The sequence below is a fragment of the Bartonella sp. MF74HXZ genome (assembly GCF_042194445.1).
Lineage (GTDB): Bacteria > Pseudomonadota > Alphaproteobacteria > Rhizobiales > Rhizobiaceae > Bartonella > Bartonella grahamii.
On sequence record NZ_JBHIMW010000009.1, the window covers coordinates 1 to 57671 of the forward strand.

42 protein-coding genes and 2 pseudogenes (1 of these 44 running past the window's edge) are annotated in these 57671 nt (G+C 37.3%); 16 read left to right on the forward strand and 28 right to left on the reverse strand.

Annotated elements, in window-relative coordinates; all coding sequences use genetic code 11:
- The first annotated feature begins 482 nt into the window (after window positions 1-482).
- The 3 genes from pyrF (at window position 483) to ACFIJ8_RS07685 (ending at window position 4476) form a co-directional block, all read left to right on the forward strand.
- Entirely contained in the window at window positions 483-1328 is an 846-nt protein-coding gene (gene pyrF / locus ACFIJ8_RS07675; protein WP_015856744.1) for an orotidine-5'-phosphate decarboxylase, read from the forward strand.
- A 536-nt stretch (window positions 1329-1864) separates the two neighbouring features.
- A complete protein-coding gene (gene hisS / locus ACFIJ8_RS07680; RefSeq protein ID WP_375639316.1) occupies window positions 1865-3352 on the forward strand; it encodes a histidine--tRNA ligase in 1488 nt (495 codons plus the stop codon).
- Window positions 3353-3843: 491 nt separating this feature from the next.
- On the forward strand, window positions 3844-4476 hold the full coding sequence (locus ACFIJ8_RS07685; protein WP_375639317.1) for a replication protein: 633 nt from the start codon (window positions 3844-3846) through the stop codon (window positions 4474-4476).
- 813 nt (window positions 4477-5289) lie between these two features.
- On the opposite strand, the gene ACFIJ8_RS07690 is transcribed toward ACFIJ8_RS07685, so the two are convergent.
- Window positions 5290-5811, reverse strand: coding sequence for a peroxiredoxin (locus ACFIJ8_RS07690; RefSeq protein ID WP_375620153.1), 522 nt, complete (start codon window positions 5809-5811; stop codon window positions 5290-5292).
- Window positions 5812-6027: 216 nt separating this feature from the next.
- Between ACFIJ8_RS07690 and ACFIJ8_RS07695 the strand changes: the two genes are divergently transcribed.
- The gene (locus ACFIJ8_RS07695; protein ID WP_375629581.1) at window positions 6028-7656 is read left to right on the forward strand and encodes an alpha-D-glucose phosphate-specific phosphoglucomutase; all 1629 of its coding nucleotides are present in this window, start codon (window positions 6028-6030) and stop codon (window positions 7654-7656) included.
- Between the two features lie 1065 nt (window positions 7657-8721).
- The gene (locus ACFIJ8_RS07700; RefSeq protein ID WP_375639318.1) at window positions 8722-9057 is read left to right on the forward strand and encodes a zinc ribbon domain-containing protein YjdM; all 336 of its coding nucleotides are present in this window, start codon (window positions 8722-8724) and stop codon (window positions 9055-9057) included.
- A 1130-nt stretch (window positions 9058-10187) separates the two neighbouring features.
- Here ACFIJ8_RS07700 and ACFIJ8_RS07705 read toward each other — a convergent pair.
- The 23 genes from ACFIJ8_RS07705 to ACFIJ8_RS07815 form a co-directional block, all read right to left on the reverse strand.
- Window positions 10188-10766, reverse strand: a complete 579-nt coding sequence (locus ACFIJ8_RS07705; protein ID WP_015856727.1) for a NifU family protein — start codon at window positions 10764-10766, stop codon at window positions 10188-10190.
- 59 nt (window positions 10767-10825) lie between these two features.
- Window positions 10826-11317 carry a universal stress protein gene (locus ACFIJ8_RS07710; protein ID WP_273788325.1) on the reverse strand — a complete coding sequence of 164 codons (492 nt, stop codon included), beginning with the start codon at window positions 11315-11317 and terminating at the stop codon, window positions 10826-10828.
- 62 nt (window positions 11318-11379) lie between these two features.
- Window positions 11380-12450, reverse strand: coding sequence for a tryptophan--tRNA ligase (trpS, locus tag ACFIJ8_RS07715; RefSeq protein WP_273788324.1), 1071 nt, complete (start codon window positions 12448-12450; stop codon window positions 11380-11382).
- A gap of 60 nt (window positions 12451-12510) precedes the next feature.
- Window positions 12511-14082: a murein biosynthesis integral membrane protein MurJ gene (gene murJ / locus ACFIJ8_RS07720; RefSeq protein WP_375639331.1), complete on the reverse strand. Its 1572-nt coding sequence runs from the start codon at window positions 14080-14082 to the stop codon at window positions 12511-12513.
- A gap of 857 nt (window positions 14083-14939) precedes the next feature.
- Window positions 14940-18164 (reverse strand): BID domain-containing T4SS effector, encoded by a 3225-nt coding sequence (locus ACFIJ8_RS07725; protein WP_375639319.1) that lies wholly within the window; start codon window positions 18162-18164, stop codon window positions 14940-14942.
- Window positions 18165-18481: 317 nt separating this feature from the next.
- Window positions 18482-20575 (reverse strand): BID domain-containing T4SS effector, encoded by a 2094-nt coding sequence (locus ACFIJ8_RS07730; RefSeq protein WP_375639320.1) that lies wholly within the window; start codon window positions 20573-20575, stop codon window positions 18482-18484.
- 210 nt (window positions 20576-20785) lie between these two features.
- Window positions 20786-22069 carry a BID domain-containing T4SS effector gene (locus tag ACFIJ8_RS07735; RefSeq protein ID WP_375639321.1) on the reverse strand — a complete coding sequence of 428 codons (1284 nt, stop codon included), beginning with the start codon at window positions 22067-22069 and terminating at the stop codon, window positions 20786-20788.
- 330 nt (window positions 22070-22399) lie between these two features.
- Complete coding sequence (locus ACFIJ8_RS07740) at window positions 22400-23581, reverse strand: BID domain-containing T4SS effector (RefSeq protein ID WP_375639322.1); 1182 nt, start codon at window positions 23579-23581, stop codon at window positions 22400-22402.
- Window positions 23582-23894: 313 nt separating this feature from the next.
- Window positions 23895-25493, reverse strand: a complete 1599-nt coding sequence (locus tag ACFIJ8_RS07745; protein ID WP_375629600.1) for a BID domain-containing T4SS effector — start codon at window positions 25491-25493, stop codon at window positions 23895-23897.
- A gap of 10 nt (window positions 25494-25503) precedes the next feature.
- Complete coding sequence (locus ACFIJ8_RS07750; RefSeq protein WP_375627376.1) at window positions 25504-25704, reverse strand: hypothetical protein; 201 nt, start codon at window positions 25702-25704, stop codon at window positions 25504-25506.
- Window positions 25705-26706: 1002 nt separating this feature from the next.
- A complete protein-coding gene (gene traG / locus ACFIJ8_RS07755; RefSeq protein ID WP_375629606.1) occupies window positions 26707-28623 on the reverse strand; it encodes a Ti-type conjugative transfer system protein TraG in 1917 nt (638 codons plus the stop codon).
- Between the two features lie 154 nt (window positions 28624-28777).
- Window positions 28778-30412, reverse strand: coding sequence for a BID domain-containing T4SS effector (locus tag ACFIJ8_RS07760; protein WP_375639323.1), 1635 nt, complete (start codon window positions 30410-30412; stop codon window positions 28778-28780).
- Between the two features lie 10 nt (window positions 30413-30422).
- Window positions 30423-30638, reverse strand: a complete 216-nt coding sequence (locus ACFIJ8_RS07765) for an antitoxin VbhA family protein (RefSeq protein WP_273788316.1) — start codon at window positions 30636-30638, stop codon at window positions 30423-30425.
- Window positions 30639-30703: 65 nt separating this feature from the next.
- Window positions 30704-31774, reverse strand: a complete 1071-nt coding sequence (virB11, locus tag ACFIJ8_RS07770; protein WP_015856713.1) for a P-type DNA transfer ATPase VirB11 — start codon at window positions 31772-31774, stop codon at window positions 30704-30706.
- Complete coding sequence (gene virB10 / locus ACFIJ8_RS07775; RefSeq protein WP_273788315.1) at window positions 31771-32931, reverse strand: type IV secretion system protein VirB10; 1161 nt, start codon at window positions 32929-32931, stop codon at window positions 31771-31773. The genes virB11 and virB10 overlap by 4 nt, the downstream gene beginning before the upstream one ends.
- Entirely contained in the window at window positions 32924-33790 is an 867-nt protein-coding gene (gene virB9 / locus ACFIJ8_RS07780; protein ID WP_273788314.1) for a P-type conjugative transfer protein VirB9, read from the reverse strand. Before virB9 ends, virB10 begins: the two co-directional genes overlap by 8 nt.
- Window positions 33787-34491: a virB8 family protein gene (locus ACFIJ8_RS07785; RefSeq protein ID WP_273788313.1), complete on the reverse strand. Its 705-nt coding sequence runs from the start codon at window positions 34489-34491 to the stop codon at window positions 33787-33789. Before ACFIJ8_RS07785 ends, virB9 begins: the two co-directional genes overlap by 4 nt.
- Complete coding sequence (locus ACFIJ8_RS07790) at window positions 34445-34747, reverse strand: type IV secretion system protein VirB7 (RefSeq protein WP_375639324.1); 303 nt, start codon at window positions 34745-34747, stop codon at window positions 34445-34447. Before ACFIJ8_RS07790 ends, ACFIJ8_RS07785 begins: the two co-directional genes overlap by 47 nt.
- 210 nt (window positions 34748-34957) lie before the next feature.
- Entirely contained in the window at window positions 34958-35944 is a 987-nt protein-coding gene (locus ACFIJ8_RS07795) for a type IV secretion system protein (protein WP_375639332.1), read from the reverse strand.
- Window positions 35931-36452: a type IV secretion system protein VirB5 gene (locus ACFIJ8_RS07800; RefSeq protein ID WP_273788311.1), complete on the reverse strand. Its 522-nt coding sequence runs from the start codon at window positions 36450-36452 to the stop codon at window positions 35931-35933. Before ACFIJ8_RS07800 ends, ACFIJ8_RS07795 begins: the two co-directional genes overlap by 14 nt.
- Window positions 36449-38803, reverse strand: a complete 2355-nt coding sequence (locus ACFIJ8_RS07805) for a VirB4 family type IV secretion/conjugal transfer ATPase (protein ID WP_273788310.1) — start codon at window positions 38801-38803, stop codon at window positions 36449-36451. Before ACFIJ8_RS07805 ends, ACFIJ8_RS07800 begins: the two co-directional genes overlap by 4 nt.
- Before the next feature lie 22 nt (window positions 38804-38825).
- A complete protein-coding gene (locus tag ACFIJ8_RS07810; RefSeq protein WP_273788309.1) occupies window positions 38826-39134 on the reverse strand; it encodes a type IV secretion system protein VirB3 in 309 nt (102 codons plus the stop codon).
- Window positions 39135-39461, reverse strand: coding sequence for a TrbC/VirB2 family protein (locus ACFIJ8_RS07815; RefSeq protein WP_375629619.1), 327 nt, complete (start codon window positions 39459-39461; stop codon window positions 39135-39137).
- Window positions 39462-39857: 396 nt separating this feature from the next.
- Between ACFIJ8_RS07815 and ACFIJ8_RS07820 the strand changes: the two genes are divergently transcribed.
- Window positions 39858-40598 (forward strand): hypothetical protein, encoded by a 741-nt coding sequence (locus tag ACFIJ8_RS07820; protein ID WP_273788308.1) that lies wholly within the window; start codon window positions 39858-39860, stop codon window positions 40596-40598.
- Between the two features lie 1048 nt (window positions 40599-41646).
- Window positions 41647-41883, forward strand: a complete 237-nt coding sequence (locus ACFIJ8_RS07825; RefSeq protein ID WP_273788307.1) for an EexN family lipoprotein — start codon at window positions 41647-41649, stop codon at window positions 41881-41883.
- 1026 nt (window positions 41884-42909) lie between these two features.
- Here the strand turns inward: ACFIJ8_RS07825 and ACFIJ8_RS07830 are convergent.
- Entirely contained in the window at window positions 42910-43269 is a 360-nt protein-coding gene (locus ACFIJ8_RS07830; protein ID WP_375629622.1) for a helix-turn-helix domain-containing protein, read from the reverse strand.
- Between the two features lie 1240 nt (window positions 43270-44509).
- Between ACFIJ8_RS07830 and ACFIJ8_RS07835 the strand changes: the two genes are divergently transcribed.
- Together ACFIJ8_RS07835 and ACFIJ8_RS07840 are read left to right on the forward strand one after the other, a co-directional pair.
- The gene (locus ACFIJ8_RS07835; RefSeq protein WP_273788305.1) at window positions 44510-45355 is read left to right on the forward strand and encodes a TIGR01459 family HAD-type hydrolase; all 846 of its coding nucleotides are present in this window, start codon (window positions 44510-44512) and stop codon (window positions 45353-45355) included.
- The gene (locus ACFIJ8_RS07840) at window positions 45355-46356 is read left to right on the forward strand and encodes a bifunctional riboflavin kinase/FAD synthetase (RefSeq protein WP_273788304.1); all 1002 of its coding nucleotides are present in this window, start codon (window positions 45355-45357) and stop codon (window positions 46354-46356) included. Before ACFIJ8_RS07835 ends, ACFIJ8_RS07840 begins: the two co-directional genes overlap by 1 nt.
- 1723 nt (window positions 46357-48079) lie before the next feature.
- On the opposite strand, the pseudogene ACFIJ8_RS07845 reads toward ACFIJ8_RS07840, so the two are convergent.
- A pseudogene (locus ACFIJ8_RS07845) lies at window positions 48080-48307 on the reverse strand (D-alanyl-D-alanine carboxypeptidase); the annotation flags it as partial.
- A 159-nt stretch (window positions 48308-48466) separates the two neighbouring features.
- A complete protein-coding gene (locus ACFIJ8_RS07850) occupies window positions 48467-48796 on the reverse strand; it encodes a TIGR01244 family sulfur transferase (protein ID WP_015856699.1) in 330 nt (109 codons plus the stop codon).
- A gap of 1003 nt (window positions 48797-49799) precedes the next feature.
- Between ACFIJ8_RS07850 and parA the strand changes: the two genes are divergently transcribed.
- The 7 genes from parA (at window position 49800) to ACFIJ8_RS07885 (ending at window position 56975) form a co-directional block, all read left to right on the forward strand.
- Window positions 49800-50429, forward strand: coding sequence for a ParA family partition ATPase (gene parA / locus ACFIJ8_RS07855; RefSeq protein ID WP_015856698.1), 630 nt, complete (start codon window positions 49800-49802; stop codon window positions 50427-50429).
- Window positions 50426-50656, forward strand: coding sequence for a plasmid partition protein ParG (locus tag ACFIJ8_RS07860; protein WP_015856697.1), 231 nt, complete (start codon window positions 50426-50428; stop codon window positions 50654-50656). Before parA ends, ACFIJ8_RS07860 begins: the two co-directional genes overlap by 4 nt.
- A gap of 1141 nt (window positions 50657-51797) precedes the next feature.
- Window positions 51798-52034: an EexN family lipoprotein gene (locus tag ACFIJ8_RS07865; RefSeq protein WP_372440020.1), complete on the forward strand. Its 237-nt coding sequence runs from the start codon at window positions 51798-51800 to the stop codon at window positions 52032-52034.
- A 187-nt stretch (window positions 52035-52221) separates the two neighbouring features.
- The gene (locus ACFIJ8_RS07870; protein ID WP_375639325.1) at window positions 52222-52491 is read left to right on the forward strand and encodes an EexN family lipoprotein; all 270 of its coding nucleotides are present in this window, start codon (window positions 52222-52224) and stop codon (window positions 52489-52491) included.
- Window positions 52492-52494: 3 nt separating this feature from the next.
- A complete protein-coding gene (locus ACFIJ8_RS07875) occupies window positions 52495-52713 on the forward strand; it encodes an EexN family lipoprotein (RefSeq protein ID WP_015856695.1) in 219 nt (72 codons plus the stop codon).
- Window positions 52714-53612: 899 nt separating this feature from the next.
- Window positions 53613-53903 carry a hypothetical protein gene (locus ACFIJ8_RS07880; RefSeq protein ID WP_375639326.1) on the forward strand — a complete coding sequence of 97 codons (291 nt, stop codon included), beginning with the start codon at window positions 53613-53615 and terminating at the stop codon, window positions 53901-53903.
- Between the two features lie 2667 nt (window positions 53904-56570).
- Window positions 56571-56975 carry a flagellar protein FlgN gene (locus ACFIJ8_RS07885; protein ID WP_273788300.1) on the forward strand — a complete coding sequence of 135 codons (405 nt, stop codon included), beginning with the start codon at window positions 56571-56573 and terminating at the stop codon, window positions 56973-56975.
- A gap of 660 nt (window positions 56976-57635) precedes the next feature.
- On the opposite strand, the pseudogene ACFIJ8_RS07890 reads toward ACFIJ8_RS07885, so the two are convergent.
- Window positions 57636-57671: pseudogene (locus tag ACFIJ8_RS07890) on the reverse strand (integrase arm-type DNA-binding domain-containing protein); its annotated part runs 320 nt beyond the window's last position; the annotation flags it as partial.

The window sequence follows — 57671 nt, forward strand, 5'->3', positions numbered from 1 at the left end:
TCTCCTTGAATATGCTGGAGATACAATGTCTTTTTGCCAATTATGTTCCAAAAGTGAATAGATATGCGCTAAAAAGGGATAGGAGAGATCTAAAGTTAAGCTCGAGATCATCATAGTGGGGCATTTTCTTTTAAAACTTTTGTTTAAAGCACGTTCATAGAGAGTTTTTGTTGATCATAAAAAAGGGGTGTAAAAACGACAAGGTACGCTATTGGGCTTTATGAGGTCATTGAACAAAATAATATGAACGCTTTTTTTGTTTATATTCTTTCATAAATTTGAATTTTTGTCTCATGACAACGTCTTGGTCGATAAACATGTGATAAGCGTTACGAATGGAAATATATTTATGTTTCATAAATAAAAGCACACTTTGTATAAAGAGCTCTTTCTTTGTGTTTTCAGTATTGTATTCTTTTGACAAATGCTTTTCTTTTTGATTGTATCAGAAAGTTTAAAGACAGACCGTGTTAGGATATAAAATGTTTTGTTCAGCTTTTTTTAAAAATAGTGAAAAATATGGACCGCTTTGCGTTGGTTTTGATCCGAGTCATAAAGTTTTGCAATCATGGAATTTAAGCTGTGATTATAAAGGTCTAAAAGATTTTTGTGATATCCTCTTAACAGCGGTTGTGGGTAAAGTGGGGATGATAAAGCCTCAAGCCGCATTTTTTGAGTTATATGGGGTGGAAGGGCTTCAAATTCTCAAAGAACTTATTGAAAATGCACAGGCACAAGGTTTGTTGGTTCTCGTTGATACGAAAAGAGGGGATATTGGCTCTACTGCTGAGGCTTACGGTAAAGCTTGGCTTGGTTCAAGTAGTGCGTTTAAAGCAGATGCCATAACAGTCAATCCTTTTTTAGGATTTGATGCTCTCATTCCTTTAATAAAGATTGCAGAAGAAACAAAAACGGCTGTTTTTATGGTTGTTCAATCTTCGAATCCAGAGGGAAGGCACATTCGAAATGCGCGCATTGGTGATCAAACGGTTTCTGTTCATTTGGCACAGCGTATTTTTGAATATAATAGCCAATCTTCAAGTCAATATCATCATGTTGGTCCTATTGGGGCAGTGATTGGAGCAACATTGGGCAATGAAGCAAAAGATACAATCGAACAGCTAGAAAATAACTTATTTCTCGTTCCTGGCATTGGGGCTCAAGGGGGAACAATAACACAATTAACTCAGCAGTTTCCTCAAAGGCTATGGCAGAATCTTATTCCTTCCATTTCAAGATCGATTACACAGGTTGGTCGAAATAGTGTTGATTTAAAAAATGTTATTCATGATTTTGCTGAGCAATCTAAAAATACGCTTCTATCTTAAAGTTTTTTGCTAAGTTATCAAAGAAAAAAAGCTCTTATAAAAGAAGGGGCTTATCAAATTTTAAGTCAGATACTTCTTTCAAAAAGTGATTTGCTTTATCAAAGTCAAGAGTTATTTTTGATCTTTTCAAAAAGTGTTCATATATTTCTTATTTTCTGTTGGGATTGGGAGGATCAAATACGGAAAGCAAATGTTTGAAAAAAAAATGCAGAAATCTTGGAAATATATGAAAAATTGCTTCAAGGAAGACGAGATAAAGGAAGAAAATATAAGAAATACCTGAACAGTGCTAAAAGATGAGGCATAAGAGGGCTTGGAGAGTGTATTCGTTTTGGGCACGTTTTAGTTTAAGGGCTATGACTCATCTTACAGGATAAACTCTTTTAGAATATTGCTTTATAAGGATATTACTTTTGTAAAATAAAGGACTCTAACATGTTATTAAAAGTTTTTAGATTGATAAAGTCATTGCAGCGTTGGTTTCTATAAGATAGACACACATTATCTGTGAATACATATTGTTGTTAGAGAAAAACATGTCATTGAAACAAGAAAAAACCAAAGCCCGTTTACCCCGTGGTTTTGTGGATCGTACAAGTGCACAGTTGTATGCAACTGAAACAATGATTGCGCAAATTCGTGAAGTTTATGAACTTTACGGTTTTGAAGCACTGGAAACACCAATTTTTGAATATACGGATGTGCTGGGTAAGTTTTTACCTGATGAAGATCGTCCAAATGCGGGCGTTTTTTCGCTACAAGATGATGATGAGCAATGGATGTCTTTGCGCTATGATCTTACTGCGCCTCTTGCCCGTTATTTTGCAGAGAATTTTGAAGTTTTGCCAAAGCCTTATCGCAGTTATCGTCTTGGTTTTGTGTTTCGCAATGAAAAACCCGGACCAGGGCGGTTTCGGCAATTTATGCAGTTTGATGCGGATATTGTTGGAACACCAACGGTAGCAGCGGATGCTGAAATTTGTATGATGGCAGCGGATAGTTTGGAAAAGTTAGGGTTTCAGCAGCATGATTATGCCATTCGCTTGAATAACCGAAAAATTCTGGAAAGTGTTTTAGAATTGATTGGTTTAGGGGAAAGGGAGCAGATTGAAAGGCGCTTAACTGTTCTTCGAGCAATGGATAAACTGGATAAATTTGGTCCTGAAGGCGTGCGTTTGCTTCTAGGCAAAGGGCGTTTGGATGAAAGTGGTGATTTTACAAAAGGGGCCGAGCTTAAGGATAAAGAGATTGAGTGTATTCTTTCCTTACTGACTGTAAATGCAAAAACGGCAGAAGAAATCCTTGATGCTCTCAGACAAGTCGTTGGTCAGAGTGCTCAGGGGCTTGAAGGGGTTCGCGAGCTTGAGGAAATGCAAGCAATCTTTGTCGCTAATGGTTATCACAATCGCATTAAAATTGACCCTTCGGTGGTTCGTGGATTAGAATATTATACGGGACCTGTTTTTGAGGCGGTATTGCTTTTTGATGTTCTCAATGATGATGGGCAAAAAGTTGTTTTTGGCTCTGTTGGTGGTGGTGGGCGCTATGATGGATTGGTGGCACGCTTTCGTGGTGAAAATATTCCGGCAACAGGTTTTTCAATCGGTGTCTCACGCTTGATCGCTGCTTTGCAAAATCTTGGAAAGCTGCCTATGAAGGAGACAACAGGGCCGGTTGTGGTGTTGATGATGGATAAAGAACCAGAAGCTGTTGCTGGTTATCAAAAAATGGTGATGCAGTTGCGTGGTGCGGGAATTCGTGCTGAGCTCTATTTGGGGGCATCGGGAATTAAAGCGCAGATGAAATATGCAGATCGACGTCAAGCGCCTTGTGTGGTGATTCAAGGGTCACAAGAACGTGAGAGCGGAAAAATTCAGATTAAAGATTTGATTGAAGGGGCGCGTTTGTCCCACGAAATTAAGGACAATCAAACATGGCGTGAAAGCCGTCCTGCGCAAGTGATGATTGATGAAGAGCAATTGGTTCAAACAGTACAAGATATTTTGGCAGCCCAAAAATGGTAATGATAAAAGTTTTGTGAAAGCGATTGTTGGGAAAAGCTCGAACATTTCCTCTTCAATTTTCAGAATTTGTATTTTACTTGTTTAGATATTCTTAAAATCGCGTTATTTTTTTAAAGTTCCTGCGGCATAAAAGCAATTTTTAAAGATAAAAATGCTTTGTCGTCATTATGAAATGAATGCTTTTGAGCGCGCGAGGTAAGTCTCTTTGTGCAACAAAATACTGGACACTGAAGCATTTGAGGTTCTTGACGCAACCCTGTTTAGAAAAATTGATGATCAATAACAGAGTTTATAGAAATATTGATCATTCATATGGATTTAATTTTTGAATTCTCATTTGCTGATATCATATTTCTACTGTTTTATTGTCGGCAGTCTACAATCTCACATCCATGAGAGATGAAAGAAATCTCAAGAGTTTTATTTTAGAAGATTTTTTTAGTTTCAAAAGCAACGAATAACTTAAATCAGACAATTTTTAAAGGGAAAATATGGGAGGCATTATAAGAGATTATAATGACAACCATTTGAAATTATTCATTTATTATAACAAATCAATTTTTTACGGAGAAATGAAAATGGCCCAATATGATTTTACAGTGTTATATGAAAGAAATCCCTTTATTTTGAAAAAACCTGAAGATATTGGAAAATCATTTAAACTTCCTCCTTCAAATTTCGGATTTGAAGATCTTCCGCAAATTACGTTTTCAGGAGCGTCCGATAGCCGGCGTATGATTTTTGGGCTATCATTTAGTGGTATGAAAGCATTTTTTGTGATGTTGTGGCAAGTAGGGAAAATGTCAGATGAAGATGATGTGGATTTATGGTTTGATCAGGTAAGATTAGATGAGGATACTCTCAATGAATTTTTGATTTGTGATCTTTCAATTCAAGAACCAGAATATCTTAATTTTGAAAGTTTTAAAGAAGGTATCAAAGAATTAGAAAAGAATAAAATTGTAGCGAAGGGGACAAAACGATATTGTTATTTTATTAATCCAGATATTTTTGGTCTTCCTGAATGTGATGAAGATTTTGAGCTCGATGAAGAGGAAGAGATAGAAGAGGAAGAAATGAAAACACACTTTATGGTAGAACATTCAAATAAACGCCTTCTTTAACCGTTTCTCTCTTAGAGAAAAATAAAAGCTTAGAATAAATGGCTATGAGAACAGCAATGAGTCTGTTTATGGTATGTGAATTGGAATGTTTACGGGATCTGTTTTTATTTAATATTCTTCATGAACAGTTATTTATGCAGAGCCGTTTTTATACCATATTTTTTTCTTGATGCTTTTGTGAACCTTGCAGTAATGATGTTCATAGCTCTAGTATTTTAGAGCGTTTACGAGACGCATTTTTACTCTTTTAATCATTTATTCATATGCCAACCTCACGTGCTAATAAGCGAGAAAATAGTTTTAAGTTCAATATAAGAAGGAATAAAATAACACAATCTTATGATATTCAGTGCCTCTCATTCGACATGAAAAATTATAAATTATCCTTATAAATCAAATTATTGTTTGACACAAAGCTTTTCTCAATAGGAGAAATTTACATTGATCTTGCATATTTCATCGATACGTTAGTCCTTGATGTTTCTGAGAGAGTTTTGTATGAATTTGCGCATTTCGCAATTGCATCCCCATTTTTTGATAGCGTGCAACAGTTTTTAGCTTTTTATTCTTTTAGCACTATAATTGGTTTGGATTTTTTACTGGAAATTTTTCAAGTTTTTTCAAAGCAGTTAAAACGTGAAATACCTATTAAAAAATTATTGCTGGAATATTTTCTCACCAAAAACGCACAACCAACTTATAGTGTCTGCTTTGACAAATAGATGTTTCAAAAAATATAAACGACACAAATTTTCTTTACTAAGGAAATTTGTGTCGTTAAATTTTGTTTAAATAGACGATTTGGGGGCGGAATTAGTTTTTCAAAGCTTTTAAAACATTTTGTGGTGAAGAAACTTCATAAGGATCTGTTGCACAATTATCTGAAAAACCTGCTTCTTCAAACCATTGCTCAACCACACCATCATTAATAACGGCAGCATAGCGCCATGATCGCATGCCAAAACCAACATTGTCTTTTGCAACCAGCATACCCATTTTGCGTGTGAATTCACCAGAGCCATCAGGAATTAATTTCACGTTTTTGATATTTTGTGTTTTTCCCCAAGCATTCATGACAAAAGCATCATTGACGGAAAGGCAATAAATTTCATCAATACCCGCTTGTTTAAATTCATCATAGAGTTTTTCAAAGTCAGGCAGCTGAAAAGTTGAGCAAGTAGGGGTAAAAGCTCCAGGAAGAGAAAAAAGAATAACACGCTTTCCTTTAAAGTAAGCATCGCTGTTAACTTCTTGCCACCGATAAGAATTATTTTCACCCACTTCATCTCGGACACGTGTATGGAATGTTACATTGGGAACAGTTTTTTTCATCATAAGGATGCTCCTATATTTTTTACAAAAATTTCGTTTTAAAACAGCTTTTGTCTTTAAAAGCATATCGGAAAGAACGGTTTAAATAAAAGGGATTCTTTAAGAATTCTTACTTCTAACGAGTGTGCAAATATTTCACACTTCCGTCAAGTAGAATTAATGGTCGACTTTGGATACTCTTCACCTTAAAATTAAAGGAAAGAATATGAAGGTATTTACATGACCATAAAGACAGTTTTGACCACGGCTTTTGAGGGGCAAAAACCGGGAACGTCTGGTTTGCGCAAAAAAGTGTCTGTTTTTCAACAACCTCATTATGTAGAAAACTTTATACAGTCTCTTTTTGATAACATTGGACCTCTTGAAGGAAAAATGTTGATTCTTGGGGGCGATGGGCGCACTTTTAATCGTACTCTCCTTCAGATTGTGTTGAAGATGGCAGCGGCGCATGGTGTTTCTTGTGTTAAAATGGGAAGGGGCGGTATTCTTTCTACACCTGCTGTTTCGCATCTTATTCGTAAAACCCATGCTCATGGTGGACTTATTCTTTCTGCAAGCCATAATCCTGGTGGTCCAGAGGGAGATTGTGGTATCAAATACAATGTTTCTAATGGTGGACCCGCTCCTAATTCTTTATGTGATGCTATTTTTGCAACATCGCAACGTCTTTCCTTTTATAAAATTCTTGAAGCACCAGATATTGATTTAGATAGGCAAGGTACGATCTTTATGGGAGCCATGCGGATTGATATTATTGATCCTGTCGCTGATTATGTTGCTTTGATGCAGGAGCTTTTTGATTTTGACTGTATTGCCAAGGCCGTTGCTCGAGGTCTTACTTTACGGTTTGATGCTATGCATGCGGTAACAGGGCCTTATGCTCATGAAATTTTTGAAAAATGCTTAGGATTTTCTGAAGGAACGGTGGTTAATGGTATTCCTTTGCCAGACTTTGGAGGCGGTCATCCGGATCCTAATTTGGTTTATGCCAAGGCTCTTTATGATTTATTGATGTCAGAGCAAGGACCAGATCTTGGTGCAGCCTCTGATGGTGATGGAGATCGTAACCTCATTATTGGTCGTCAACAATTTGTCTCGCCTTCAGATTCTTTGGCTATTATGGCTGAACATGCACACCTCATTAAAGGATATCGAAAAGGTGTTGTGGGGATAGCGCGTTCTATGCCGACGGGGCGTGCTGCTGATCTGGTTGCGGAAAAACACGGATTAAACTTTTTTGAAACGCCAACGGGATGGAAGTTTTTTGGAAACCTTTTGGATGCGGGGAAAGTAACCTTTTGTGGTGAAGAAAGCTTTGGAACTGGCTCTCATCACATCCGCGAAAAAGATGGTTTATGGGCTGTCTTATTTTGGTTAAATCTTTTAGCGGTAACAGAAAAAACTGTTGCACAAATTGTTCAACAGCATTGGTACACCTATGGGCGTTTTTACACGTTACGGCATGATTATGAAGAAGTTGAAGCAGATAAAGCTTTGGAACTTATAGAACATTTGCGTACGCACTTACCACATGCAGGAACTGAAATTGCAGGATTTTTCGTCAAAAAAGCAGATGATTTTACATATCATGATCCTGTTGATCAGAGCGTTAGCACGCGGCAAGGTATACGTATCTTTTTCGAGAATGGAGCACGGTTGGTGGTCCGGTTGTCGGGAACAGGGACGCTAGGTGCTACTTTACGACTTTATTTTGAACAGTATGAAAGTGATCCGCGCAAACACAATTTTAATCCGCAAGAAGTTCTCCAACCTTTGCAACAGGTGGCGCTAAAACTGTTAAATATACAACAAGCATTGGGGCGAGATCGCCCTGATATTATCACCTAAGATCAGTGGAATGTTTTTTGTAAAGGTATGATGATTGATCACATGAGGTATGATTTTAGGGGCGTGATTTTATTGGTCATAAGGCAGATCCTCCATTTTTAAGCTCGCTTTGTTTTTTCCTCTTTTACATATCAATCGGATTCCTAAAACTGCGGGCTTCTTAAAACCAAATGCTGTAGGTAATTATAATCAGGTATAATCGGGGAATTTATGTCCAATGGGGTCTGATGGTTTGATGGAAATGTTTGTTTAATAGGGGAGATGTTCCTCATGCAAAACAAAATACTATCATGTTGTACATTTCATATGTTTGTCTTAAAGAAGCGTCTCTCTCAAAACACTAAAAACGCATTTTATGCGTGTCACTTTTGAAAGGGATAACCGGACATCCATTGAGCAGCACCGTTTTTATGCTTATGAGAGAGTAAGACCAGCATCATCATTCACTTTGCTCGTTTTCAATGTTGGTTTTTATATTTGAAAATATTTAGTATTTTGAATAATCGTTTTACACGGCTTTTCCTACTTGTAACCTGCAAGCAAAAGACTTTGGTTGATTCAATGTCAAAGGGGGTAAGAGAATCTCAGCTTATTTATTGGCTCTCATTCAATATACAAAACCATTAACTATGATTATAAATCAGTCTGTTCTCTAACATTATGACTGTTATCTTTACTTAAATAAAAGGTCAAGTTGAGGCTATCATTTTCTTATTTCTTAGTTTTTAGTTCTTTGAGAGCGTTTTATTCAGAGAGGTTCCTTTTCTAATTGTTTTTTATCCATTCGTTAATTGCATTGATGATGCATAAGAAAATGATTTTGATTAATTTATTAGAGAGAATGAAGTGAGTAAATTTTATGATATGCGGGGGGCTCATTTAAGTTGTATAATGATCAATCATTTTTATAAACTCATGTATGGTATGTGACGATAGCATTCATGAACACCGTTGGCAGATGAGGGGTGAAACAAAGGGAAATGTTTTTCTAAAATAATGGACAATAAGCACTTCTTGCTTTATGACCAGTCATAACGAATGATTTTTCTTTTAAAAGGGGAATTTATGACCCAATATCCCAAATGTCCTCGTTGTGATTGTCTTTATACTTATGAAGATGGTGAAAATTTTGTGTGTCCTGAATGCGCACATGAATGGCCACAAAAAAACGATGATACTGTTCTTTCCGATATTGTTTATGATGCCAATGGTCAGATTTTAACAAACGGAGATACCGTTATGGTGATAAAAGATCTGAAAGTAAAAGGCGCTTCATCTGTTTTAAAAGGTGGTACTAAGGTAAAGAATATTCGCTTGGTGGATGGGGATCATAACATTGATTGCAAAATTCCAGGGATTGGTCAGATGAGTTTAAAGTCGGAGTTTGTGAAAAAAGTTTAGGCATTTATCCCCTTGCAATTGTTTTTGCATTTCGCTGGTTTTTTATTTTTACATTCTTCTCGAATGGGCTTTTTTTCTTGTTTCACAGATTACACCAATCAGATAGAGGCAATATATTTTCCTTTATTGCAAAGCCATGTATCGCAGAGGAATAGTGACTCTGTCTTTTCTTTTAATACGCAGTTATGGGTGAAGTTGGATGTTGACTTACATGCGACAGTAAAAGTATGTGCTTTATGAGAAGAACAACGCGGTAAAGCAGACAAACTTATTCCTGCTGAATTGAAGAAATATTCTCATTTTTTTATTAGATAATTTCTCAAACAATCATAATAGATCTAGTTTCAATGTATTTATTTTTACAGGTAGTTACACCGTTTGCGTCATATTTATGGAAATGAGATTGAAAATGATAGAGGGGAAACTCTTTATTTTAAGAATAGAAAAAGGACGGTATGATCTTGATAAGGTCGTACGGTTATGCATTTTCCAGCTCTTAGTGTTGCAACAGTCCCTTATAAAAAGTGTGTATAAGAGCTATTAAAATAGTTTTTGTTATTATCCAGTTTGTGCTGTGTAAGTGGACGATTTTGATTGATACAATAAAAACAGAATTGAAATAAGAAGAATGTCAGAATTCTCATTCAAGTTGCAAAATGTGATCTTTGTCGATTGGCTGCTACAAGAAGTATTTTGCGTGATTTTATCGTTGGGAGAACTGAGAAAGATGGAGCAAATGGGCACTCTATCTTACAATGTTTTCTTTTTTGGGTTTTCTTTTTTGTAACGGGTCGTGTTTTCCTAGTTAAAATTGCATGACAGGGTTATGAAACAAAATAAATTTAAAGTGCACATCCATGCATTGTACTTCTGTGTACGGATTGGTTTGTTGAAACAACTTATGCTTCTTAAAAGGGGCTTTGAGATCTTTTTAAGGCATATGTGGAGGTGAAATATGAGTGAAGGTATCATTATTAGACAGATTTTTTTAACAGTACTGTATTTTTATGGCTGCATAGCTTACTTTTAAAATTTCAGGAATAAAATGACGCAAGATTTTTGCACTCCATGTTTGAGCGCTGTTGAAGAGGGGAAATCGGTGTGGTTATTTTACCTATTGAGGTCAATATTTATTGTGGCATGGCTTCAACGCCTAAAACTTCAGGGATAAAATGGCGTAAAAGATTCTCAATACCATGTTTGAGGGTTGCCGTTGAAGAGGGACATCCAGCGCAGGCACCCCGCATATTGAGATAAACAATACCATTCTCAAATCCGCGAAAAGTAATGTCTCCACCATCATTGGCAACTGCTGGGCGGATACGCGTTTCAAGCAGCTCTTTAATGGTTAAGACAATATCAGCATCTTTTTCGTCATAAAATTCTTCGTTAAGGGCATGGGTTTGTGCTTGTATTGTAGCGTTGGTGGTAATCACTGGCTCATTGGATAGAAAATGTTCCATGATTGTGCCTAAAATGACGGGCTTGAGATGTTGCCATTCTCCTTCTTTTTTGCTTACGGTGATAAAATCATAGCCTAAAAAAACACCATTGATATTGGGAATATTAAACAGCTTAGCTGCCAAAGGTGAGTTTTTAGCTGCTTCTTCAGGGTCACGAAATTCTAATACGCCCTCAGAAAGAACCACGCGTCCTGGCAGGAATTTAAGTGTTGCAGGGTTTGGGGTGGTTTCAGTTTGAATAAACATAAACTCTCCTTTTATAATGAAGGATTGGGAAGATCTTACATTGTAGAATATTATATTTTTTAGGCAATAGATCTAATATCTTCATCGGCAAGATTGCTAGGAATAACAATGACAGGGATTGAAAAAGCTGTCCCTTTATTTCCGATTAATTGAACAAGGGGTCCTGGTCCTTCTGTATGTCCACTGGCTGCTAAAACAATTAGTGCAATCCTTTTATCTTCGTCGATTAGTTTGGAAATCTCATCAATTTTTTTTCCTTCACGCACCACTATTTCTGTTTCAAGCGCATGGGTGGTGCGGACTTCACTGGCAATGTCTCCTAATATTTTATGAGCACTTTGCGTTGATTCTGTGCGCATAACGTTGTTTACACCCAGAAAATGTTGAAATTCTACACTATCAACGACACAAAGTAATACCAATGTTCTACTGGTATTTTGGGCATGCTGTGCAGCAAACGCAACGGCACGCCGACACTCTGGTGTTTCATCGATAATGACTAAGTTTTTTTTCTTGGGTTCTTTTTTCGGATTTTTGGGTTTGGAAATCATGCACTTTCTCTATTTTGTACAAACGATTTTTTTGCTCTCTACAGTTTTTAGTTTTATTATCTTTATGTATCGTGCAAAAATCCAATAATTTCACGAACTTTTTTCATATTTTCTTCTGCGAGCATACTAGCACGTTTAGCGCCATCATGCAAAACAGAGTCAATATAACCACTTTCTTGATGCAGTCGACGTAATTCTTCTGTTATAGGGGCAAGCTTATGGACAGCAAGGTCGGCTAGAGCTGTTTTAAAATGCGAAAATTGTTGACCAGAAAATTCTAAGAGAATCTTTTCTTTGCTAACTTTGGCAAAGGCGGCATAAATACCAAGCAGGTTGTCTACTTCTGGTCGTTCTTTTAAAGCGGTAAGGGTATCGGGAAGAGGGGCCGAATCCGTTTTGGCTTTGCGTATTTTTTTGGCGATAAGATCAGCATCATCGGTCAAATTAATGCGTGAAAAATCTGAAGGATCTGATTTTGACATTTTTTTCGTCCCATCGCGCAAAGACATAACGCGTGTGGCTGTTGTTCCAATAAGCGCCTCTGGGAGGGGAAAGAAGCCTTGTTTTTTTTCTTCATCCGTTTGCATAGAGATACCAAAATTTAATTCGGCAATACGCTGTGCATAGTCGTTGTTAAATTTTTGTGCAATATCGCGTGTGAGTTCAACATGCTGTTTTTGATCTTCGCCTACTGGAACATGCGTTGCACGATAGACTAAAATATCAGCAGCCATCAAAGTGGGATAGGCAAAAAGCCCTAGGGATGCTTTTTCGCGATCTTTTCCTGCTTTATCTTTAAATTGTGTCATGCGTTGAAGCCAGCCGATACGGGCAACACAATTAAAAATCCAGGCAAGTTCAGCGTGTTGAAAAACACGTGATTGGTTAAAAATAATGTGTTTTTGAGGATCAATACCGCAGGCTAAAAAGGCTGCTGTCACTGTTCTGGTGGATTCGCGTAAAGTAAGGGGATCTGGGTTGACTGTGAGCGCATGCATATCCACAACACAGTAGAGGCAGTGATGAGAGTTTTGCAGTTCAACCCAACGCTGAATGGCTCCAAGATAATTGCCAAGATGTAAATGACCACTCGGTTGTACGCCGGAAAAGACAAGTGGTGTGAAGGTATCCATAGGAGTGCTCTTTCTTCAATTAAGGTTATTTGTTTTATTGTTTTTGACAAAGTATAGATATTATGAGCGTTTTTTCAAATTTTTAAGCATGTGAAAAAAGGAATGGGTGTTGAATAAAAAATAGGCACTAAAATAGATCAAGAATATGCCAAGCATGATCCCAGCTAAGGTGCTGGTGCGCAAGAAAAAGGATGCTTGTGAGGATAAAGGAAAAGACAAAAAACCAAACACATTCAATCCGTAATAGAGGGCTAGTGCACTCAAAAGGGTTGCTATCATGAGACATAATATTTGCTTTATCAGTTGGAAGTCGTATTTCCAATAACCGCGTTTGATAAGGACACCCCAAAGCAACAGGGCGTTGACCCATCCAGAGGTAATTTCAGCAATAACAATGCCTCGTGCAGATAGAATAGGAAATAATGTTAAGGCGAGACTGATATTGATGAAAACGCAAATACCTGTAAAAATCATCGGTGTTTTTGTATCTTCATGGGCAAAAAAATTAGGAATAAAGACCTTAATGAGAACAAAAGCTGGAAGTCCTAGTCCATAAAGTTCCAGTAATTGTGCAACATGGTGTGTTGATTGACTGGTAAATTGTCCTCGCTCAAAGAGCAAACTGACAATGGGAGTGGAGAGCAGTAAAAAAGCGATGGATGCTGGAAGTGTTAACAATAGCGTTAATTCAATAGAGCGGTTTTGTAAATTGTGGGTTTCTTTGTGCTTTTTGCTTCGCAAAGCGCGTGTTAATTCTGGTAAAAGAACGGTTGCAACGGCAATGGCGATTACACCTAGAGGCAATTGGTAAAGACGATCAGCGTACATCAAAGAAGAGACAGCACCCGATTGACTAGAAGCAATGTTGGTATTAATGAGCAAATTGATTTGTGTGATGCCACCCGTGATGGCTGCTGGGAATGCTAAAGTTAATAGCTTGCGAACATTAGGACTTAAATGGGGCTGGCGGAAGGAAATTTTCATTCCACTTTGACGCAAAGCAAGGGCAATTAAGGTGAGTTGAAGAAGCCCTGCTGCCAATACACCCCAAGAGAGATTTAAGCCGATATGCCAAGCGTCAAGTTTATAGATCCAAGCATAGGCAAGAACACCAATCAGAATAATGTTTAAAAAGAGTGGGGCAATGGCGGCAATAAAATAGCGTCGCAGAGCATTAAGCATGCCCCCCATCATGGCAGCAAGCGACATGCAGGTTAAATAGGGAAACATGATCGCAGTAAAGTGAATTGTAGCGTTAAATTTTGTTGCATCTTCGGTAAAACCTGGGGCAATAATGGTTCGTACCAAAAAAGGCATACTCAGTTCCATCGCAATCGTTAACAGTAAGAGCATCGAAAAGAGAACGCCAAAGACTTCTTCTGCAAATTTGCATGCTGTTTCTTGACCATCTTCAGTAATTTTTTTTGCAAAAAGAGGAATGAAAGCAGCGTTAAAGGCACCTTCAGCAAAAAAACGACGAAATGTGTTGGGAAAACGAAAAGCAGCGTTAAAGGCATCAGAAACAGGACCAGTCCCTAGGGCTGCTGCCATAAGCATTTCGCGTACGAAGCCAAAAATACGGCTCATGAGGGTTCCGGAAGCAACTGTTGCAATTTTTTTAATCAATGTCATAAAGATATATCGGGTTCGTTGTAAAAGAGAAGCGATGATAGGAGAAATAAACCGTTTTAAATCGTAAAAATCTGATCTGTATCCCAATCAAGGATACTTTTTGTAAGCGTTTTACGACGGTGTTTATCTTTCTGTCAACAATGGTGCTTGAAGACTTTTTTATGCTCCTTGTTTACTGTTGCATTACAATTTTTATTGTTGCCATAAAATAATTAAAATTTCTTTTTCAAACTGAAATATGGGAGCGATATCATGACAGTTTGAAGGAACATATAGGGATATATAATGTTAATTTCTCTTTATGGTGTGATGTCGTGAATAGTGCACCCCAATACCATTCTGTTTTTATGTAAGGGGCATGACCCTATTAAAGAACGCAAATAAAATAAAAGCGTGAAGCAATGTACAATCTCCATTATCTATCCATTATTTAAAAGACAGTGCTTTAGATGTTTTTAAAAGTTGTAAGGCTAAGCTAAAAGGTGATGGCAAAGCTCGTGATTGGTTTTTACCTTTACGGCTTTATATTCTCTCAAAATTAGGCTGCCTTCCCATTTTAGAGATTACATAAACAAAAGGATAGGAAGACGTGATCTTTCAACAGCATTTTGTCTGTTTTTAGCACTATAGGTAATGAAAGTGATTAATTATCATTTTCAAAAATGATTGATCCTTTCATTTTACTTGTTCAGGTTTCTTTTCATAGTTAATGAGGATAAAATCTGAGGAAATAAGATGAATTTGTTCTCTCATGGTTTCCATTCCCGTTGAGGTGCGATTGATTTGCCAATGAAAGCAGGCGGGTAAAGGCTATCATTTTTACCAGAGAGGGCAAAAAGTTAAAGTTTATGAATCCTTTAGATATTCATTGTCATGGCTTTTGCGTGCTCTGTTTTGTGAGGCTGAATATTTTCTTGTCTTTTAGAACTCTGATTGACGTTTTCTGTCATTTTTTGCACTTTAATTGTTTCTTTATCAAGAGTGTTGGAACATTTTTTTTCATTGTTTGTCTTTATAGGTTGATGCTGGATAGATTGATACTGGTTTGGTGCTAAGCACTCATCGAATTTATGGTTATAAAAATACATGGGTTGTATATGCTGTTCTATCTCTTTTATCTGCTTGACTATTTCCATAATTTCTTTTGCTTTAACGGTTGATGTGCCAAGACACTTCGCAAGTTTTTCAAGATTATTTTCCTTTATAGCTTCATGCTCGCTTGAGGATAAGCGCTCATTGATTTTTTTGATATAAGTCCTTATCTCCCCCCTTAATTCAGGAGAGTTTGATAAAGTTTCTTGCTGTTGTGCTTTTGACAAGGAAAAGAGATTTTTCATCCAAGCCTCAGGAATTTTTACCGACTGTTCACACCGCCTTTGTTTTATATGATGGGTATGGAGAATGTCTCTTTCTGTTTGTTTAAAAATATTGATATAACGATCAATGGCTCTACAGAGGGGCAAAATATTTGCTTCAGCATGGGCGCGCGCGTTGTTTTTTATGCCAAATACATTGCTACCAGAAAGCTTAGAAATAGATTGAGGAGAGGTGGCAATTTGATAGGTGAGCTGTTCTCCTTCAGTATGATTTTCATGGATCATCTCTATTCTTTCCTGCAAAATATGACGATTGCCATAAATGATTTGGCACAAAGTTTCGATTTCTTTTCTTCTTGCTTGAATGGATGCGTTGTTTTTTATCCTTGTGGCAATTTCATTGTTGGTAAGGGGGGCTATTGTTTCTGCGGGGATAAGCACTTCTTGCTGGTTTTGAACTTTTGGTGCTGTAAAGGAGAGGGCGTCACCGATTTTTAATGTCTGTATTTGCTCTGGAGTGAGATCTTTTTTATTTCCTAAGATGAAAATCCCGTTGGCATCAAGCATGAAGCCATTGGGTCCACTGCCTCTGTAGAAGCCTTTATAGGTATGCCCTTCTTTCGCTGTTACAATAAGATGATGATGAATATTTTCAAATCCAATATGTTTCATATTGTCTATGAATTCTTTTAAAATAAGTATTTTTTCTGGATTTGAGATATCCTCAAGAAGATGCTTCATCTCTTCCTTATCGTTGTGTTTTAGCGATGCAATGCTGGCAAGATTCATGCGTTTTTCTGTTACAAGAGAAAAGTCGAGTGTGTGACCAGCAACTTGCCCAAGTTTTTCAAAAAACATTCGTTGTGTGCGTCCATTACCTTCTCTGAAGGGATGCGTATAGTTGAGCTGTATCAACATTTCAGTGACATATTCAACAAATGTTTCGCGGGTTAAGCCTTTTAAACTATTCGTTTCAGAAAGTATTTTATCTAAATTTTCTAGTCCCTCTTGTATCTGTTTTGCTGAGGCAAAAGAAATACCAGCTTTTTTCATCATTGGCATATAAGCAACGGTACCATCTTCAAATGTAAATGGTTTTTCGCGTGTTTGTCCGGCCCATTCAAAAGTATTTTTAAATAGGGTGTGATGAATATATTGGAGATATGTGGAAGTTAGTTTTTGTGGTGGCGCTTCTTGGCGTAGATGAATGATTGCTTTTGTTGTATCATGGGCACATTGCACTTTTAATTTTTTATAGTCGTTTATTCCATATTTATTTTTTAAGATGATACTATTAGGGCAAAAGAAATTACGGTACATTGTCTTATTTTCTTCGGTTTCAGGCGATGAGGATAATTTCTCCTGTAAGGTGAGAGGGATGGTGTCCGTTTTTTTTGTACCAGTGTCCCAGTATGCCGTTGCTTGTTTTGGGGGCTGTTTTGTTCTTTCTTGATGATCAGAGCGTTTTTCCTTTGTCATTTGGACCGATGTTGGATTATTTGTCGCTGTATTGCTGGTCTGTAAAATGTTTTTTTGGAAATCTTTTTGCATTTGCCTCATGGAGGAAGCAGATTGAGCAATTGGTTTGGTCATTTGTTCTTGCAAACTTTGGGACATAACTTCAATGCTGTCATGTAAAGCATGAGGGGCAATCCATGGTGAAAAATGGGCTTTTTCTTTTTTCTTTGTTTGAATGGATGTGTTGTCTTTGCTCTTTTTAGTTATTTCATCGTTTGTAAGAACGTCTCTTTTTTTTTCTGGAAGAAATGTTTTTTGCTGGGTTTTTGCTGGGTTTTGAGTTTTGGGCGCTGTAAAGGAGAGGGCGTCACCGATTTTTAATGTCTGTATTTGCTCTGGGGTGAGATCTTTTTTATTTCCCAAGATGAAAATCCCATTGGCATCAATCATGAAGCCATTGGGTCCACTGCCTCTGTAGGTACCATGATAGGTTTCTCCTTCTTTTGCGACGACAGCGAGATAATAATTTTTTTCATCCAATCCAAGTTCTCTCATAGAGTTGGTAAATTCTTGTAAAATGAGCAATTTTTTTGGATTTGAGATATCCTCAAGCAGATGCTTCATAGGCTCTGGATTGCCATGCTCCATGGCAGCGGCGCGGACAAAGTCTTTACGTTTTTTGCTCACAAGAGAAAAGTCTAGCTTATGTCCTGCTGCTTGAGCGAGTTTTTCAACAAACAGTCTCTTTGTGCGCCTATTGCCCTCTCTGAAAGGATGCATGTGGTGCAAATCTATCATTATTCCAGCTGCTTGTTCAACGAATTCTTCGCGAGTTAAGCCTTGTAAATTATTCTTTTCAGCAAGCGTTTTATCTAATTTTTCTAGTCCCTCCTGTATTTTTCTGCCAATCGCAAAAGGTTTTGTAAATTCTTTTCTTTTCAAAATGGGCATAGAAGCAACAGTACCATCTTCAAATGTAAAAGGCTCTTCACGTGTTTGTCCGGCCCATTCAAATGCACGGGAAAAGAGGCGTTGATGAAGATATTTTAGATAGGAGGAATTAAACTGTTCTGGTAGAGGTTCTTGACGCAGTTTTATCATTTCTTTTTTTACATCATCACAACATTGTTCCTTTAATATTTCTTGCTCTTTGATGCGGTATTTATTTTTAAGCACTTTGCTATTGGGATAAAAGAAATTCTGCGATGCTTTATTGATTTGCTCAGAAATGGCTGCATTAATTGCAGGGTGTTGTTCTTGCAATTCTTCCTGTGTGGAAGAGGCGTAATGTTTAGTGTTTTCTTTCATGTATATTTCCTTTCAAATGTTAACATTATTTTTTGAAAGCTTTTTTTACATTTTTTGCCTTTAATTATTTTCATTGCGGTTTCTTCAAAGAAGAATGCCCATTTGAATGATTGAAAAAATTGACCTTATTCGCATGGAACAAAGCTAAAGTGTGTAATTTTTATGAAATATTATCGTGAAATTTTATCAATGAATTCTGTAAAATAATGGGGTGTCTTATTCTAAAGTTTTCTGTATTTTATACACCGTCTTTGATGCAATCTTGCAAGGTAATTGCACCAAAGTTTTGTATGAAAAGCCAACAATTAGAAGATTTATCACGACAAAGCTATTGCTTTTGATGTTTCGGCTCTGCGCGGTCGAACATGCGGTTGGTCTTCTTGTCTAGAAGTTTCTGCAACCTCTTGATGCTGCTTTGCTGTTGAGCGTTCAGGTAACTTCGGGGGCTGCGATAAGTTTTGCTGCTTTTGCAATTTTTTATCGGGATCGTTAAGCGGTTGATGACGTTTTTGTTGTTCTTCCTGATGGTTTTGTACAATGGTTTCTCTTAACTGTTTTACAGTTTCAGCATAATCCTTAATGACGGTACACAGGGTAGAAAGATTTTCTTCAGCGGCTTTGCGTGCTCCATTTTTTATGCCAAGGATTTGCCTACCAGCAAGCGGAGCAAAAGATCTAGAAGGGTTTTCAATTTGAAATACAAGCTCTTCTCCTATATCTGGAATTTTTTGCATATCTTCTATTCTATATTGCAAAATAAATGGATCATTATAAACAATTTGGCACCAATGTTCGATCTCTCTTTGACCATATCGAACCGATGGATCTTGTTGAACTCTGCGGGCAATTTCCTGATTTGAGAGAGGCTCTATTTTCTTTTCTGAATTGAGTGGATTTTGTAAATGTTGATTTATTAGCTCTTCCTCTTGTGCTTGTCGCTGGTGTGGTTGTTCCGTGTGAGAAGCTTGTGAAATCTTTTCATTTTTTGTATATTTTGAAGTATACACATAATCGTTAATGGCAGTACGTAGGGTAGGAAGATTTTCTTCAGCTTTTCTGCGCGCATGATTTTTTATGCCAAGAACTTTTCTACCAGCAAGCTTAGAAATAGACTTAGGCCGTTCTGTAATATCCCATAAGAGCTGTTCTCCCATATCAGGGTTTTCTTTGATTGCTTCTATTCTTTCTTCTAAAATAAGCTTGTTGCCATAAACTTTTTCGCACAAAAATTGTATTTCTTCTTGATATGCTACGAGCAATAGCTCTCTTTCCATTGTATTAATAGATTTTTTTTGTCCGTGAGACGGTTTTGGCTGTTCAATTGCTGTGTGTGGAGAGGCAGGTTTTGGGATGACAGCATCGCTTTGTTTTCTGTTTTCCATACGGTGTGGTTTTCGTGAAGGAGGTACTGCATATGTTCCACTATCTTGTGATGATGAACTACTTTGTTGCCTGACTTTCATATGTGTTGGTGTTTTGGGTCTAACACTTGGGTAGAGTGTTTCAGAATTCTGGATTTTTGCATCGTTCTGTACTCTGTCTCTCATGCGTGGGGGAAGGGGCGGAGCCACTTTTGTCTGTAGGGAGGGGAGCTCTTGAACTGTTGGTTTGTTTTGTTGCCTATCTTTTTCGCGTGGAGGTCTTTGTGGTGCTGCTTTTGTGTGCGGAGAGGAGTTTTCTTGGATTTTTGAACTGGGGATTTTTGAACTGGGGACTGTTGTGCCGGTTTGTGTTTTTTCTCTCATGCGTGGAGGAGGGGGCGGAGCCACTTTTGTCTGTAGGGATGGGAACTCTTGAGCTGTTGGTTTATGTTGTTGTCTCTCTTTTGCACGCGGAGGTCTTTGTGGCGCTGCTTGTGTATGCGGAGAGGAGTTTTCTTGGATTTTTGAACTGGGGACTTTTGAGTTGGGGACTTTTGAGTTGGGGATTGTTGTGCCAGTTTGTGTTTTTTCTCTCATGCGTGGAGGAGGGGGCGGAGCCACTTTTGTCTGTAGGGAGGGAAACTCTTGAGCTGTTGGTTTATGTTGTTGTCTCTCTTTTGTACGCGGAGGTTTTGGCGGAGCCACTTTTGTCTGTAGGGAGGGGAACTCTTGAGCTGTTGGTTTATGTTGTTGTCTCTCTTTTGCACGCGGAGGTTTTGGCGGAGCCACTTTTTTTTGTGGGGGAGGCGTCTCTTGTTTTTTGGTGCTAGGAGGTATTGTGCTGGTTTGCACTGGGGTTTTCATGCGTGGGGGGGGCGGTGGAGCAACCTTCGGGTGGTGTGATAAATTTTCTGGGCGTTTTTGTACAGTTGGTTTTGGCAAACTTTGAGAAACTTGGGGAGGGGGGGTTCTGGTGGGGGATTGTTCAGTCTGTTGTTGAAATTTTTCCATCATTTCGGTGATAAAAGGGGAAGGATTTCTTTTTTTCATACATGTTCCTTTCAAACTCTTCCAATATTGTTTTTAAATACTATTTAAAAATATACGTTGGTTTTTATTCTGTTTTATGCTTTTTCACTTGCTTTTATGAGAGAGGATATGAAACTGAATGGTTTCACAAGAATCGGTTCTCTTGGCGCAAATGACCTTTGCCATGTGTTGCGCCAAGATGTTGAATTCAATGTGAAAACTTATGTCTGTTTAGCTGGCAAAAGCCATCGCTTTTGGTATCGCAGTTTTGCGAGGACGAATATCTGTTTCTCTTTGTTGAGTAGAGGTTGTTGCTTTTTCATGAGTTACTGTTGAATGCTCAGTGCGTTCAACAGATTGTGATAAGCGTTGTTGTTGATGCAAATCTTGCGCCTGTTCAGAAGATGGTTCATGGCGCTTTTGTTTTGCCTGTTCGGTTTGCAAAATGCTCTCTCTTACTTGTGTTACAGCCGTTGCATAATTGTCAGTGGCGTCAATTAAGTGAGAAAGACCAGCTTCAGCATGTCTGCGTGCTTGATTTTTAAAGCCAAAAAGACTGACACCAGCGTACTTGTGAAAAGATTGAGGATTTCCGACAAGTTGCTGTGCAAGTGGTTCTATTGTTTCAGGGCTTTGAAAAAGTGTTTCCACTTGTGATTGCAAAATGTTTGCGTTACCAAAAACAACTTCGCACCAATATTTGATCTGGGCATAGTGCCTTTTGACTGTTGAATGTTGTTGAATTTTGGTAGAAATTTCTGCCTCTGAAAGAGTTTCTTTTTCACGTTGATCTGGTTTTTGCAGAAGTTCAGTGACTGCTGCCTTTCCCATTAAACGTTCATAGTTTTTGAGTTCTTGCTCTGGAGATTGCAATAGGCTCTCTCTTGCCTGTTTTACAGCTTTTGTATAACAATCAACGGTGACGCAAAGGGCGGAAAAATCTTCTTCCGCTTGTTTGCGCGTTCGATTTTTGAAGCCCAACGTGCTGGTGCCTGAAAGTTTAGCAATACTTTCAGGATGGGCTGCCATGCGCCATGAGAGCTCCTTTCCTGCAGCAGGATTTTTTTGAATTTCCTGCATTTTTTCTTGCAAAATATTTGAATCGCCATATGCACTTGCGGATAAACGTTGGATTTCCTCTCGATATGTTTGAACCAATGAATGGTGTGGAAGCAATTGAATGATTTCTTCCTCTGAGAGAATTCTTGTTGCCCTTTTTTGAGAAACTTGTGAAGTAACTGTTGAGTGTGTCGTTTCAGGTTTTTGCTGCCTTTTGGTAGAGTTGCCTCTTGTTAGAAGCGTTGTTGGATTTGTTGATGCATGTACAGTTTCTTCTTTTAAAAGAGATTGTCTTTCTTCATCTTTTTCCGGTATGGATGACAGTCTTTTGCTTTGTGAAGGAGCTTCTTTATAGAGGCTTTCTGGGCTTGTAACCTCTGCCGCCGCTTTTTCATAGAGCGCTATAATTTCTTGTATTGAAGGGGATGGAAAAGGGTGAAGGTGATCTTTTTTCATGCATGTTTCCTTTCAAGAATTGTTTTAGAAAACCTCTTTGGTGCACACTCTCGCCCTTTATACTTTTATGGTTTTTATAAGAAGATATCAAAATTGAGTGGTCTCCAAAGAACGACGCTATTTACCATCATCGTAGTGGGACTTTGTGTCTTTTATACAGTTTTTTTGTGAAATTTTATCAATAAGTTATAGTCAATTACTGAATCAATTGTTAGGACCATTTTTTGTCACAAGATAAAACAATTCTTGGCGCAACCGCAATAAAACGATTTACGCCAAGAGATTAGATTACATGAAAAACAAAAGTTTATGTGTTTTTACGTTTATGCCTTACACGGCATAAGCCATTCCTTTTTCGGTTGCATGTTTTCGTTGTTGTGAATTGTGCTCCGGATTAGCGTGTTCTCTTCCTTTTGCGTGATGATGGCGATGATGGTGGTGGTGATGTCTGTGCTCTGAGTCTCTTTCTGGACTTTCGTGTCTTTGACCTCTTTCTCTTTCCTGCTCCCGTGTAAACTGTTTATAGAGCTTTTGTGTAGTATGGATATGTCTCTCAAGAGCTGAGCAAAGGGGAGAAAAACCCTCTTCAGCTTCTTTGCGTGCGTGACTTTTTATGCCAAGTGCTTTCCTACCAGCAAGCTTACCAGCGCTTTCGGGATTTTCTGCAAGGTCCCGTAAGACTTTTTCTGCATTTTTGGGATCGTCAAGAATCTTAGCTAAGTGTCCATTCAAAGCATGTTCGTTACCGTAAACAACTTTGCACCACTCTTGGGTTTCTCTTACACCATATTGAAAGCTTGTGTTTTGTAAAAGCTTTGTTGTAATCTCATCTTTCGGGGTTCTGGGAGGTGTTGTTGTTCCTCTGCCAACGCCTTGGTAGATAGGATTTTCTCGTTGTTGGGACTCTTGTCCACCTTCAGCCCCCATGCCAACCGTTGCATAGACAGATTCGAGTGATTTTTGGGGAGAGAGACCACCACGTTCACCAAATTCAAGCTCTGCATAGAGATGTTCTGGTTCATAGGAAAAATGCCTACCCTGTACACCTTCACCAATTGTCTCGTAAGGGGACGTTTGCCAACCTTTCGCCTCCAGATCCGTTATTGCATAGGGATCTACGAGTTTGTCGGCGCGTCGCCCATCACTTGGTTCTCCACCAAGTCTGTCATAGGGATTTCCTAGTGTCTTTTGGGGAGCATAGATCGTTGTTGGTGGTTGTTGCAGTGTATATTGTTGTGGGTTGCGCTGTTCTTTGGGTGGTTTGTTAACCTTTGCGTAGAGGTCTTCTACATTAGAAGTTCCTAGGTTTTGTTGTTCTAGTGGCTTTTTGGGAGCATAGACCGTTGTTGGTGGTTGTTGAAGTGTATATTGTTGTGGGTTGCGCTGTTCTTTGGGTGGTTTATTAACCTTTGCGTAGAGGTCTTCTACATTAGAAGCTCCTAGATTTTGTTGTTCAAATTGTCGTCTTAGTTCATCTACATTGGTAGAAGCGGTTGGGTGACTTTTTTTCATGGCTGTTTCCTTTCAATATTTTTAGAAAACCTCTTTGGCGTTGGCGCATTCCCTACTTTTTGATAACTGTAAGACACAAGGCAGATATCAAATTGAATGACCTCCAAAGATTTCGCGCTATTCATATTTATATATAGTGGACATTTATGTCTTTTATACAGCTTTTTTATGAAATTTTATCAATAAGTTATAGTAAATTACAGGATTCATTTTTAGGACTATTTTTTGTAACATTCTAAAACAACTGATGGGCGCAATGGAGATAAAATGATTTGCGCCAAGAGTTAGTTGGAAGAAAAAAGTTCACGCGTTTTTAGCCGGTAAGAGCAAGTGATGAAGAGCGATTAACTTTTAAGGTGGGAGCTTGACACTGTGCTTCTTTGGTGTTCCTTACAGTATTCGCAATTTCTTTTGCTCTGCTTTCTGATGTCCCAAGTAGGCAAGCTAGTCTGGTATAATCTTTTTCTTGTATGGCTTTACGATCTTCTGAGGATAGACGATTATGTAGTTGGCGCGAAAAGTGATGGAGTTCTTGTCGCAGTGAACGAGAATTCAATAAAGCTTCTCTTTGTTGTTCTCCTGGTAAGGCGAACAGATTTTGTAAATTTTTTCCAGGTGTTTCGACAGTGTGGCTTAGGCGTTTTTGTTCTCTTTGATGTTGCTCTAAAATTTCTTCTTTTGTTTGTTCTGTTATTGTGGCATAATTTTTAAGGGCTTGGCTGAGTTGTGGAGCAGTTTGTTCTGCCTGTCTGCGATTTGGACTTTTCATGTCAAGTATTTTTCTTCCTGCAAGTTTAGAAATTGATTGAGGGTTTTGTAAAATTTCATTGGCAAACTGATTTCCAAAGCTTGGATCTGCCGTTAAGATATCCGTTTTTGTCTTTAATGCGTGGGCTTTACCATAAACAGTCTTTGATAAATTTTCGATTTCTTTTCGGCATGCTTCAACATAAGGGTCATTTGAAATCCTTGTGAATAACTCTTCATGTGTGAGAGGTGCTAATGTCTCTTTTGGGATCAGTGTTTTTTGTAAGCTTTGAACGTTGTTTTTTTGAAAGCAGAGGTGGGCACCGTTGAGTAATGTTTTGACGAGTTCTGGGGGGAGATCATCTTTGTGGCCGACGACGAAAGCACCGTCTACTTCCATGACAAAACCTTCTGCTGAAAAACCTCTAAAGATGCCTTCATAGGGGATCCCTTCTTTTGCGGCAACAACAATACGATTGTTAATTTCATCCAGTCCAGCATTTCTCATTTGGGAGATGAATTCTTTTAAAACAAGGGATTTTTGCGGATGCGTGATATCTTCAAAAAGATCCTTCATCGGTTGGGGATTGCCATATTGCATGGCTTCAATACAAGCTGCTGTCATGCGTCTTTTTGTGATGAAAGAAAAGTCAATGGTATGTCCTGCTGCTTGTCCAAGTTTTTCCATAAACATTCGATTTACGCGCCCATTCCCTTTTCGGAAAGGATGTGCGTGCTCGAGCACCATAAAAACTTCAGCGGCATTTTCAGCAAATTCTTGGCGCGATAAACCTTTTAAATTGTTCTTCTCATTAAGTGTTTTTTCGAGTTGTTTTAGTTTTTTTTGAATCTGCGGTCCGACAGCAAAAGGAACTTCATAACCTTTGGGACGCATCGCCGGCATATGGGCAGAGGTTCCGTCTTCAAATGTAAAAGATACATCGCGGGTTTTTCCAGCCCATTCAAAAGTTTTGTGGAAGAGGCTCCAGTGAATTAATTTTAAATAAGTGGAATCAAATTTTTGTGGAAGTGGTTCATGGCGAAAATTGACGGCTTCTCTGGCGGTATCATGGGCACAGCGTTCATACAGTTTTTTGGGATCTTTTATGCCATATTTATTTTTGAGTGTTAAGGTACCTTTATATAAATAATTTTGCTCTAACATATAATCTCTCCTAAGTAGGGTGGTGGTTGATAAGCGTCTTAAACGCTGCATATGAAAAATTCCCCTTCGCGTATTCTTTTGAGATTTTTGGTGTTATGAGAGGGAGTGCTTTTCCCTCAAGTGTATGGATGGTTGTATCGATCGTTTTGTGATACTTTTGAAAGGTTTTTGGTGTGAGAAATGCCAAATGTTCTGTTGTGATTGTTTTCATGTATATTTTCTTTTTTCATTTATTTTTGGAAAGATTTTTTGATGTTTCTTTTTGTTTATTATCCTGTTGTGCTGTAAAATACTGGTATTGAGGGCGCTGATATGAATCCCATGAGCGGTCAGAAAATGGATTGTCTACAAATTGACACTGGAAAAACCTTCATTCTTTGAGGTGTAAGGAAGGGGTCAAAAAGAAAAATGTTGCTTAAAATTGTTAGTTTTTTTCTTTTAATAAAGTTGTTTGCAAGAGCGCTTTGATGAAGATCGTGGATATGGCGGGTGAAATCGCTTTTTGTTTGCGGATGGAGTTGGTACTTTTCATACACAGTACTCAGATTAGTGAATCTATGGGCAAAAGCAGTCATCAAGAATTTTTCTCCATTATGTTTTTCTTATTGCTCCATATGAACATCTTGTTTATGTGTGTTTGAAACAAATTGTTTTTTATTTTGTATTGTTGCTCTTATCGTATTGCGCTGCTTTAAGATCCATAAAAGAGGAGCCCCTTTCTTTGGTTGGGAAGAAAAGCTTTTTTCAGCGCTTTATCGTTAAAATAGAACACTTTATGATATCGTAAAGGGGGAAAAGTTTGTATAAGAACGATTTATTCATTTTGATGCATATCTAAAATATTTTTTGGAAAAAATCGATGTTCTTGAGTGTAGGTGTCTTGAGAGTTCTTATTTCAAAGATCAAATTTTGTTTTTTTTGTAGGGGATAAATTATACACAAAAAGCTTTGTAGGAATGTATTTGCAGACTTTTCTCAGTGGAGATGTTGGTTTAGTTATAGGTGATTTGAGAGGATTGGTGTTTTTTATAAAGACGATAGATGCTGGTAAAACGATACACAAAATACAAAAAGGAAAAAGCACGGATTTTTTATCATGTTTTTCCTATGTGTGTGTGGAAGCGGGTAAAAACTTTTTGTTAACGGGCTTTTAAAAAAACAGAAATGTATATTGTTTTTGTTCTTTTCATAGTCAAGATCTCATAAGAGGAGGTTAGTTTTTCTTTTGTGGGGCAAAGCGATTTTTTGCAGCTGCGGCTAACATTTCTTTTCTTCTGAAATAGATAGCGCGACCACATCGCAAAGGAGGTTGTCCTTGCATAAGAATAATTTGTTCATCTTGACGCATTTCTTGAATAACTTCATGGGGTAAAATCAGAGCTCTTTGTTGGTAATTGACGTTGTATGAACTCTTTCCTAAAGATAAGCCTCTTGATTTGCTTGTTCCGGTTACTTCAACAGTCATTTGGCCACAGCGTTCTGAAATGTCTTTGGCAGTTTGGAAGTCTTTAATAGCAGCATAGCTGACAAAGGAGCAGCTTTCAAACCATGAACGTGCTCCAGCTTCTCCAAAGTGATTGACCAACTGACCAGAGGATTGATAAAAAAGCATTAAGGATGTACCGTATTTACGTCCACGATCGCGCGCTTCTTCTAAAATATTCATATAGCCTAGAAGATCAACTTCATCTAAGACAAATAAAACACGCTTTTTATAGTTACCGTCTGCTGTAACCATGGCATTGAGAAAGGCGCCAATAATCACGCGTCCAATAGCTGGATAACTGTTTAAAATGCTTGCGGGGAGATTGAGAAAAACATCTGTATTGCCATTTGTAATATCTGAGGAAAAAAAATCATCTCCGCAGACAAGATCTGCGTAATTGGACAAAGAAAGCCATTGAGTGTCTTTTGATGCGGTTGTATAGACTCCTGAAAAGGTTTGCTCTGCCATTTCTGTAAAAATACCAACCATTTCGCGAATAAAAGGAGAAGGTGTTGTTTCTTGAATCATACGTAGTTGATTGACAACAGCTGTTTCTGATTGAGAGAGAATTCCACGCAATGTTTTTAAATTGCGCTCACTGTCTTTATATTCATCAGAAAATATAACATGAGCAAGAAGGGCTGTTAAAAGGTTATGAGCTTGTGTCGAGAAATATTCCGCTGAAGAATTGTCTGATTTTTTATCTGTAAGAAGCAATTTAGAAAAGCTTACAATATTTGCTTCGCGTTGTGTGCGTGGTACGCTGTCGTCTAAAAGCCAATCGATGACATTGAAATTTTTTGTTAAAAATGAATTGGGATCGAGAACAATGACATTTCTATTCCCCATCTTTTGACGCGCAAATTTGACCATTGGGGCAACTTCTGTTGAAGGATCAAGACAAATAATTGACCCTGGATAGGTTAAACACGTGGGAACTACTGTACTTGTGGTTTTATAGCCACCAGAACCAGCAAAAAAGATCATATGAGTTGAACCAAAATCAAGATTAAAGGTTAGCAAAGGGGCTGTTCCCCCCTTTCCCCATGTTGTTTTATTGCCAGGTGAAAAGGGAATTTTGCACACATTATCTTGATCAACACGGTATCTTTCCCCCACAACAATTTGCCCATTGGCAGGAAAAATTTTCGCTGCCTCTTTTAAATTCATCCATGCGGATTCACCAAACACACCTTTTTTTGCACGCTTGACCTTATTTTTAGGTGGAGAGGTTGTTATGAATTGAATAATGGAAAAAAAACCACCAATGATGATGCCAAAGACAACCATGGGGTCCATGAATTGAAGCGCATAATTCCACGTTATTCCTTGTTGTCCAACATAGGGACCTAAACGTTTTATTTCTCCACCAATATAATAAAGAGCTGTGGTTCCAAAAAAGATAAGGGAAACGAAAGTAATTCCTTTACGTAAGTGCAGCTTTTGCGAGAGACTATAAAACAATGACACAGCAGCTGTTAGTGCTAGGACTAGTAAAGGTTCTGAACGAAGAGTCCAATAAATTTGATTGCTCTTTAGTCCATTTGTTATAAACAACAAAAAATGAGGAACAAGGAATATCGTTAAAGCACCTAAAGCGATTGGTGTTAAAATGAGTACCATTTGTGTCTTGGTATATTTCATTGTATTTACTTTCAATTCTATCAGACTATGCTGCGAAAAGCTCTTTTTTCAGGTGTGTGATATTAAACTCTCTCTTTTTTGAAAAAGCGCAGATGACGCCAAACAGTTCTTGTTTATGAGCCCTTCTTATAAAGTAGGAAGCTTTTATCCATTCTTAGCAAGCCATAGCAAATGCTTTGGAACGATGCATTGTGCATACTTGTGTTTGCTGATGTAGCTCTTTGGCTTGCTTAACGGTTTGTGTAATTTGTTTGGCTTTATTTTCTGATACACCAATGCTTTGAGCCAGTGTTTCATACTCATTATTTTTGACAGCTTTATGTTCAGTTAGTGAGAGACGGCTATTGACGTTTTTTACAAAGTCGGTAAGCTCTTTTTGAAGTAAAGGATTTTTTGCTAAAGCTTCTTGCTGTAATTCTTTTGACAAGGTGAAGAGCTCTTGTAAGCTTTTGCTTGGCATTTTTACTATTTTTGCACGACGACTTTGTTCTGTTGCATGTTCTTGAGTAATTTCCTTCTCCGCATGTTTTACAGCATGGGCGAAATTTGCAACGGTAGTACAGAGCATCTCAAGATGATTTTTAGCGTTTGCACGTGCTTGATTTTGTAGTCCACATAAACTGAAACCTGCAAGATGAGAAACAGAGTGCGGTGCTCTTTCAATCTGGTTGGCGAGCTGTTGGCCTAAGCTTGGATTTTTGATGATCTCTAGCATCTGTTTATCTAATGTTTTTTCTTTACCATAAACAATTTTTGCCAATTTCTGGACCTGTTTTAAGCTTGCGTGGACGCAAGAATCTTCTGCAACCATTTCGGCTTTTTTATTTTCTGTCAAAGGAGCTAATCTTTCTTCTGGAATGAGAATGCTTTCAAGCTCTTTTGTTTTTGGAACTGTAAAGGTAAATTTGTCACCGGGTTTTAATGTTTTGAGTTGTTCTGGTGTGAGATGCTCTTTATTGCCGATGATATAAGCCCCTTTCACATTGAATGCAAAGCTATCATAACCAGCACCTCTATACATTCCTGTGTAGGTTTCACCTTCTTTTGCAACCATAACAGGACGATCATTAACATTGCGCCCAAGTTCTTTCATGTTGTTCATGAATTCCTTTAAAAGAAGTATTTTATTGGGATTAGAGATATCCTCAAATAGATGTTGCATTGGTTCTAGATCACCATTTTCTGCTACAGCAACACTGGCGAGCATCATGCGTTCTTTTGTAACAAGTGAAAAATCAAGCTGATGGCCTGCTGCTTGAGCGAGCTTTTCAAAAAAGACCCGTTGTGTACGTCCGTTGCCTTCTCTAAAAGGATGGAGTTGGTTAAGGAAGTTAAATAAACTTATTGCTTCAGAGTTAAATGTCTCACGCGTTAAGCCTTGCAAATTATCTTTTTCGGCAAGTGTTTGATCTAATTTTTGTAAACCTTCAGGGATTTTATCACCGAGTGCAAAAGGATTTTCCCATCCTGTTCTTTTCATTTCGGGCATAGCGGCTGTGGTACCATCTTCAAATGTAAAGGGAAGATGGCGAAGATGACCAGCCCATTCAAAGGTATTTTTAAATAACTGATAATGAATAGAGCATAGATAGGAGGTATCAAATTTTTCTGGTAGGGGGGCTTCACGCAGATTAACCATCGCTTTTGCTGTATCATGCGAGCATTTCTCCAGAAAGGATTTAAAGTTTTTTATTCCATATTTATTTTTGAGTGTTGTGGTGTTCGGGTAGACATAATGATGAGGAGAAACTGTCTGTATATTTTTTGTTTTTTCTTTTGCTTTCGGCATCGTAGCTTCCTTATAATGTTACGTTGTCCATGAGAGTATTAAATTCCTCGAGTGAAATATTCCCCCTTGCATATTCTTCTAAAATTTTTAGCGTTTTGGAATGTAGCGCTATTCCCTCTATTGCATGGGTGCTGATGGCTGCTTCAACCGCTTCACGGCGTTGTTTTAATTCTTCTACTGTTATAGGTAAAAGGTTTTCGCTGTTTTCTGTTGCTTTGGTTTTCATGCATTTTTCCTTTTATGTGCAATCGTTGCTTTAAAAGAGCCTTTAGCAGCCGATGTGATCTTCTTTTAGTCTCCTCCAAAGATGTTTCGTTGTTTGAAGGGATCATAATAAATTTCTGTGACCTTAAACTTTCCTTCAACCCGTTTGCATTGGATGATGATATCAATCATTGAAATCAACAGTCCTCGAATATCATCACGCTCTAAATCACCTCCTCCGTCACTTTCTTTGACCAAAAGGGTCATTTGCTCAAAGGCAGCAAGGGCTGTTGAAGCATGAACCGTTGTAATGGAACCTGGATGACCTGAATTGACATTGCGGATATAATAAAAGGCTGTACCATCTCGAAGTTCTTGCAAAAGAATACGATCAGGACGCATCCGTAAAGATGATTCAAGCAACTCTTTGGGTCCAACAGAGGCTAAGCCTTGTCCATCTTTTGAATAGAACATCGAGACATGATTAGGGTGCGGTATCACCAATTCTTGTGTATCTTCAATGGTAATAATACGCTCTTCTTGAGGAATTTTGGCGATTAACGCTTTTGATAATGTTGTTTTACCCGAACCAGTTTTTCCTGCAATTAAAATATTTTTCTGACATTTTACAGCTTGATTTAAAAAGGAGACAAAGTCTTTATTGCAGTAGGCATGAGCTAAGTTATGCTCGATGATTTTGAGTTCGTTAAAACGAGAAAGATAATCATTCAATGGCGTGAAAGATATCTGTTCACAGAGCGAAAACAGACCTTTATTCGCGAGCTCTTCGAGAGAAAAACTCTGCGATGATGGTTTGCGAATTGTCATACTAATCGTGTTTTTTTCGACAGCCGGCGGAATAACAACTTGAATGCGCTCATTACCTGGCAGAGTAGCCGATAATATTGGATTCTTGTCTGATATGTTTTGCTTGGAATAGGACGCGACAACTTTTGCAATTCCCATAAGCTCATTAAAAGAGAGAGCCGGTGCTTCTATAGTTTTCCATCCATCAATACCTTCCGTCATTACTTGGTAGGGACGATTGATAACAATTTCAAAAAGACTTTCATCTTTCAAAAAAGCACGGATGGGTTCAAGTTTTGTGAGAACAATCGCGATGGTTTCATCGCTCATGGTATGTAAGTTTGAGTTCATTTTAAAGGTATCACAGAATTTTTGTAAAAGTTTCTTGAAACAGCTCGATTGGTAATCTGTTTTTTATTTTCGATGACTTTCAATTTATAGACGCTGGAAAAATCCAAATCGCGGGCAACAAAGATATTTACCATTTCCCCTTGGTTTTTGGATAATGTTGGAGGAATATTGGCGTAATTTTCGACGAGAATGTTTGCGATGTTTTGTCCTGAAGAGAGTGTTTCAGTTTCTTCTTTTTCTTGTTTTTTTGCTAAACGTTTATTGGCATAGTTTGTCGCATCTTTTATCAGGGAGACAAGAAGCGCAGATCCAATCCTCTCTAACCAATGGTTATCAATATCTCCATCTATACCAGAACGCCCTAAACTGTCTGTTGCAGGTGAAGCTAAGGATATAATGATACCATTAGGGGTTTTTGCTCTATTCCATAGGACAAAGAGACGTGTTTGGCCTTTTTTCAATCCGGCGCGATATTCACCAACAATTTGGGTACCTTTATCGAGAAGGACAACACGACCATTGTCTGATAAGATATCTCTGGAGATGATACAACTGGCAAAACCCTGTTGATCACTGTTGATGGCTGTTTCTAAAATACAAGGGATAGAAGTTCCCATCGCGATGATGTAGTTTCGATTGCCAAGGGTTGAAGCTCGAATACCTTCAAGCACTGTGGGTTTGAGAAGATGATTAAAACGTTGTGTCGTTTCATCAGGTTTACTTTCAAGTTGGTGAGGCAAAATACCATTATTTGTTTGTGAATCTATTTTGCCTTGTTGTGTATTTGCATAAGCTAATACAGGAGAACGTTGTGCTGCTTCCAGAAGTGAGTCATCAGAATTTAATTGATTGATGTTTGGTGTTGGTAGCTCGACTTTTGGCAATAGAGCGTTATTTCGTTGAGGCTGTTCAAGGGGGGAAGGGGTAGGCTTTGCAGGGCGAAAAAGCTCTGTTTGTTTTATAACTTTTCCTTCTTTTGAAGATTCAATTGGTTGTTTTTTTTCTGTAACAAGTGTTGAATAGGCTAAATAAAGACAGACACTGAAAAGAATAATAAGAGCAATAGCTTTCCCTACATTGTTCTGTTGACTTTTTCCTTGAGCATTTTTTATTGTATCACGATCATTGATGCTTTTTTCATCCACGGTGTTATTCATGGCTGCTTCCTAGGTTCACTTTACGTTGTACAGATGGTGATGTCGTACCTGTTTCAGGGTTAATTCCTTCTGGTACGAACCTTTTATTAAAGATGCACAATACTTCATTCCCACGTCGTAGCGTGAATTGTGCAGCTGTTGCATGAACAATAACCTTGTTGCCTTTAATTGATTTGGGAATAAGCGCTTCTTGCCCATCAGGCGATACAATGTAAATGGCAGGGATTTCAATGTTGCCTAAAAAGGTAAAGGTTGTTGTTTTTCCATTATCATAGACAGATGCAGGTTCAATGAGGGATGAGCCTTGGGCTTCATAAGCCCAATTGCGTGGTCCAAAATCTTCATGGATATTTAAAATATCATTGACAAAGTTTTCTTCACGTTGTTTTGCTTTTTCTGCTTCGGCTAATTTCTTACGCAAGGCTTCATCTTCTGGATAACGAAACTTTACCAAGAAATACGTCTCATTGCCGGCTGAAACATCGCCTTCACGGATTTGTAGTTCGAATTGATAAGATCGTTGGATTCCATCTTGGCGGCTTGTGACAATTTGTAAATTGGTCACAGGTTGGATTTCGCGCGGTTTGAGAAAAACAAAGTGACCAGCCGGTGCAACTTGCCAAGCAACGGAATTTCCAATTCCTACATAGGTTACTTCTTCATCATCGGCAAATTCCAGCTGAACTGAAGAGCGAATGGAGCCAATGATTTGTACAACATTGTAGGGGTCATAATTGACAAATCTGATGCGGTTATCTTTACGTGCACTGACAGGCGCTGTTTCTGCAAGTGAGAAGGCTGTGTGAAAGCTGAGAGTGATCGTAAAAATTAAAAAGATTGTTTGTAAAAGTCTGATCATTTTATCACCTCTGGATCAGATCTATATTCCGATACTTGAAAACCAAGAGGGTTGATGAGACGATCAGACGTTGAAATGTGTGCGTTCACGTAGGAAAAATTTAAGATTGAAATCCAATGGGAAATATTTTCTTTTTCATTAAAGTCTCTGACCGTTTTATAGTAACGAACCTGAATAAGATCTTTGCTTATAAAAGAGATTGATTTGATTGTGACGGTAGCAATCATGTTATGATAAATATTTTGCGGACTTTCTGGATTATTGCCCGCGTACCATTTTGCAAAACGGTTTTGTTCTTTTGGAGAAGATAAAAGAGAAACTAAGCGAAAATTGTTTTCTGCTTCGGATGCTTGAAAACCTTCACGGGCACGAACATATTGGCTGGCAAAATAACGCGTTATCGCTTCATCATAGTCGTTAGGGGATTCTTTGAGGGCGCTTACAGTATCAATAATGCCTGTTGAGTTATCAACGCGGATAACAAAAGGCTCTACCGTTTTCAAAGGCGTCAAAGCTGCGACAGCTAAAGCCAGCGCAATCGTCATCAATCCAAAAAGCACTGTTAAAGCCATGGAAATTTTCATTCGCACGCGCATGCTATGCATGCGATCAATGTCAAATGAGCGCGCTTCTTTTATATATTCTTCAAGGGCATCACTTTTCACGCGTAACCTCCACAGTTTTATCAGATCGTGCTTCATGAATAACCGGCTTTAATAAAGCTGAATTGGCTGTTGCTTTTTCACTTTCCAAAGTATTGAGAATGATAGGAGAGGTAACAGTCCTTACGCTCTTTTCTGGGTGGACAACGTTTTGATTGTCCCAATTCCACTTATCTTTATTTAAAGCACGTGTATGTTTGCCATTACAGCGTGGTGGTTTTTTGGGACCACTCAAAGAGGCGCAACCAGTAAGAGCGATTGTTAGGACCATAACAAAAGTTATTTTTCGTTTCATTTTTTGAACTCACAAATATCTTGGAATACAATGCATGAGAGCCTTTATTTTGGACACTTTTACAAGTCTATGTGATGCAAGACTTTGATTGGTTTTGTTGTAAGACCCAAGATGTTAGGTCTTATCTGGAACAGGACCATGGCGCGTGCGCCAAAGGGCGCACGCAAGGCTAAAACAAAAGTGCTTATTCTTTTAAAGAGGTGCTTTATCTTAAAACCGACCACGACCACCTCCAGATCTTCCTGCTTTTGCTGCCGCGCCTGCCGCACCTTTAGAAGCGTTACCGGCAGCACCTGAGATTTGTAAAGCGGCATTTTTTACTGTATTCGCACTCGTTCTTGCACCATTGGCAAGCATTGTGAAAACCTGTCCTCCTGAAGAGACACCAGTGTTAAAGTATGGTCCGCCAGAGGCCAGCGCTGTTGCAATACCAGGAAGCGCACGGAAGATAATAACCCCTATGATCGAAATGACGAGGACAGGGGGGAAAAGAACATAGATTGATTCATATGAAACTTTGAGAACCTGTAGGATAACTTGACATATAATTGTTCCAAGCATGATCACGAGAACCTGTAAAATGGTAAAATTGATCAAAGTTGTAATCCATGCATCGGTGTATTTTCGCGTTGCATTGAACAAATACAAACTAATGAATAGAGGACCAAGACCTATAATCATTACGAGAGCAACTTGTGCAAACATTTGTACAATAAAACCACCTATACAAAAAAGAATAACGGCTAAAAGCATGATAGAACCAAGAAGTCCCACAACGATCTTTTCAAAAAACCAAGCATTGTATAAAACTTCTTGATAGCGAGCATTTGCCTTTAACAAAATATAATCAAAAACATTGGAGCTTGCAGGATTGCTGTTAAGCGCATTCCCAATAGCGTTGGATAAATCATTGAAGAAAATATCCTTGACATAAGTATTAAATGTATCCGCATTCGTTGCCATTGTTGTCACAACAACGATTTTAACAACATTATTGAGAAGACTATGCATAGAAAGCGCAACGCGACCTGTCATAACATTATAGCCATAAAGAAAGATAAAAATGATTGCGGCGAGATTTAAGGGCGCTGAAATAGCAGAAGATAACCCTCTCACCGTTGTGTCCATCACATTATCGAGGGGGTTTAAAATATACCCAGAAATGCTTTCAAATGGAGAAAAACTAAAGTCTGACATTTGTATTCGTACTTTCAAGTTTTTCTTTTAATTGTTTTTCTTTTTCTTTTAATTGTGCCTCGAGGTATTTATGCTTTTGTTGTTCCTTCTCTTCACGCATTTCGTCTTTTGTTTTCGTATCTCTTGCTTGAATCATATCAAGAGACTGAAGTTTTAAAGAAGCTACTTGAAGATCGGCTTGAAGAAGAGAAAGTTTTACTTGAAGCTCTTGTTGAAGAGCTTGAAGCTTCTGCAATTCTTCAAGGCTAGGTTTTTTTACAGCTTCTGTTGCTGTTGTATCTGTTTGTGACTTAAGTTGTTCAAGTTGATGACTTATTGCTTTAATTTTTTTTGCAGTTTCAGTTGCAGTTTTATATACGCTTTCAGCTGTTTCTGATTTTGCAGCATCTAATTTTTGTGTATTCTCGAGTGCTTGTTTATAATATTCATCCGCATCGGGTGTCGTTTGTGATATTGCATGAGAAATAAAAGAAAAAGATAACAGTGTAACTAAGCCATATTTTTTCATTGATTTTTTCTCCTTTGATAAAATATGGGCAGCCATTTGTCAGGGTCTGCTCCATATTCGTTGATAATTTCATTCATGAGTTCAATGTTTTTTGTTGTGCCGCTTAAAACGGCGATCTCATCATTCATTCCACGTAAGTTAAGTTCTGCAACGACGGAACTTTGTCCTTGTTTGACGAGAAAACGGCGAGATTCTCTGCTTAATTCTGACTGTATCAGTTCAAATTCACGCTCAGTAAGTTTGAAAGCTTCGACATAATCATTGTAATTTGCTTTTTGATTTGGAAAAAATATTTGGGTGGGGCATTGCTCAATAATTGTGTGCGCGATTGTTGAGTTCAAAGCATCTTTAGGGCTTTGTGTTGCAAAGAGCATCATGCCATTTTGTTTACGGATTGTTTTTAGCCGATCTTGCGCAAAAGCTTTGAATGAATCATCTTCCAAAGCTTTCCAGAATTCATCAACGACAATAATGATGCGCCGCCCATCAATCAAATCAAGAATGCGGTGAAAGAGATACATCATTAAGGGGCGCCGAATTTCTTCATTGTCTAAGAAATCGGTCATGTCATATCCAATGAACTGTGCGTTTAAATTGAGATCATCTTGATCATTATCAAAAACCCACCCTAAATCATTGCCCCTAATCCAGCGTTGTAGTCGTATGGCGATACCTTCTTTTGATGTGTTGTCAAAAAACAGTTGAAGTGCACCAAGAGAACGTTGTGTTGGGGGTAAGTTTTCTAAAGAATCGATGGCTTTGGCGATATCTTGTCGCTCTTCTTCTGTTACGATTTGCCCTTCAGCGCTTACCAGCTTTAAGATCCAATTACGAAGAAAGATTTTATTTTTTTCAGTGTATTCCATGCCCTTTAAGGGAGAAATCCCTGTGGGCTGCCCATTTTTTAGAGGTTTATATTTCCCTCCTCCAGCTCGTACAAAAATCTCTGCTCCTTGATCTTTGTCAAAAAATACCATTGTTGGATTGTGTTTTTGTAATTGTGCAAGAAGAAAATTAACAATCACTGTTTTACCAGATCCCGATGGACCACAAACAAACGTATTTCCAAGATCGCCATAATGAAAATTAAAATAGTAAGGTGAACCTGCCTGTGTTTTTAGCAATGCGACAGCAGCTCCCCAAACATTATCGTTTAGTTTGCCAACAGGGAAAGAATGGAAGGGCGATAAAGCGGCAAAGTTTCTACTGGTAATGGCACCTGAACGCGCACGATAGCTAAAGTTTCCAGGAAGCTGTGCCCACCATGCTGCTTCCAATCCTAAATCTTCTCTGGCAATTACGGCTCCCCCATTGGTTAAATGGGCTCGTGCTTTTGATAAGTTTTCAGTCAATATTTTGGGATGATCAGCAAAAACAGCTAAAGAAATGTGATGCTCGCCCAAAACAAAACGGTTTGATTCTAAATCATCTAGCGCTTCATCGAGTGCATCAATTTGTGAACTAGCACGGTCAGCTGCATTGATCATTTGATTTTGCTTGCGGCTCATAATCGCACCGGCGGCCGCCTTACTTTTAAAGACAAAGGATTGTGTTAAAATGAATTCAAATGGTACCGTAAGCAAACCATCAGTCATACCAGGGCGTGTTTTAGAAGGGTATTCTTTCCATCCAAACATGCCAGCAAAGCGTTCATTGCTTTCATGGCGAATTTCGATAATTTCTTTCCCAAAAATAACACGATCCGAGTAAATCGTTGAAGCAATAGTTCCAAATGTGAGAGGAATACGCTCACGTCTTCCCCCCACCAGCTGGTGGAGAAATTCACTTTGTTCAGAAAATAAAATACCTTCATGTTCATAGATTGATAGCAGACGGACTTCATACTCTTCTAAACCTTGCATAAGGTCTTGACTTAACTCTTCGAGTTTACGAATAGCTTCCTCATCGGGTTCAGATTGTGTTTTCTTCGCTTTACTCAAGCGCTGAAAAAATGAAACCAGTTGTTCTGTTTTATCTACTGCGGGATTCCAAAGCAGTGAAATAAACAGATCATTTCTATACAGTTCTTGCGAAACCATTTTCTTTTTATATTTTTCATCTAATGTTGTTGCAAAAGATGAAAGAAAATGACCTTCTGGGTAGATCGTTTCACGGCGGCGGATGATGTGAGAATATAAAGCAACTCGTTCATCTGCAATATTTTTTAAAAGGGTATTTAATTGGTTGTGTAAAGAATTTAATTGATCAATATCCGCAGTGTCAAAATTTACGCCTTCAACAGCCATCACAACCATTAAACAGCGTGAATTTAAAGCAACGACATGTTGGTTGATATAGCGTATATAGGGAATATATTCTTCAGGCAAAGTTTCCCGTTTCATTATTGACATCTGTTTCACCGGTTTGGCTCCTTCAGCTTAGTTCCTTATAAGTGCGGATAAGGCGCAAGGGGGAGGTAGAACCTCCTCCCCATCGGTTGAGGTTTTTTTGTTTTCCTCGGGTATTGAGCCAAGCAAATAATACGCGAAATTGGTTGTGATCATGCTTTGTCACTTCACGCAAAATAAAGTGCATCCCAATACCAAAACCAATCACGGTAAAACCGCTCGTCAAAATAAACAGAACGGATGTCGCCATGACATTGAGCGCCATTGCTTCCATTGTGACACCGGCAAACATGGACGGTCGTGTACAGGCAAGGAAAAGAGTGTCTTCGTTCATTTATGCTGTGCTCGCTAATTTACCGACAAGAGTAGGGGCACCAAAAACAATAGCAATACCAAGAACACAGTAAGCTGCTTTGCGTAAATCGATAAAGCCGTACATCCAGCCAATACCCACAGCAGCAACACATATAATTGCAATAAGCTTTGCCGTTGGACCCGTCATCATTGTGACAATGTTGCCTAAAACACCATCAAGATTCCCGAAACCACTCCCATTAGAAACAGGAGCAGCATAAGAAGGATCTGATACAAGCAATGCTGTAAAAAGCAGCATGGTCATGATAACGATAAAAATGATGTTCTGGGATCTATTATCTGTCATTTTACCTCTCTTTAACAAATAATATTTGTTCATATGTCGACATTCCATTGCCTCTAAAAACTGAAAAATGCTGTCATTTGATGACATAAATTCTTCTCGTTTATTTGTTTTAAAAGCCTTGATAGTGGATCTGTTCACTCTCAAACTCTTTTTCGTAAAGAGACAGAAGTCTTTTCAAACTGAGATTGTGTTACATGAAAATGGCAATTTTAAGTTGTATGTATTGGTAAAGACAATAATATTAAAATAATGCAAGAAGGAATATTATTCTTTACAAAATGTAGTTAATATGCAACACAGATATTTGGATTTTTTTCTTTAAAAACAAGGGGATTAGTGATAAATAATGTGAAAGGATAGAAAAACAATGAATTTTTTGAGCGAGCGTGTTAAGAAATGCTATTTAAATTGATTGTTATTATTTACATTATGGGTTCCATAGTGTGGGGATTAAGCCAGTATAAAGATAAAATAGATTTCAGTATTCTTAAAACATTTGAGATGCAAGATATACAAGATATTCTCAATTTTTATCGAAAAGAAAAAAATCGAGAAGAAGAAAAGTTGGTTAAATCTATCACCAAACAGCAATTAGAAAAAAATGAACCAGCTCTCGATTTGCAGAAGAGTGTTTCATCAAACGATGTTGCAAATAATGCTGTTGTTTTTCATGGTAAGGCCTCTGTTACAAGTGGGGTTACATTTAAATTACTGACGCCTGCTGCACAATCTTGGCGCTCATATATCACCCGTGATATTCATCTTTATGGTGTAGACACGTGCGCACCACGCCAAAAAGCACGATTAAATGATCAAGAATGGCCCTGTGGTGCGGTTACAACGGCTTGGCTTGTCACCAAAACACTTGGGCAGGATTTATCCTGTAAACAGGCTGTGATGCACAATGGTGTTTATTATGCGCAATGTTTTGTTCAAGGGGTTGATTTAGCTGAGGCAGGTCTTACAGAAGGTATGTTGGTCCTCTCAAAAGAGGGAAAAGATCCTATTCCAACTCAGTACTATCATGCGGAAGAAAAAGCACGCAACAACAAGATCGGTCTTTGGTCAAGTGATTTCACTGAACCTTTAAAATGGCGGCGAGATAATGGATCTTACAACCCCTTTGAAAATCCGTGATTGGCTTTAACGAACATATTTACTTAAATTTGTATAAAAGCAACTTTATCAATAAAATTGCACCAGAGCATAGGGCAAAAGACCATAGGGCAAATTTGAATAAACCGTGAGATTATTTCCGTTTGTGAAGTAAATGGATAATACTTCCCTTTTCAAGGGGGGGCTCTCAAAATCGCTCTTCTATTTTTACTTATGTGTTTTATAAAAGCAGGAAAATTTCATTGTTGGTGGCAAAACGTTTTTGAGTATTTGTGTTTGAAGGAGAAAATGAGACGATAAAAAACGCTCAAGAAATGGATTTCTAGAGCAGAGTTGATAAAAGTGAAAAATGAATAGATCCTAAAATGGCGTAACATTTGATATAACGGATAGAATATTTTACAGTGCCTTAAAAGAATTCATAGCAAAAGTTTTTTTCATCAGAATTTTGTCTTCAGGATTGGATCACGTTTTTTTACTTCTTTAAAAGTGATCAATCTGTTTCATTCCTTGAAAAGCTTTCATAATTATCTGCTTCTAAATTCAGACTTCTAAAAGATGGATTTCAAACAGACTCCACACGAAAAAATCTTCGTAAAAATGATTTGCATTGTTGATTGTTTTCTATATATCACAAGACGTTTTTATTTAAGCATTCGATGGGGGAAACAATAACCAACATACAAATAGGTAAAAAGAGCTCATACTTTTTTGTAATGGCTTTGTAGTCTATTGATCGTGATACTTAAGTATTATAATGCTCATAGGCTTTCTATAGGGCGAGGGGCGCGGTTCTTATCGCAATGTCACTATTGAAATCAGTTGGACAAAAACATTAGTGCGCCTTCTAATTTCGTCATTTTTACTCAGTTTGGGCTTTTTTCTTCTCATTATATTTTATGACAAACTCATACGATGGCTGTCGTGAGTTCTTCTTGCATTATTTTACTCAGAATGTTCACTTTGAAAGCAAGCAAGTGATAGTAAGGCTGTCTTCTCGTACAGTATGAAAATTTAGAACTCATTTGGGGGATGATATTAACAGATAAGGTATTTAAAGAGGGGTAAAATGAAAAAAATTATTTTATTATGCATGGCTCTATTATTCGCTGTGGGGTGTGAAAAAACTTATAGCGTAGAGGATTTTAAGAAAGATGCAAAATTAAGGGAAGAATGGGGAAAGAAGTGTTTTCTTTCAGGACAAGCTGTTAAGGAATCTAAAAATTGTCAAAATGTTTTACAAGCAGATACTGAAATGTTTTTCTCGCCAAAACTTAATTCTACAGATCGTGGTCATGCGTTTTAACGGTTATGCATCTCAACACTAAAGTGTTATATAAAAATTCTAAAATAAAGAAGTTACGTTTCAACGAATAGTTGCTTCTTTAATTTTTATAGCGGAATTTTTTATCATTTTTCATCTTTCAGATGAGCTTCCAAAATCATATTTGCAATCCTATTGTTTGTTTCATCTTTGTTAGATTGAGGATTATGATCATGAGAAAACAGGATAGCATTGTCTTATAGAAACATCTCTTAAGGCAGCCAATCCCATTTCACGGTGGTGTCCGTGAATGGTATAATGGTAAATTCATTGAGCACCACTATCTTTACGCTTCATAAAGGAGTAAGCCGGCGCATATTTGCTAGCTCGTGGGTGTTGCTACAGCCCTTGGCACTTGAGACGGTTCATTAGAGGCATTTTTAATCCTTTCTTAATAGTTTTTTATCCACAGGGGCTCTTTCCGCTTGTAACTTGCAAGAGATATGATTTTGGTCGCTTCAACATGGAGCGGATCTGAAATGAAAGAATCTTACGCTATTCTGGATTCTCATTTAACATACAAAACACTGAACACACTTTATAAATCAATGTATTTTCTTATGGTGGAGTTGGTGTGGCATTGAGATTTTAGAGGAAAAATATGCCTTTAAGAATTTATAATAGATAGCAAGTCTTTATAGCAGGTATATTAAATGCAGATCATAATAAATGAAGCGTCCACAGCGAAGAAGGGGCTAATTTTTTAAAATCCGCATGAATGCTTATTCTGTTGTGCTGTAAAGACATCATCGTTTGAGGTGTGTTGTAAGGCATAAAAACTTTATGCATGGGATGTTTTGATAAGAGAGTGTGGTGAATATTCAAGGGAGGGCTTTCTTGTACAATTTTGTGAAAGGAACCATATGAAATGTGAAGCCGAGAGGGAGCTGTTTTTGAGAAGTTGGATTGGGTATCAACCAGTTTGAGGAGGGATTTGCATCCTTTGATGTGTGAGAAGGAAGCCAAGAACAGAGCGTGTAGCACCCTATACCCATGTTTTTAAAGGTTTTAATTTTGATCAGAAATTAATTTTAAAATTGCTTTTTGTTTGACAGATGTAAGAATTCTAAAACTTTTTAAAAGCAAATATTCCTCTTTGCTCGCTACAATTTCATCATAATGGTACGGGGTATGTTCTTTTTTGATGATATCAGCGTAAAAAAAGGCAATAGGGACATCCAATATATCGGAAATTTCCTTTAAACGCCCTGCGCTCACACGGTTTAAGCCTTTTTCATACTTTTGGATTTGTTGGAAAGTGACACCTAAATGATGCCCTAATGTTTTTTGAGACATTTTGAGCATTTTTCGCCTAAAGCGAATTTTTTTGCCTACAAAAAGATCAACATTAAGATTTTGAGTTTGCATTTGCCCCCTCCGGTTGCGAGCGCCCTCGCATTTGTATTCCGGGAGCTTGAAAACACTGAACCCTAGTCAGCATTTTGCTTTTAGTGCTTGGAGCACCTGGACATAGCAAAATCTCCCGGAATTCCGGGACACCCACACACTGGGTTTATTTTTACGCTAGGGTTTCGGGTTTTCAAGGCCCTATTGATCGTTGCGTATACGACCAAAACATTTTCTAATTAGTAAAGTAATTTTAGAAGATTGGCAATAAAAATAGTTTTTCTTGAGACGGATAGATTTTTTTAAATAGAAGGTTGTTTGCCTTTCAAACTTTTAAGGTTTGCTTACTAAACTCACGTTTTCAGATTCGCTTTTTTCAAAGGTAAACCTTGGTTTTTAAGCTCAAGGCACCGTCTATGGTGCTGTTCTTAACCAATAACCAAAATGGCTTGTTTTGATGCGTCTGAGATATCATGATGATAGGGGAAAGCTTTTATGAGTAAAGAGCCCTCATGCAAAATAAAATCAAAACAGAATAGATTTGGTTGTTGTATATTCACATGTTTGTTTTGAGAAGATATTTCTCAATGTTAGCGCCCATTTCACGAATGGCGTTTCGTAAAGTGTATAACGTAAAAGCTTCGATGAATGGGATAAAAGCTATATTTCTATCTTTACTGAAAAAAGATGCTTGGAGGGCACATACTCTTTGTCAGTTTAAAATATTACGACAGTTTTTACCTTTGAAAGGGAGCATAAAAGCTATTTTTTCTCTCTTCACGTGTTTTTATTTATACGCTCATCCTGCTTATAATGTGCAAGCGAATAGTTTTGATTGATTCAATATCAACAGATTTGAAATGAGAAAAGATATTTTGGTTTCTCATTATGTATGAATAATAAATTATTATTATAAATCGATAATTCTATACTTAAGGAAGCGTTTTTTTAAGGAGTTTTTTTGTTCGTTTTTAAGAATGTGCGTGTTTTAGATAAAAAACTGTATCAACGCAGTTATTGTTAGAATTAAAGTTTTTATGAGAAAAATGAGCATTGTGGAATGATAAGCTTTTGATATAAAGCGTTTTAGAATTTTGCACAACTTAACGATAACTTATTTATTTTGTCATTTCTTATGATTGCTATAAGCGATGCAAAGTTGGAATATGGTTTGAGAAAGCAGATGACACAAGTATTATCTTTCGGTAAGTAGTTTTGAAATAAAAGACAGCTTTAAATGATAAATAAAGATAGGTGCACCATGAATGAACTTACCCATATTGAGACTATTATAACGCATTATGATGCTGTTTTTTGTGATGTGTGGGGTGTTGTGCATAACGGTGTACATGCATTTGAACCAGCGTTGAAAGCATTGTATAAAATTCGACAAATGGGAAAAAGTGTTATTTTATTAACCAATTCTCCTCGTCTACGGGAAGATGTTGCTGCTCAATTACAAAGCATGAATGTTCATCGTGACTATTATGATGCCATTATCACTTCAGGGGATGTAACGCGCGATCTCATTCGGACTGCTCCGCGTAAAGTTTTTTTTATTGGTTCACAACGTGATTTGGTGCTGTTTGAAGGGTTAGAGTGTGAATTTGTTGAAGAATGGGAGGCTTCTGTTGTCGTCTGTAGCGGTTTTCTTGAAGATTTTGACGAAGAGCCCTCTGCTTATGAGGAGATGTTTCTTCGCATGCGGGCGCGGAATTTACCTTTTATTTGTGCTAATCCTGATGTGATTGTCCATTATGGAAATAAAGAATTTTGGTGCGCTGGTGCATTGGCGCGTCTTTATCAACAATTAGGGGGGGAAGTACGCATTGCTGGAAAACCTCACGCGCCTATTTATGAGTGTGCCTTTGAAAAACTTCAAAACATTCGTGGAATTGTGGAAAAAAGTCAAGTTTTAGCTATTGGTGATGGTCTTTTGACGGATATTAAGGGGGCGGCTCATTTTGGTCTTGATGCCCTTTATATTATGGGGGGGATTCATCATTATGATTATGCGCAAAATGGTGTGGTGGATAAGCAAGCTTTGCATTCTTTTCTTGAACGTCATGGTTATAAACCACAAGCAATCATGTGGGCACTTCAGTAATGGCTAATTTTTTGCGTCTTCAGGGGACTCACATGTTTCCCTCGGCTTGGCGGGGAGCCGTGTTGGCACTTGGAAATTTTGATGGTGTTCATTGCGGACATCAGATGGTGTTGCAAAAAGCGCTTGATTTCGCGCAGATAAAAAAGAAACCAGCAGTTGTTTTAACCTTTGAACCACATCCAAGAAGTTTTTTTCAACGTTCAGCTCCTGTCTATCGTTTGACAGAGGCAGCTGAAAAAGCTGAAATTTTTAAAGTCCTTGGCTTTAATGGCGTGATTGAACAGCCCTTTGATGCGCACTTTGCCACGCTTTCAGCGGATGAATTTATCAAATCGATTTTAAAACAGGTTTTTGATGTTTCAGTTGTGGTGACAGGGGAAAATTTTCAATTTGGTCATCAGAAAAGTGGAAATTCACATCTTCTTTGCGAAAGGGGAAAAAAATATGGATTTGAGGTTGTGCAAGTTCCTTGCGTTTCTCGTCTTCAAGATTCAAAACAGTTGATTATTTCCTCTAGTTTTATTCGGCAGCTTCTCTCACAAGGGAACGTAGAAAAAGCGGCTCATTTGTTAGGGTATCACTATCGGGTATGCTCCAATATTATTCAAGGCGATAAACTTGGACGTCTTTTGGGATTTCCTACAGCTAATCAAATGTTGCCTTCCCAAGTTCGCTTGGCTCATGGTGTTTATGCGGTGCGTTTACGTCGTGCGAACGGTGTTTTGTATGATGGTGTTGCAAGCTTTGGTTGTCGTCCAACGGTTGTTAAAGATGGTGCGCCACTTTTGGAAACCTATTTGTTTGACTTTAATGACGATCTTTATGGGGAAAGCTGTACCGTTTCTTTTTTCCAATTTTTGCGAGGACAAGAAAAATTTGATGGGCTTGAACCTTTGATTGCGCAAATGCGCCGTGATGAAAAAAAAGCAAAAGAAATTTTAAAGACAGCACAACCATTATCAAAGTTGGATAGGCTGCTTACTTTTAAAAATATGCCCTAAACTTATCTGAAAAAGAGAGAAGAGCCGTAAAAATAGCGCTTAAAGTGATTATAATCACAAAGATATATTCCAAAACATCGTGGAATATATGTTGTTTCCTTTGTTGAGAGGGAGAATCGAATATCTGAATATCTGATTTTGGCATTATCTTTTTCAAAGTTCATTTTATGGCTTTTATTGTCATTCAAAAGTTTACTGCTTGTTTCTTTCTTATCCGTTAAAACCCATCATAAAAGATGCAGTAAAGAATAAGCCCCAGCCTATTTGGCAATAATAGACGTGAAGAGGAAGAAAGGCTGTTTTTAAAATTTCTTGCGATTTTAAGCTTATAGTTTGATAAAATTTAATCGATAACTCTTTTATTTCAAAAATTTATGGTCTCTTTTTTCTAATTTGTTTTATTATGTCGTATCGTCTTTTATGATGGGATTGGGTTTATCTAAAACCTTGCGCATGTGATATTTGGTATCATATGATAAATATTTAAAAAAAGGTTCGTTTGTCGAGCCTCGTGAAGTAGAGCGGTGGTCAGCAGCTGTTTTGTGCTGACCATCACGTAAACGAGAATGAAGCTGATGGAAAATGCTTTAAGTCTCGTTTCTCTCGTATGTTGTGACAGGAAATTCACATTAAGGAGACTGCGATTGATTGCAGATAAAAAGAAATCATTGCGAGAAAGCAGGTGTACTTGTTTCAAAAATTTTTAATGCTTTTGATTGATAAAGGCACAATTTGGTTGTCGTAATACGTAAATCTTTCAGATTCTCAAACAAAGAACTGTCCATATATCTTCTTTGTCCTTTACAAATATAACGCCTATAATGTAACGGGAAGGCTGTCTTGTAAGGATATGAAAATGCAAAGCCAATTATGTCTTGTTGTTTTTTGATAGAAGTGTTGGATAAAAGTTGGGACATCTTTCCAATCTATGTTCGCTCTATTCATGACTTTATGGTGTTGTTTTTCTCATAAAACTTTTGCTTTAGCGATCCTCAACGCGAGCAGTATGTTTGAGACAAAGATTAAAGCGCTTTAGTGCTCTCTCTGCTGTTACAGCTTTTGTATACCAGATGGGGAGAGTCTATTGCCATATTCATTTGGATAATCTCTGAAATCAATCTACAGCCTTATTGGGGAAAAATATGAAGTTATAAAGGGGTAAAATCAGTCCAGATGACTGTCTTTTTTAAATTCGGCTTTGCCACTTTCAAAAGTGTTCAGAGCAATATCTCTTAAATCATGAAAATAACAGTTTCAGGCTTTTCTTGTTCTTTGAATAGGTTATCACGCCCTACAGGTAAAATAAAATGCTGGAATATACTTGTGTTGCTAATTTACGCGCCTGTTTTAAAGAAATATCTCTCAACGCTTCCTATATCCATTTTTATGATGGCACTCATGAATGGTATCTTGCAAGCTCCGTTGAGCGCTATCATCTTTGTGCCTAATAAAAGAGCAATCCAGTATCATCAGTTATATTGACAAGCCTTCATGTTGTACAGCCTTGGCTATTTGAGAGCGTTTATGAGAGGGATTTTTTCTTAACTCGTTTTACTTCACACGAACTCTTCCTGCTTGTGACATATAAGAAACACGCTTTTGATTGATTCACTATAAATAGACTTAAAATGAGATAATCTTACGGTATTAGGGTTTCTCACTCAACGTGTAAAATAACTAATTATTATAAATCAATATCTTATAATTAATCATAGATTATGGCTTACAGCTTTTTTATAAAATATTCTGCATGCCTTTTATACGGAATATGGGGTTTTCTTAATGGTTTTATTGTCGTTTTAGGTGTCTGTGGCGTACGAATGAGCTCGTACTGGTAAAGGGAGAGACAAAGAAGGTGAAGCAGTGATAAAAGGTGAGGTGAAAATAAATTTCCTTGATCATCATATGAATTTTCATGCATTTTTACGGCTTCAGGTGTGCATGTTTGTTGTATATTTAACAGCAAAGTTTTCTTGTAGAGTTTTATAAAGTGGGAAGCCTGAGTGGAAAGCGCAAGACAAAGATTATTGACAGATTATTTTTTACAGATCGATGTGTATTTAAGATTCTTCATCTTTTGAGGCGATGAGGAAGTGTATGAAATCTCTGTTTAAAGACGTGCCAAACGATAAAGATGCAGGGAGCGTGCTCCGTGATGGCAATAGGCAAGAAGAGGGAGAGGGGCTGTTTTTAAAATTGTTTGCATGGCTTCAACAGCTGACTTTTCTATAGTTGGAGGAGAAATGGGAATGTGATAGGCTTTTATGCCATATTCATTTGCGACCGTTTTAATGCTAGAAAAGTCAGGCTGATGAAGCTCCTCGTGATCGGGGCGGTTGCAGATAATTGTTTTAAAACCAGCTTGTGCCAATGTTTTGATATTTTCTATGCTAATTTGGGCACTGATAAAAATATCAGGTTCAATTTGTTGTAAATTCATTTTTATTTATTCTCAATTGCACAATCTTCACGATATCCCCTAGTCTGGTATATAAAAGAACATAGTGAAGGTAAGTTTTTCAATGGCATCTTAACAAAAATATTCTTTTTGTCGAGAAGATCTATTGGGGGAAAATGAGCTGTAAGATGCAAAATATCTCACTCCGCAACATGTTCGTTATTCGACCTTATGAAAGACGGCTGTTTGGTCTTTATGGATAATCTATTATGTTTACCAAGCATAGACATTCCATTGTGTTGCTTGTTCACACGTTTGCTAGAGGTATTCTTATTTCTTTTAAGCCCATTTTACCCTGTCGAGCGTATAAGAGTATAAAATTCATTGATCACCACCCTCTTTACGCTTATGAAGAAGTAAGCTGGGCCCCATTGTTATATTTGTCAGCCTCCAATATTACTACAGTTCTCGGTTCTTGAGACGGTCCATAAGAAATATTTTAAATCCTTTCTTGTACAGTTTTTACTTACACGCCAGCCCCGCTTGTAACGTACAAGAGACATGATTTTGATTGATTTAATATCAGAGGGCATGAAATGAGAGAATCTTCCTGATTTCAGCTCTCTCATTCAACGTGCAAAACAATGAATGCTTCTTATAGTTTGTTGTATATTCAGAGTGGAGCTTATTTGTAGAGTTGCATTAAGTGGATTGCATGAAGGGAGAAGCCCAAATGGTAGGCACGAGATAAGAAACTGGATCATTTACAGAGCATTGTTCACAGATCGACATGGATTTAAGAATCTTCGTTTTAGGGCGGGGGAAGAAGAGCGTGTCTTTTGTTTAGATTTATTTTTGTTATTCTCAAGAACATCATCTTCATAATGTTTTTTCTTATGCTAAAAGAATATTATAAAGACAAAATTGCGGGCTGTCGTTTTATCCTAAAAATAGGAGAAATGGTTATTTTGCACGTATTGGATGCTTGCTTCTTTTATTACTTTCTGTATAATCGTAAAAACGATAATGCTGAAAGGCGTAATAAATGATCATTGGACTTTTGAATCAAAAGGGAGGCGTAGGAAAAACTACGTTGAGTGTTAATCTTGCGGCCAGTTTTGCGCGTACCGGTGCACGGGTATTGCTTATTGATGTTGATCCACAGGGGAGCGCATTGGATTGGGCTGCTGCGCGTGAAGATGCACCTTTGTTTTCGGTTATTGGTTTACCGCGTGCAACGGTTCATAAAGAGATTACACAGATTGGTCATGGTTATGATCATATTATTATCGATGGTCCTCCGCGTGTGACTGATCTTGCTCGTAGTGCTCTTATGGCTTCTGATTTGGTGCTTATACCTGTTTTGCCTAGTCCTTATGATATTTGGGCAGCCGATGGAATTGTAAAGCTGATTGACGAAGCGCGTGTTTATAAAGAAAATCTTAAATCTGCTTTTGTTATTAATCGTAAAATAGTCAATACAGCGATAGGGCGTGATGTGAACGAAGCTCTTGGCATATACCCCGTGCATGTTCTTTCTTCTAGCGTTGCGCAGCGCGTGATTTTTGCAGAAGCAGCAGCACAGGGGAAGGCGGTTTATGAAGTTGATAAGCAAGGACCAGCAACAGCAGAGATTGAAGCTGTTGCAGCGGAAATCAAGGAGTTAGCGCGATGAATAAAAAAATTAAAATCGGCACGAAACCAACGAATAAATCAATTCCTTTAACAGCAGATGCATGGGTAGGAAGCCCCAAAGGGAGCATGAGTGGAGGTATGAAGCGCCTCACGATTGATATACCAGAAAGTTTGCATCGATTGATTAAGGTAAGTTGTGCAAGTCGTGGAACTAAAATAGCCGATGAGGTGCGCGAATTGCTTTCACAAAAATACGGAAAAGTGTAAAAATGATATATGATAATAAGTTTTCGTTAGTTTGAATGCTTTTTCTAGAGATGATATCGGTTGTTTTTATACGAAGTTAATAATGATAAAAGCACACTTCCTTTTTCACGAGGGCTGCTTCATTTAAGTTGTTTTTCATAAGGTTCTATATCATTTCATGAAAGAGCTATGAGTTTGCGAAAAATTCTTCGTTTCAAACTTTTCCCTATACAAACTTTTCCCTATAAATGTGATAATCATCATACTTCTTGTGATCTTATATCGCTAGATGAATAGATATGTTTATTCTTCTATAAAAATTTTCTTGATAATGATTTTAAATGTCAGGTTATTTTTTTGTTTATTTTACTTAATACATGCGTAAATAATGTAATTAAGAGTAGCGTTGATTATTTTTTTTTGTTATGCAACGATTCATTTTATTAAATTATATTCATATTTATAAAGGGGGGATAAAAATACATAAAATTTACTGATATTGGCGCGCTATAATTTATTCCTAATAAACAAAAGAAGTCATTGAGCATATTATAGACAGTATTTCTTACATTTATATGATTTTATAGTCTTAAATAGTTAATGCCAGTCGTAATGGTACGTAAGGAAATAGGCTTTTTTGCTTCAATTGATAATGTATAAGATCGCTTTTTTAGCATTTCTATTGGCATTTAAAAAGTGCAGGGGGACTTAAAGTTTTCTTTCTTTTCCGGTGGTTTAAGAAATGATAAGAGCGCAATCAGTTGGTTAAAAGGTGTATTCTTTCGTTTGCAGGGAATTTGCAATGGATATAGGCATTACGAATTTTTGATAAGATTTTGTGCGACTTCTCATGATGAAGTGGTTTTTGAAAAATGCCAAGATATCAAAATTATTGCTGAAGTTTAAATACTTCAAATACAAAGAGCAGCCGTGCAGATAATGCTACAAATGCAAGTCTGATAAATAAAAGCAGTTTTCATGATTTAACATGTTTGCGTTGCAAGTGTGCGTATTTGCAAAGGAAAGTTAGACGCAAGGTCACAATATAGGAGGGGATGTGAATCCAAAGATATTGTTAATAAAATATAAAACAAAGAGAGGGGTTAAATCATGAACAAGATCATTATAACAGCGCTGTTGCTTTGCACGGGGCTTGTTACTGTTGGTTCACGAAAAAAACTACAGTGTTGAGGAATTTAAGAAAGATAAAAAATTGATGCAAGAATGGGGAAAGAAATGCGATAAAATGGGAGCATCTGCTTTTGCAACCAAGAATTGTCAAAATGTCATGCAAGCCGATATGGAACTTTTTCAAGAGCATTATAGAAATCTTGCAAAGCAACTTCGTGAAAGTGGCAAAAAGGGGAATGAAACTGAAAAAAAGCAGGACAACAATTAAATCATAAAAATATATTGATAGCGGTGTTTTTCTTTGTACGCGATTTATCATCATAGGTTGGGAAAAATCGCGTAAAGAAGTGGATTTTAAAATTTTTGAAAATGCACAATGAACCGCATGTACAAATTTAATGGGTCCCTAAATTGTGTCCTAAACTTTGTAAATTTGAAAGAAGGGGAATTTATTGATGAATAAAGCCATTATTACAACAGTGCTGCTTTGTGCTGGACTTGCTGTTGCTGGTTGTGAAAAAACTTATAGCGTAGCAGAGTTTAAGAAAGATCCTAAATTACTCGAGCAATGGGCAATGAAATGTATGATATCAGGGAGTTTTGATTCTCAAAATTGTAAAAACGCAGATAAAGCGTATCGTGAAGTTCATGCCCGAGATTGGCCTGGTGCGAGCTTTGTACATGATGACGAGAAAAAAACTGAAGATAAAAAGGAGGAGAATTAAATTATGAATAAAATTATTATCACAGCATTGTTGGTTTGTACTGGACTTGTCCTTGCTGCTTGCGAAAAAAATCACAGCGTAGCGGAATTCAAGAAAGATAAAACATTACTCGAAGAGTGGGTAAAAAAATGTGAAAAGATGGATCCATCGTCTATAAAGAAATCTAAAAATTGTCAACATGCCAGACAAGCGTATATGGAACTTATGTTTGGCATTAATTAAAAACATAAAATTCAATAAATTATTCTATCAATAAGGAATTGGTTAATTGTTGATTCTATTACGTTTTTTAGGCTCTCTCTAACGTTAGAGAGCCTTTTTATGGCTTCAAGAATTAGTCTTTTACGATCTGTATTCTTTGTGTAAACGGATTCTATACTGTCATTTGTCCAGCCAAAAAGTGCTTTCAATTGTGATAGTATTGCATCCGAATGAGTTGCTACGTGTTATTGTTAATTTTTCAAACTATGTGCTGATTGTTTAATGTTTTGGTTTCATGTATTTACAACATGAGATTAAATCTACCTTTGGGGTGTTTTTCTGCCTTTATCACAAAATCACAAATCAATGTTTCATCACACTAAGACTGGCTTTAAGCGTTGCGGCTAATTTCGGAAAAATTGGGAGGAAACATTTGTTTGGAATTTACTTTTCTCTATCTTAATAAAGGGAAAAATATTCTGAATGGAATTATTATCGTTTTATACTTAAATGTTTTTCTTAAACTATTTTTAAGAAATTGCTTTTGATTTGAGAATATTATAACATTAGTTAAGATGTGAGTCATTTTTGCTAGGACGGTTTTGCTGGATGTGTGAGGAAGTGAGCGCTCTCCACACCTTTTCATTTTTTCCCTCTCTTTTTTAAGTTTGCAAGGTTTTTCCTTATTATTTTTTATCTTAATTGTGTTGTAATATTATCATGTTGAGCGGTGGAGCTCATGTAAAACTTTATGTATGAGGTGTTTTTTGTTCTCGAGTGTATAATGAATGTTTTTTGAATAATACTTTGATTTATAAAAATAATTTAATTATTTTATGTTGAATAAGGATCTCGTCAAAATCTGTTCTAGGTTGAATCAATTAAAACCATCTACTTGCACGTTACAAGCATGGAGAGCCGTGTGGATAAAAACTGCTGAAGAAAGAAGTAAAAATGTCTTTTATGAACTATCTCAAGGATTAAAGGTTGTTGCAACATTTGGTGCTGGAAAAGTGTGTGATGGTGCTGGTTTATTCCCTCGCAAGTGTATGATGATGGTGTTCAATGGATTTATCATAAGCTTCTTGAAATATTTCTTTAGAATTGTGATATGCCCTGAAGGGGAGAGCAAGAGGAACTTATTCAATAAGGAGACAAATTATTTACAGATCGGTTCTGGTAGAAAATTTAGTTCTTTAAGGCGGGAATGAAGTTGAGATTCAAGTAGCGTGAAAAGACGGAAACTGATGGTTAAAAATGCATACAAAAAGCAGAGTTAACACTTAAATAGTTGCAAGCGATGTTTGAAATTGGGTGTGTAATTTATCTGTAGAGTTAAAATTTTGCTTTGATCTTATGTAAAATTAAGATGATCGTTTGCGCAAATTACAAAAAGCCAAGAGAGTATGCTTAGTATATTTCTATTACGAGAACTAAAATAACAACAAAAGCATTCATGGTGATAATCAAGGTTGAATAAAGCACTGCGGCTTTTACGAGATCAGCCATAAAAACCTCTTTCTGTTCTTTTTGAGGTGATTTTATGAATAACAATATATTACAATCTGTAGTATATGTTGATACAATATATTAGGCAAGCTTAAAATCGTTCCTTTTTTGTAAAGGCTTGAGGAATTAGAGCACTGTAAATCTTAAAAAAGAAAGTTTTAAAGAGAATATTAATTGATTTTGTAGGTTTTGTGTTGCAGAAAACTTTTTTATCCTGTTATGCTATGAAACACTATCATTTATAGCGGTAATATAAGGTATATAAGTTTTCTTGTAACGTTTAAGTATTTTTTAGTGTGCGATGAATATTCGTAGGTTGTTTTATTGAGCCTTTCGTTTAAGTGACTCACATGAGTAGGAAGTCAAGAGAAGATCGCTTGATAAAAATTCGGACTGCGTACAGAGCAGATTGAGTTAAGATCTTTGTCCTTTAAGGTGCACAGAAGAAGACAAAAATGTTTTCTGATCGTTTATCTCATAGTAAGATTGGTTAATGCTGTTCTAATGGGCATGTTTTGCACAAAAGAAAAGAACGTTCCAAACGAAATATACTTATGTTGTATATTACTATATTTGTATTGCATGTTTATGTACTTGTAAGAAAACATCTTTCACTGCATACGACAAACATTTTACGATGACACTCGTAAATGGTATAACAGTAAGCTCTCGTGAAATAATATAAAATTTGAATAATATAAAAATCTATAGAATGCTATCATCTTTACACTTATGAAAGAGCAAGGCACTGTCATCGTGCGCTTGCTTCCAATGTTTACTATAGTCCTTGGCATTTGAGAAGGTTCATAAGAGGCATTTTTCTTTCAGTGTATTTTATCAACACATCAGGGCGTTGTTTGTGATGTGCAAATAAGTAAATTTAATTTATTCAACATGGAATAGATTTGAAATGTGATGAGTATGAAAGAGAAGAGCCGCATTTAGAAGGTTGAAAATGAGAGAAAGTTCGTAACAAAAATTGTACCTTTATTATAAAATGATTGTTTCTATGTTTTTATACCAGCAGCACATGTAAAGCTGCGATATTAAGAGCAAACAGTGTTATGGAGTGAAATAATCTATAGGAAGATGCTGTGGAAATTCTGAAAATATCAATGTGGGGAGCGTTAAGCATTATGCATTGGATAATATTTTGATAGATAATGATAATCTATCGTTATTCAACTTGAATTAGAGCCCTGAATACCGTAAATTTTTTCATTCCAAATCTGTTCGAGGTTTAATCAACCAAAACCATGTCTTTTGCAGTTACAAGTGGGGAGGATCCATGCGGAGCGAAACTGTACAAGAAAGGCATGCTTTTTGAACCGCACTCAAATGTCAAGGATATCGCAACATGAGGGGCTAGCAAAATATCTGATGATGCTGGCTTGCTTTTTTTATTAAGCGTAAAGATGGACAGTGCTCAATGGATTTTATACATGTCATGGGGGATTTATCATTATATTATTCATGGGTTATGGCGCGAAATAGGCTTGGGTATACTTAAGAGATATTTCTTTAAAACAAGCGCGTGAATATGCAATTGAAGACGTATCGAATTGATTGGCTAAGAAACTCTTGAAAAGGTTCAAAAAATCTTATATAGTCGTTCATTGCAAAGAAAAGCGAATGATAATTAAAAAAAGGGAGATTGATGGCTGTTTAGCTGTTTTAAGATGTCTTTTTTAATATTTCTGTATGGCTGATCTGTTCAAAAGAGCATTCTTTTTGTTTTTTATGCGAAATACTGCATGTGTGCAGAAGGAGCATGGGGGAGGGTGTGTCTTTTTGAATGGGTGCAACTAATTTTGTAGGGTGCCATCTTATGGGGTGCCGGAAGGTATGCAAGTTTAGGTGCAAAAAAAGCCATAGGTTATGGAGGGTAAGATGCTGCTATCGTTAAAATGCTGAAATTTTTAATGAGCTTAAGTCTTTGATATGCTGCGAGATATGCTGTGGGTTTTTGTCGGCAGGTGGTCTTTTTATGGACAAAGTTCTCGTGAGAGCGTTGTTGTTTTCTGTTGAAGGCGTGCTGGTGACGAAATAGGCAAAGGTAAAATCGGCAAGGCGAAATAGACCAAAATAGACAGAGCAAATGTAGAATTTTCAATATTGCTGCGTAAGGTTTAAGTTTATAGCGTTTTGGTGAATTAGTATAGCCGCAATGATGGTTTTGGAGCAAAGCAAGAAAAATACTTGAGAGAATGCGTTGAAAGTTGAAGTGGTATACGCTTTGAAGGATTGTCGTGCTGTTGTTTGAACGATGTTTGCACCACGAGCTTTATTGAGTGTATCAGCATTGAAGAGAACCTGTTTAATCTCCCTCATTTGAAAGATTGAACAAGAGTGTTGAAGGGGAAGTAAAAATGTCTGTAGTGCAGTATGGTGATGATAGTTTTGCATCAAAAGCAAAAGTTCTTGATAATAATCTTATTGATCGTGATTGGGCGATGACAAAATTTGTTGCTGCTGTTAAAGGATTAGCTCAAGTTGTTGATTATGAAAGCAATATGCTAGAGAGCAGTGGTGTTCCAGATTACGAAGAAATAAATTTATGTAAAATACGTGGTTTGCGTGATCTTAATAAATCCATGAGCGATGTGAAGCGCTACATGAATCAAGATATTGAGCATGAAGTTGAAAGTTTGTTGTCTGATTTACAAGAAAAATTACAGCGTAATAGTGAATTGCTTCAGACGCATTTAAATGCAGTTAATGATCTTTCTAGAGCTATGCAACTATCTGGACGCGTAAAAGAAACAGAGGAATGATTCAAATCTGATGAATATTGGCTGTTCTAAGTGATGACAATGATTAGGTAGATCAGTTTATTTGGATAAATAATGCGTTTAGTGAGTAGACTTGTTTTAAGCGCATTTGGGTATTTAAATTATTATCCTGTTGTACTGTAAAACGCTGTTCTTAAAACAGTGTCTTTTAAGGTGTAGTGATGTGAACCGCATGCTGTTGGGAAGTTAGCTGGGGGAGGACTAAGAGAAGGGGGGGATTTACAGAGTATTGTTTGCAGACTGAGTTAACAGGGAGCTTCATTTTTTAGTTTAGGGAGGCCGATCAAGGGAATATTTAGACCAGCCCGTGATGCCTTAAAAACAGCTTACTTGGGGCTATGGTAATTAAGGTTTTATGCATTAGTTTTTTGAGAGTATGTGATGAATATTGCCTATAAGCCTTATGGAGTACTGTCCTTTGAAGTGTGGTGATACGAAGCGGTTAGTTGTTTAAATCTATATGTTTGAGACAAAAATTAAAGTGGTTTAATATTTTCTTCTGCTGTTTTTAGTTTTTGTATGTCAGATTGGAGAGAGCATCCAGATTTGAGTGAATATATTGCGTATACCTTTGTTGGCGTGATATTTTAAATGGGGAGGCGATCTTATTGGGAAAGAATAAAGGGCTAGAAATCAGCTTTTCTCTGTACCACCATCCTTTAATTTAGCTTTATTTTT

Excerpts from the sequence above, each read along its gene's own strand:
- virB9 (WP_273788314.1), bottom strand. The coding sequence starts at position 33,790 with ATGATCAGACTTTTACAAACAATCTTTTTAATTTTTACGATCACTCTC.
- ACFIJ8_RS07765 (WP_273788316.1), bottom strand. The coding sequence starts at position 30,638 with ATGAAAACCAAAGCAACAGAAAACAGCGAAAACCTTTTACCTATAACA.
- traG (WP_375629606.1), bottom strand. The coding sequence starts at position 28,623 with ATGAAATATACCAAGACACAAATGGTACTCATTTTAACACCAATCGCT.
- ACFIJ8_RS07750 (WP_375627376.1), bottom strand. The coding sequence starts at position 25,704 with ATGAAAACAATCACAACAGAACATTTGGCATTTCTCACACCAAAAACC.
- hisS (WP_375639316.1), top strand. The coding sequence starts at position 1,865 with ATGTCATTGAAACAAGAAAAAACCAAAGCCCGTTTACCCCGTGGTTTT.
- ACFIJ8_RS07725 (WP_375639319.1), bottom strand. The coding sequence starts at position 18,164 with ATGAAAGAAAACACTAAACATTACGCCTCTTCCACACAGGAAGAATTG.
- ACFIJ8_RS07685 (WP_375639317.1), top strand. The coding sequence starts at position 3,844 with ATGGGAGGCATTATAAGAGATTATAATGACAACCATTTGAAATTATTC.
- trpS (WP_273788324.1), bottom strand. The coding sequence starts at position 12,450 with ATGGATACCTTCACACCACTTGTCTTTTCCGGCGTACAACCGAGTGGT.
- ACFIJ8_RS07815 (WP_375629619.1), bottom strand. The coding sequence starts at position 39,461 with ATGACAGATAATAGATCCCAGAACATCATTTTTATCGTTATCATGACC.
- ACFIJ8_RS07695 (WP_375629581.1), top strand. The coding sequence starts at position 6,028 with ATGACCATAAAGACAGTTTTGACCACGGCTTTTGAGGGGCAAAAACCG.
- ACFIJ8_RS07760 (WP_375639323.1), bottom strand. The coding sequence starts at position 30,412 with ATGCCGAAAGCAAAAGAAAAAACAAAAAATATACAGACAGTTTCTCCT.
- ACFIJ8_RS07700 (WP_375639318.1), top strand. The coding sequence starts at position 8,722 with ATGACCCAATATCCCAAATGTCCTCGTTGTGATTGTCTTTATACTTAT.
- ACFIJ8_RS07785 (WP_273788313.1), bottom strand. The coding sequence starts at position 34,491 with ATGAAGCACGATCTGATAAAACTGTGGAGGTTACGCGTGAAAAGTGAT.
- ACFIJ8_RS07745 (WP_375629600.1), bottom strand. The coding sequence starts at position 25,493 with ATGTTAGAGCAAAATTATTTATATAAAGGTACCTTAACACTCAAAAAT.
- ACFIJ8_RS07885 (WP_273788300.1), top strand. The coding sequence starts at position 56,571 with ATGTCTGTAGTGCAGTATGGTGATGATAGTTTTGCATCAAAAGCAAAA.
- ACFIJ8_RS07795 (WP_375639332.1), bottom strand. The coding sequence starts at position 35,944 with ATGTCAGACTTTAGTTTTTCTCCATTTGAAAGCATTTCTGGGTATATT.
- ACFIJ8_RS07870 (WP_375639325.1), top strand. The coding sequence starts at position 52,222 with ATGAATAAAGCCATTATTACAACAGTGCTGCTTTGTGCTGGACTTGCT.
- ACFIJ8_RS07805 (WP_273788310.1), bottom strand. The coding sequence starts at position 38,803 with ATGTCAATAATGAAACGGGAAACTTTGCCTGAAGAATATATTCCCTAT.
- ACFIJ8_RS07820 (WP_273788308.1), top strand. The coding sequence starts at position 39,858 with ATGCTATTTAAATTGATTGTTATTATTTACATTATGGGTTCCATAGTG.
- ACFIJ8_RS07730 (WP_375639320.1), bottom strand. The coding sequence starts at position 20,575 with ATGAAAAAAAGAAATCCTTCCCCTTTTATCACCGAAATGATGGAAAAA.
- virB11 (WP_015856713.1), bottom strand. The coding sequence starts at position 31,774 with ATGAACTCAAACTTACATACCATGAGCGATGAAACCATCGCGATTGTT.
- pyrF (WP_015856744.1), top strand. The coding sequence starts at position 483 with ATGTTTTGTTCAGCTTTTTTTAAAAATAGTGAAAAATATGGACCGCTT.
- ACFIJ8_RS07800 (WP_273788311.1), bottom strand. The coding sequence starts at position 36,452 with ATGAAAAAATATGGCTTAGTTACACTGTTATCTTTTTCTTTTATTTCT.
- ACFIJ8_RS07875 (WP_015856695.1), top strand. The coding sequence starts at position 52,495 with ATGAATAAAATTATTATCACAGCATTGTTGGTTTGTACTGGACTTGTC.
- parA (WP_015856698.1), top strand. The coding sequence starts at position 49,800 with ATGATCATTGGACTTTTGAATCAAAAGGGAGGCGTAGGAAAAACTACG.
- ACFIJ8_RS07740 (WP_375639322.1), bottom strand. The coding sequence starts at position 23,581 with ATGAAAAAAAGTCACCCAACCGCTTCTACCAATGTAGATGAACTAAGA.
- ACFIJ8_RS07790 (WP_375639324.1), bottom strand. The coding sequence starts at position 34,747 with ATGAAACGAAAAATAACTTTTGTTATGGTCCTAACAATCGCTCTTACT.
- ACFIJ8_RS07735 (WP_375639321.1), bottom strand. The coding sequence starts at position 22,069 with ATGAAAAAAGATCACCTTCACCCTTTTCCATCCCCTTCAATACAAGAA.
- ACFIJ8_RS07825 (WP_273788307.1), top strand. The coding sequence starts at position 41,647 with ATGAAAAAAATTATTTTATTATGCATGGCTCTATTATTCGCTGTGGGG.
- ACFIJ8_RS07710 (WP_273788325.1), bottom strand. The coding sequence starts at position 11,317 with ATGATTTCCAAACCCAAAAATCCGAAAAAAGAACCCAAGAAAAAAAAC.
- ACFIJ8_RS07840 (WP_273788304.1), top strand. The coding sequence starts at position 45,355 with ATGGCTAATTTTTTGCGTCTTCAGGGGACTCACATGTTTCCCTCGGCT.
- murJ (WP_375639331.1), bottom strand. The coding sequence starts at position 14,082 with ATGACATTGATTAAAAAAATTGCAACAGTTGCTTCCGGAACCCTCATG.
- ACFIJ8_RS07690 (WP_375620153.1), bottom strand. The coding sequence starts at position 5,811 with ATGATGAAAAAAACTGTTCCCAATGTAACATTCCATACACGTGTCCGA.
- ACFIJ8_RS07835 (WP_273788305.1), top strand. The coding sequence starts at position 44,510 with ATGAATGAACTTACCCATATTGAGACTATTATAACGCATTATGATGCT.
- ACFIJ8_RS07850 (WP_015856699.1), bottom strand. The coding sequence starts at position 48,796 with ATGAATTTACAACAAATTGAACCTGATATTTTTATCAGTGCCCAAATT.
- ACFIJ8_RS07860 (WP_015856697.1), top strand. The coding sequence starts at position 50,426 with ATGAATAAAAAAATTAAAATCGGCACGAAACCAACGAATAAATCAATT.
- ACFIJ8_RS07705 (WP_015856727.1), bottom strand. The coding sequence starts at position 10,766 with ATGTTTATTCAAACTGAAACCACCCCAAACCCTGCAACACTTAAATTC.
- ACFIJ8_RS07810 (WP_273788309.1), bottom strand. The coding sequence starts at position 39,134 with ATGAACGAAGACACTCTTTTCCTTGCCTGTACACGACCGTCCATGTTT.
- virB10 (WP_273788315.1), bottom strand. The coding sequence starts at position 32,931 with ATGAATAACACCGTGGATGAAAAAAGCATCAATGATCGTGATACAATA.
- ACFIJ8_RS07830 (WP_375629622.1), bottom strand. The coding sequence starts at position 43,269 with ATGCAAACTCAAAATCTTAATGTTGATCTTTTTGTAGGCAAAAAAATT.